Genomic DNA, 57,671 nt, shown 5'->3' with positions numbered 1-57,671 from the left:
GACCACGCCGCTATACTACCGCGTCTCGGCGCCGCTGCTGACCCAAGCCTCCGAGATAGAGGTGGTGGGCGCCGACAGTTCGGGCGAGGTCGAACCGCTCATCGTGCAGACGGGCGCCGAGCGCTATCTGGGCATGGCCTCGGACCATACCGACCGCGCGCTCGAGGCGCATTCTGTGGCGATGTCGAAACAGGTCTGCGCCAAACCCTGCGCCACCGCCCTCTGGCCCTGGGCCGAGGTCGAGGACCATCTCGAAGAGATCGAGATGCGGTCCTATATCTTCGAGGGCGGCGACTGGGTGCTCTATCAGGAGGGCACGCTGGCGAGCATCCGCCCGCTGACCGATCTGATCGACGGTTCGGGTCTGGCCGATCTCGCGCAGAACGGGGCCGTGGGTATGCTCTGCGGCACCTTCGGCGCTATTGGTGGCGTGCGTCCGGCCCCGCGTTTCCGCATGGAGATGCGCGATCCGGTTCTGGGTCGCACCATCACCCACGAATATGACAGCGTCTCTTTGGCGGATGTCGCATGAGCATCGATCTGATGCTTGTGGTGGAGGCGGCCCTTGCAAAGGTCGCCGCCCTGCCCGAGGCCACCCGACGCGCGATCTTTACCGAGTTCTCGCCCGAACGCATCCGCACCGAGGCCGCGGAACTTACCCGCCGCCATCTGGCGGGAGAGGACATGCCGCTTTTCGGGCTGCTGGTCTCGGTCAAGGATCTCTATGACGAGGCGGGGCAAGTGACCTCGGCAGGCTCGCGCCTGCTGGCGGAGCGTCCACCCGCCAGCCGTGATGCCGAGGCGGTCGCACGGCTCAAGGCGGCCGGCGCGCTGATGTTCGGGCGCACCTCGATGTCGGAATTCGCCTATTCGGGTGTGGGGCTCAATCCCCATCACGGCACCCCTGAAAGCGCGCTGGCCCAAGGGATCATCCCCGGCGGTTCGTCCTCGGGGGGCGCGGTCAGCGTGGGGCTCGGGCTCTGCGATGCGGCACTCGGCACCGATACGGGTGGCTCACTGCGCATTCCGGCGGCGGCCAACGGGATCTGGGGGATCAAACCCAGTCAGGATCTGGTCGATGCCACCGGTATCTACCCTCTGGCGGGCAGCTTCGATACCGCAGGCCCGATGGCCCGCGATGCCGATACCCTGCGCCGTGTGCTGGAGGTGATGGCGGGAGAACCGCTGCCGGTCCACCCCGTCGGTCCGCTGAAGATCGCCGTGCCGCAAGGCGCGTTCACCAATGATCTCGCCCCCGAGGTCGCCCGATGGTTCGAGGCCCGTCTTGCCGCGCTGCGCGCGCAGGGCCATAGCCTGACCGAGGTTGATATGGAGGCGATCGGGGCGGCAATGGTGCTCAACAAGACCATCGTCGCGGCCGAGGCACTGGCGATCTACCATGACGATCTCGCGCGGCTCGAGGAGATCGGCGATCCGCGCGTGCTCTCGCGGATCCGGTTCGCCGAAACCCTCCCCGACGGCGCATTGGCCGAAGCAAAAGCCGCGCGCGGAGAGGTGGTCGCGCGTTTCGAGGCGCTCATGGCGGGCTTCGATATGGCCCTCGCGCCGACCCTGCCGATGCTGCCGCCCAGTATCGAGGCGACCGAGGCGGAATTCGACAGGCTCAATGCCGCGATGCTGCGCAATACCTCGCTCGTCAATCTGGTCGATGGCTGCGCCATCAGCCTGCCCAGCGGAGATCTGTCTCCCGCTTATTCGATGCTGATGCTTTTTGCCCCCAGAGGCCGCGATGCGCTTTTGCTGCAAGCTGCCGAAACGATCGCTTAACCGCCTGTCCACTCACGGATAACTGGCGTTTACGGGCCGCGTATCAAACGCGGCCCGTAACTTTGACCGGATAAGCGGTTCAGGAGATAACAGCGATCACCTCACCCGCACCGACCGTAGCGCCCGCAACCCCTCGGCGGGTGACGCAGCCCGCCGAGGGCGCCAGAACGGGCGTCTCCATCTTCATGGCTTCCATCACCGCAAGAGTGTCGCCTTCGCGCACCTGCGCCCCATCCTCGACCGCCCAAGACTGCAGCTGACCGGTGATCGGCGCCGTTACCGCGCCTGCCTCCGAGGCAGCGCCGGTCTGCTCGAAGGTCGTGGCGGAGGCCGTCACCGTGCCGAGGCGCGCCGCCAGCCGATCAAGCAATGCCGCACTGAACCCGATCTCGCGGATCTCGCCATCAATCTCCACCGGCCCGCGCAGCACCGTCTCGGGGCGCGGGCTCACCCGCAACGCCGCTTCGAGCGGCGCGGCAAAATCGGTCTCGATCCAGCGGGTATGGACCGCAAACCCGTCAGGGTCGGTAAATTCCGGCGCCTCGATCACTGCACGGTGGAAGGGCAGCACCGAGGCGACCCCCTCGATGCGAAACTCGGCAAGCGCGCGGCGCGCACGGGCAATGGCGCTCGCCCGATCCGGCCCCCAGACCACCAGCTTGGCCATCAAACTGTCGAAGCTCTGCGGCACAACGCCACCCGCCTCGACACCGCTATCGATGCGCACCCCCGGCCCCGAGGGCGCGTCAAAGCGGGTGATCGGACCGGGCGTGGGCAGGAAGCCCCGCGCGGGATCCTCGGCATTGATGCGGAACTCGATGGCATGACCGCGCGGCGCGGGCGTTTCGGTCAGGCGCAAGGCCAGGCCTTCGGCCACCCGCAGCTGCTCGATCACCAGATCGATGCCGGCGGTCTCCTCGGTCACCGGATGCTCGACCTGCAAGCGGGTATTCACCTCGAGGAAGGAGATCATCCCGTCCTGACCCAGCAGGAACTCGACCGTCCCCGCCCCGCTATAGCCCGCCTCCGCACAGATCGCGCGGGCGGCTTCGTGGATACGGGCGCGCTGGTCATCGCTGAGGAAGGGCGCGGGCGCTTCCTCGACGAGTTTCTGGTTGCGACGCTGGAGTGAACAGTCGCGCGTGCCCAGCACCACCACATTGCCATGGCGGTCGGCGATGACCTGCGCCTCGACATGGCGCGGGCGGTCGAGGAACCGCTCGACATAGCAGGCGCCATTGCCAAAGGCCGTCTCCGCCTCGCGCCGTGCCGCATGGAACAGCTCGGTGATCTCTGCCATCTCGCGCGCGACCCGCATACCCCGTCCGCCGCCGCCATGCGCGGCCTTGATGGCGATCGGCAGGCCATGGGCATGGGCAAATGCGACAGCCTCCTCGGGCCCTGCCACCGGCCCTTCGGTGCCCGGCACCAGAGGAGCGCCGACCTTCATGGCAATCCGGCGCGCAGCCACCTTGTCCCCCAGTTCGGTGATCACCTGCGGATCAGGCCCGATCCAGACCAGTCCCGCCGCCTGCACGGCGTGGGCGAATTCGGCGCTTTCCGACAAAAACCCGTAGCCCGGATGCACCGCATCCGCACCCGCGCGGTGCGCGATCTCGAGCAATGCGTCGATATTGAGATAGGTCTCCGACGGCTTGGCCCCCGGCAGCGCAAAGGCACGATCGGCCGCGCGCACGAAAGGCGCATCTGAATCCGCATCCGCGTAAACGGCGATGGAGGCCACCCCGTAATCTCGGCAGGCCCGCACCACACGCAGGGCAATTTCGCCACGGTTGGCAATCAGAACAGTCTTCATCACTTGGATCCTCGAGAAAGAATTTCGGCAAAGGGCGCGAGCGGATTGAACCGGATCTTCGCGCCGGGCGGGATCTGCCCCGCCAGATCGAGATGGTAGCTGGCAACCGAACCGATCACCGGATAGCCCCCCGTCAGGGGGTGGTCGGCCAGAAACAGCACGGGCTGGCCCGAATGCGGCACCTGCAGCGCGCCCGTGGCTGTGCCCTCGGAGGGCAGCTCGCGCGCATCCTCGCGGGTCAGCGCCTCGCCCGAGAGCCGGATGCCCACCCGCGAGGACTGCGGCGTGACCTCCCAGAGCTGGCCCGAGAGCGCCGCCACGGTTTCGGGCGAAAACCAGTCGGTGCGCGGACCCATCACCACATCCAGCACCACGGTTTCGCCGGGTCTGGGCAACTCGGGCGGGGAGAGGGCGGGCTCGACAGCCCCCGCGCGCGCATGTGCAAGCTCCAGAACAGCCCCCGCACCAAGCGGCTCGGGCCCGACCTCGGCCAAGGTATCACGGGTAGCAGAGCCCATGATCCGCTCGACATCGAACCCGCCACGCACGCCGAGAAGGCTGCGCAGCCCCGATAGCGGCGCGCCGATCTCCACATGATCGCCCGCATCGAGCGCAAGCGGCGCATGGGAGCCGAGGTTCCAGCCATTCACTTTCACCGCGCAGGGCGCCCCCGTCACCGCGATCACTGCTGTCTCCTCGGCACGGAAGGCAAACCCGCCGCCTGTCAACTCGATTGCAGGCGTGCCCGGCGCATTGCCCAGCATCCGGTTGAGCGCACGAAACGCGTGCCGGTCGAGCACACCCGAGGCCGATACACCCTGCCCCGCCTGCCCCAAACGGCCCAGATCCTGAAAGAGCGCCGGAAACGGGGAGGCGGTGACCCTGAAGCCCGTGCCCTGCGCGGGCGCAGGGCGGGTCTCGGGCATAGGCAGGACGACAGGGTGGCTCTTGCCGCGGGCCTGTGTGAATTGCACATGATCACCGGGCTGCAGGAAAGCCGGCGGATCACGGGAGAGGTCCCACATCGGCACATCGGTGGTGCCGATGATCTGCCAGCCACCGGGGCTCGCTTTGGGATAGACGCCGCTAAACTTGCCTGCAAGCGCCACCGCTCCCGCCGGAATCCGTGTGCGCGGGCTCTGGCGGCGGGGTACATCGAGCGCGGGATCCCCTCCGGTCATATAGCCAAAGCCCGGCGCAAAACCGCAAAAGGCGACGGTCCATGGCTGTGATTGATGTCGCGCGATAACCTCTGCCACGCTCAGCCCCGTAAGGGCCGCCACTTCGGCGAGATCCTCGCCTTCATAGCGCGTAGGCAGCTCGCGCAGGCGCGCGGGGCCTTGCGCGCGCGGGGTCAGGTCGCGCCGCGCGACCTCTGCCGCGATCCGGTCGCCGCCCTGAACCAGCGGGTCGAACCCGATGAAGAGAGTTCGGGCGGCAGGCACCATTTCGGTGACGCCCGCAAGCGGGGCCTCGCGCAGGCTCTCGTGAAGGGCCAACACCTCCTCGAGGCTGTCCAGCTCGACCAGAACGGCCTCGAGGGCGACCGGAAGGACCCTCATGCGCCCGCCCTCGCGAAAGCCCCGAGCGCCACGCCGTCAGCGGCAAGAAGGTCACGGATGCATCGCGCCATGGCCACCGCATCAGGGCTGTCGCCATGAACACAGATCGAGCCCGCATCAAGCGTGACGAGGCTCCCGTCAATCGCCTCGATCACCCCCTCGCGGGCAAAGCGGCGCATGCGCTGTGCCACATGCGCGGGATCATGCAAAACGGCCCCTGCCTCCTTGCGCGAGACCAGCGTGCCCTCGGGCGTATAGGCGCGGTCGGCGAAGGCCTCACCCACCACGCTCAGTCCCTGTGCCCGCGCCCGCGCCACAAGCGGGCTGCCTGCCAGCGCCATCAGCACCAGATCCCCGCCAAGCGCCTTGAGCGCCGCGATCACGGCCTGCCCCTGACGGGCATCATGGGCGATGGTGTTATAGAGCGCGCCATGCGGTTTTACATAGGATACCCGCGTGCCCGCCACCCGCGCCAGCGCATCGAGCGCCCCGATCTGGTAAATCACCTCGGCGGTCAGATCCTCGGAGGACACATCCATATTGCGCCGGCCGAACCCCGCCAGATCGCGGTAGCCCACATGCGCCCCCACCGCCACGCCGCGCTCGGCCGCGCGTTCGAGGGTGCGCAGGATGCCTGCCGGATCACCGGCATGGAAACCGCAGGCCACATTGGCCGAGGTGACGATGTCGAGCATGGCCGCATCATCGCCCATTGCCCAAGCGCCGAAGCTCTCGCCGAGATCGCTATTAAGATCCATCTTTTCTTTCCTCCTCGCTCTCTTTCCGGTGTCGCGATTACTGGCCCAGGAAGGCAAAGATCGCGCCGACCGATTTCAGGCCCATATACCAGGTCAGCACACAGACAAGCGTCCCCGAGACCAGCAGCCAGCGTGGCGAGCGATACCCCCCCAGAAGATCGGGGCGCGCCCAGCCCACATACATGAAGACGCTGAACCCCACAGGCAGTATCAGCCCGTTGAAGCCGCCCGCGAAGACCAGAAGTGCCGCAGGGGCCGTGCCCAGCCCGATATATGTAGCCAGCGAAAGCGCGATGAACACCACAGTGGCCACCGCCCGTCCGCGCTCGCTCAGTCGCGGCAGGAAGACAGTCAGGAAGGAGACCGAGGTATAGGCCGCCCCGATCACACTGGTAATGGCCGCACCCCACAGGATCGCGCCGAACACCCGCAGCCCAAGATCGCCCGCTGCCGCGCGGAAGGCCTGCGCCGCCGGATTGCCGCTCTGGCCTGACGTATCGATCACGAGCCCTGCCGAAACCACACCCAGAATGGCTAGAAACAGCACGAAGCGCATGACGCCTGTGACCACGATACCGGTCAGAGCCGCGCGGGTGACCAAGGGAAGGTTCTCCTCGCCTACCATGCCCTGATCAAGGAGCCGGTGCGCACCCGCATAGGTGATATAGCCGCCGATCGTGCCGCCCACGATGGTGACGATGGTCGCGAAATCGATACTGTCCGGGAAAATCGTCTGACGCAGAGCCTCTCCCACCGGCGGATGCGAGACGCAGGCGACAAAGACCACCAGCGCGAGCATCACAAGCCCCAGCACCACAACCACACGGTCCATCACGAGCCCCGCCCGTTTGGACAGGAAGATGCCGACCGCGATGAGCGCACTGATCACGCCGCCTGTCTTGGGGTCGAGGCCCAGAAGCGCATTCGTGCCAAGCCCTGCCCCCGCGATATTGCCCACATTGAACACGAACCCGCCCAGCAGGATGAAGACCGCCAGCAGATAACCGGTTCCGGGCAGGGCTGCATTGGCGATCTCGGCGGCGCGGCGGCGCGAAAGGGTGATGATGCGCCAGATGTTCATCTGCACCACGAAGTCGATCAGGATCGAAACGAGGATGGCAAAGGCGAAGGTCGCGCCGAGCTTGCCTGTGAATGTGGCCGTCTGGGTAATGAACCCCGGACCGATGGCCGATGTGGCCATCATGAAAATCGCGGCCACAAGCGCATGGCGCGTCAGGCGGGCAGGTTGGATCTGATCGGACAATGCGGTCTCCCCTTTGGATGATGCGAGAGGCGTGCTCTGCTCCCGTTTAGGAGAAACGTGGCCTACGCTCGGCACATTGTTCAACAATAATTTTATATCATCATACAAAAAGACGAGTCTTGCCGTTCTATTTTTAAATTTCTGCATATTATTTCATCACGATTGTAGCAAATAGCGGCCAAATCTGCACCATCGCTGGCACCTGTGGCGGAAATATGAGAGCCCTTGCACAAATTTCACGAGGTACACGATGACAGGTCTGCCCCTTTCGCTGGCACAACGCAGCGCCGAACGGATCAGGGCGCTGATCGTGTCGGGCGATCTGCGCCCCGGCGCGCGGCTGTCCGAGGCGGCCTATGCCGAACGGCTCGATGTCTCTCGCAACACGCTACGCGAGGCTTTCCGCATCCTCGTCAAGGACGGGCTTCTTCTACACGAGGCCAATCGCGGCATATCGGTGGCGCGCCCGTCGATGGAATCGATCCTCGACATCTACCGGATCCGCCGGATCATCGAGGTGCAGGCCGTGCGCACGAGCTATGCCGGCCATCCCGCTATCACACGGATGGCGGAGGCTGTAGAACGTGCCCGCGCGCATGCCGCGCAAGGCGATTGGCAGGCGGTGGGCAGCGCCAATATGGAATTTCACGACGCCCTCCTGTCGCTTGCCGACAGCCCGCGCCTGAATGCGTTCTATGCCACTCTAACGGTCGAGTTACGGCTTGTTTTCGGATTGGTCGAAGATCCGCAATATCTGCACGAACCCTTCATCGAGATGAACGCGCGCCTGATCGAGTGCCTGAGAGCCGGTCGCCCCGAGGCCGCCGCAGATCTTCTCGAGAGTTATCTCCTCCAATCCGAACGGATGCTTGTCTCCGCCTTCACACGGCTCTGACACGCCCGCGCGGGAACAGACCGGACCGTGTCCGCTAATCCCACGCCAAAAGCTCCGCCCCGTGACGTTGCGTTCGGCGCTTTTACACGCGCAGGCAAACCGACGGTGAGCCTTCGCACGACATCTGACCGAGCGGTTTCAATGACACTTGATATGCCGCGATCACCAATCCTCCCTTGAGCACGCTCGCGCAACCGCGCCAGAACATTGGAAAAAACGTCATTTTCATGCTCATCGACATCGTGACCATAAAGCCCACACTTCCCGACGAAACCTAAGTCCGGACACCGGTCGTATCGGGTCTCGACCGGTCCGCATTCCCTGTTCGGATCGGTCTCGAGCCGATGGTGGCTCGATCCTCACTGTCGCATCGGCAGGGGCCTTGCCACGGTTTTTCGGTAAGGACGGCTTGAACCGCTCCATTCACGCGTCGGAACGCCAGCAAACCTGCTCGTCGTTCAGGTCACCTGGCGGAGGCTGAATCATGGCTTTTTGGCATTCTCGCTCAGCCAGGCAGTAAACTCATTCGTACTCTGCGAGACGGGCTGGGTCGTCGTGACGAAGTAGGAGGTGCCGAGATCCAGTTCGCCATCAGGCCAGGGGCACAATGTTTTTTCGCGCACGGCGCCTGCCGCAATCGAACGCCACCCCAGCATGACCCCGCGCCCATCCAGCACCGCCTGAGCGGCCTGAACATAATTGGTGAATGTCTGACCCGTTAGCCTTTCGCGTATGATCCCGCGCGCCAAAAAATACTCTTCCCACCCTGCCCAATGCTGGTTGCGCGGACTGCGGACATGGATCAGGGGCGCAGCCTCAAGGCCTATACCCTCGCGCTGCAGCCGCTCCAGCAGCGCGGGCGCGGCAACCGGAAAAATGCGCTCCTCGAATAGCTTGAAGGTCCGCCCCTCATGCCAGTTACCCGTTCCGTAACGGATCGCGATATCAATACCAGGGGCAAGATGCGGCAAATCGCTAGCGGGCGCCTGCACATTGACGGTGATTTCGGGATGTTTGGCATAAAAGTCGGGCAAGCGGGGCATCAGCCAATATGTCGCCATCCCGATAGTGCAGGACACCGTAACCTGCTGGCCGCCAAGTCCGGCCATGTCCCGGATATCCTCCACTGCAACCGAGATCCGCCCCAAACCCTCGCGCACCGCGCGCGCGAGGATCTCTCCGGCCTCCGTCAGCCGGGCGGGCCGTGTCGAACGATCCAGCAACTGCGCGCCGACATGATCCTCGAGCGCCTTAAGGCTCTGGCTGATCGCAGGCTGGGTCACATTCAACCGCGCAGCCGCCAGATGCATCGAACCATGGCGCGCGATCGCCTCGAAGGTGGTGAGAAGACGTAGGGGTGGCAAGCGGCTCATAACATAACCCTGTTCTTAACTTATGTTCAAACTAACCGCTCTGTTCGCAAGAGGGAAGCTGTGAAAACCTACCAGCGAAAACGCATTAGAACAGGGAAATACCTATGAATATAATGGATGATACGCTGTCGCGCCCCACACTTAAGTCTCAGGGGCTTGAGGTCGTTCTGTCCGACGGGGCGGCGCATTACTTTAATTATTACTGGCTGCGCGACAACTGCCCGACCTCGTTCAACACCGATACGCGCGAGCGGAGCTTCGACATCTTCCACCTTGCGGCAGCGCCGCGCGCCGAAAGCGCCGAGGTTGACAGCAACGCGCTGGTCATCAAATGGGCCGACGAGGATCACGTCACCCGTTTCCCTCTTGCATGGCTTGAAACCTTCGCCAAAGGCACCCCGCGCCATGACCCCGCCGATCTGCCGCGCAGCGCGTGGTATGGCGATCACTATCCGCAGGTGCCACGCTTCAGCCAGCCCGCGCTTCTGGCAAATCCGGCATTGAGGGCGAAATGGATCGAAGCAATGCTGGTGCAGGGTTTCACCATCCTGACCGATATGCCCGATAGTAACGAAGGGTTGACCGAAACCGCCGAGATGATCGGACAGGTCCGGCCCACCTTCTTCGGCGATTATTTCGATGTGAAGACGCATATCAAACCCACCAACACGGCCTATACCTCTGCCGCGCTGGAACTGCATACCGACACCCCTGCCGAGGAACATGCGCCGGGCGTCCAGTTCCTGCATTGCCGCGCCAATAGCGTGCAAGGGGGCGAAAGCCTTTATGCTGATGGTGTGGCCGTTGCCAATGACTTCCGACAACGCGATCCCGAAGGCTTCAAGCTGCTGAGCGAGACGCCGGTGCCGTTCTATTGCGAACACGACACCTATGACATGCGTTCGCGCCAGACCGTGATCGAACTTGACCAACATGGCGAGGTTTCGGGGCTAACCATTTCGCAGCACATGCTGGATATCTCCGACCTTGATCAGGCGCTGCTCGACCGCTGGTATCCGGCATTCTGCCGCTTCGGGAAAATGCTGCAGGAAGACAAATACATGATGACCTTCCTGATGAAAGCGGGCGAATGCATGGTGTTCGACAACCACCGCATCGTTCACGGGCGCGCGGCCTATTCGGCGACAAGCGGCGACCGCTATCTTCGCGGCTGCTACACCGACCGCGCCGAAATGCGCTCGACCTATCGGGCGCTGGTCAGCGAAGGGCGGTTCAAGGCATGAACGCGCATCCGTCTCTTGAACCGGATACGACCGCGCTGCGCATAGATCTGGCGGCGGCGTTCCGTATCTGCCACCAGCTGGGCTGGAGCGAGTCCGTTGGCAACCATTTCAGTGCGGCGGTTTCGGAGGACGGGGCGCAGTTCCTTCTGAACCCGAAATGGCAGCATTTTGGCGCGATCCGCCCCGACGATCTTCTGGAGCTGGACAGCAACGATCCGTCGGTTCTGGACCGTCCCGACCCACCGGATGCGTCTGCATGGTGCGTGCATGGGACGCTTCACCGCCGCAAACCCGAGGCGCGGGTTATTCTGCATTGCCATTCACCCTATGCAACGGCGCTGGCCTGCCTGAAAGATCCCACGGTCGTGCCCATCGACAATAACACGGCGCGGTTCTACGGCCGCACCGCCTATGATCTGTCGTTCGGGGGTATTGCCGATGCCGAGGAAGAGGGCGAGCGGCTGGCTGAAAACCTTGGCGACAAAACCGTTCTGGTTATGGGCAACCATGGCGTGACCATCGTCGGCCAGACTGTCGCGGCAGCGTTCGAAGACCTGTATTTCTTTGAAAAAGCCGCCCAGACGCTGATCTTGGCGAAGTCTACGGGGGCGCCCCTGGCGATTCTATCCGATGCGGTCGCACAGAATACTGCGGATGGCTGGCGCCCTTATGCTGGCATGGCAGATCGTCATTTTGCCTACCTCAAGGCGCAATTGCCGCATTTGTAAGCCCGCCTGGCCCTACTCACTTCCCCTCGGTTGCGTTACGCTTCCGAAGATAAGTGTTATTGACGAAAGACATCTATGAACCGTTTTCCCTCGATGCAGGCGCTTCGGGCAATCGAGAGCGTCGCACGAAATGGCGCGCTCTGGCGAGCGGCCTCGGAGCTGAACCTGACCCGCAGCGCAATCAGTCACCAGTTGCGCCTGCTTGAACGCGATCTGGGGTTCAAGATCCTGATCCGGACCGGCAACCAGACCGAAATCACACCGCGCGCGATGGCATATGCGGAAGACGTGCGCCGGGCCCTAAGCATGATCGCGACATCAACCTCGCGGCGCAGCCAGAACGGGTTGACGGGGCGCCTGACGATCAGCGCCCCGCCCGGATTTGCCTCGGCCTGGCTTTGCACCAATATGAGCGACTTCATTGCCGAGCATCCCGATGTCGTTCTCAATGTCGTCACGACCCATAATCTGGTCGCCACGGCCGATCCCGATGTCGACCTGTTCATTACATTCGATTGCGAGAACCGCGCCCATTTACAGGTCGAGCCACTGATGTCGGTCGAATTCACGCCGCTTTGCAGCCCTGCCTATCTGAGCCAGTTCAAAAGCTTCAATGACCTTGGAATTCTGCGTGAGGCGACATTGTTGCATATGGGCGACTTTACCGATTGGGAGCAGTGGATGCAGCTTTCGGGGCTACCGCCGGAAAATGCCCATCGCGGGATCTGTTTTTCCGACATGAACATCGTCTTCACCGCGGTCATGGCGGGAGAAGGCATCGCCATCGGAGATACTGTTTTATGGGCAAAAGAGCTTCGGGAAGGCAAATTAATGCGACCTTTTTCGGCGGCGCTGCATACCGAATCCGGCTATTTTCTTTGCACACCAGATGAAAATCTTTCAAACCCTATTGTCCAAGAATTCTCCAAGTGGTTGAAAGATCGTCTAGAAATTGGCAAAATGGGCCAAAGGAAAATCTAATGACAAATATTATTTGTCGAGGTGACCAATAAGTTTCAATTGCACATTATCGACTCTAATTACTAAGCTTAACCAACAAAGGACAGCATTGGAAAGCGAGGCGATTGTGGCAAGCACAACGCAGATCGAAGCATGTTCGGTCACCAAAACTTTCGGAAAATTCGCGGCGCTCCGCGATATTTCCCTGACCATCGCCGAAGGCGAATTCCTGTCGCTGTTGGGGCCTTCAGGCTCGGGCAAGACCACGTTTCTGACCTTACTGGGTGGCTATGAGGCCGTAACCTCGGGCCAGTTGCTGTTCGAGGGGCAGGACATGACCGGGTGGTCGGCCAAAGAACGAGCATTCGGCATGGTGTTTCAGGGCTATGCCCTGTTCCCGCATCTGACAGTGGCCGAAAACATCGCTTTTCCGCTGAAGGTGCAGAAACGGTCCAAGGCCCGGATCGATGCCCGCGTGGCCGAGATGATCGAGCTGGTGGGCCTTGCCGGACATGCGCATAAGAAGCCTTCCGCCTTGTCGGGCGGACAGCAGCAACGGGTCGCACTGGCGCGGGCACTGGCCTACGAGCCCAAGGTTCTGTTGCTCGATGAACCTTTCTCCGCGCTCGACAAGAACCTACGCGGCCAGATGCAGGAAGAGCTGCGGCGTCTTCACCGCGATCTCGGCACCACTTTTGTTTTCGTGACCCATGATCAGGAAGAGGCGCTGGCGCTGTCGACCCGTATCGCGATTTTCAATCATGGGCATTTACAGCAGATCGGCACGCCGGACGAGGTCTACGAGCGGCCAGCCAACCGGTTCACAGCCGAATTTCTGGGCGATATCAATATTCTGTCTTTGCAAGGTGGCAACATCACCGGCTCCGCGATCACCGCCCCGCCCCATGCGCAAGGCAACGGCCATCTGGCCATCCGCCCCGAACATATGCGCTTGGCGCAAGATTACGATACGAACCGCCTGCCGACCACCGTACGTGACCGCGTCTATCTGGGCGCGAAATCGCGGCTCCTTCTGGCAACGGGTGCGGGCGAGGAGTTGATCCTCTATTTCGACAACGGTCCCGGAGAGACACCGCCCGCCCCTGGTGCGACGCTCGAGGTCACATGGGACCCGCGCGACAGTTTCGCCGTCTGACCTCCGTCTCCCATCACCAATTTCTCCCGATCCGGAATGCCCTGGCGTTCCGGAAAGGCTCTTCTCATCCCGAACTCCTCAACAGAAAGGTACCGCCTTGAACAGCCATTTCCAGAACGATTGCGTCGAGATTTTGAAAGAGCGTGCAGCCAAGGGCCAGATTTCGCGCCGTCAGATGCTTCAGGGCATGGCCGCCCTTCTGGGCACGAGCGCACTCAGTCTGGGGGCCACGCAGGCCCGCGCCGCGGATGGCAAGCTGGTATTCGTCAATTGGGGCGGCGATGCCCTAGACGCGATGCAAGAGGCCTTCGGCCAACCCTTTACCGCCGAGAGCGGCATTCAGGTGCTCTATGACGGGTCCGGCCCTACCGAAGGCGCAATCACCGCACAGGTCACCGGTGGCAACCCGACATGGGATCTGGTTGATGCCGATCCCTTTACCTCACAGGCACTGGGCCGCAAAGGCATGATGGAGAAAATCGACTATACTATTGTCGATCCGACCAAACAGCGCGAAGGCTTCCAGTGGGACTATTCCTCGTCATGCTATTTCTATTCCTATGTCATCGCCTATGACGCGACCCAGTTCGACACGCCGCCGACCTCGCTCAAGGATTTCTTCGATACCGATAACTTCCCCGGCAAGCGGGCGATGTATAAATGGGGCGCGGGCATGTGGGAGGCCGCGTTATTGGCCGATGGCGTCGCCCCTGCCGATCTCTATCCGCTGGACCTCGATCGTGCCCATGCAAAGATCGAAGGATTTAAAGACCATATCGGGGCCTTCTGGGGTGGTGGTGCGGAGAGCCAGTCTCTGCTGCTGAACGGCGATGTCTCGATGGCCCTGATCTGGAACACCCGGGCGAGTCTGCTGGACAAGGATACCGAGGGCGAGATCACCTTTACCTTCCAGGATGGCATTATCGGACCTGGCGGGATCGGTGTGCTCAAGGGCAATCCGGGTGGGACGGAAGAGGCGATGCGCTACATCGCCGCGACGCAGGATCCGGCACGTCAGGCGAAGTTCTTCGAACTTATGGGCAATGGGCCGTCCAACCCTGCCGCCGATAGCCTGATCCCCGAAGAGCTGCGCCACTACAATCCGATGGACCCAGAGAACCTGCCCAAACAGGTCGCCCTGAATACCGATTGGTACGAGGAAAACTATGCCTCGGCGCTGGATGCCTATCTGCAACTGATCTCCGCCTGATCCTGACACTGCTGCCCGCGCTTTGATGGCACGGGCAGCCTAAAGGAGCCTCCATGCGCCCTACCCTCTTTCTGATTTGCCCGGTGCTGCTGTTTCTCGGGCTAAGTTACCTATTGCCGTTTCTTGGCATCGTGCAGCTCAGCTTCACCGATCCCCAGCCGGGCCTGGCGCAATACCGCCATGTCCTGAGCGACCCGCTCACGCTGGCCGTCATCTGGCGCACATTGCGGCTATGTATCATCGTAACCGTCGTCTCGGTCGGCTGCGCCTATATCATCACGCTCCTATGGGTGCGCGGCACTCCTGTCATACGGTTACTGACAGAGTTATGCATCATGATCCCGTTCTGGATCTCGGTCCTTAGCCGCGCCTTCGGGTGGTTGTCGCTTCTGTCCAATCGCGGCTTGATCAACACATGGCTCAAGGATGCAGGCCTGATCGATGCCTCCATCCAGATGACTCGCAACGAATTTGCGGTGGTGGTGGGTATGGCGCATTACCTTATTCCCTTTGCCGTCTTTCCGCTGGCAACGGCCATGCGCAATGTCGATGAACGGGTGCTGACGGCAGCCGACGGGATGGGCGCATCACGGCTGCGGATCTTCTGGCAGATCTTCCTCCCGATGACGGGGAACGGGATCATCGGTGCGACCCTTCTGGTCTTCGTGTTTTCCATCGGCTTTTACGTCACGCCCGCACTTCTGGGCGGGGGCCAATCGGTGCTGCTGGCCGAGCTGATCTATCTGTGGATCTTCCAGATGCCGCAATGGGGCATGGCAGCCGCGCTCAGTGTCGTCATGATGATCGCGGTGGGCGGCATCCTCGTTGCACTGATGCGCCGCAACGCGGAGATTGCCAAATGACCGGTCTACGCCCCGGCCGTCTGGCCACACTGCTCTGCGGTCTTGTCGCCGTATTCCTGCTGATGCCCCTGATCGCGGTGGTGCCGGTCAGCTTCACCTCGAAACGCTACCTGTCCCTTCCCGATGGTGACTGGTCATGGCGCCACTATGCCGCGCTGTTTTCCGATCCCGACTGGGGCCGTAGCCTGTGGACCTCGATCGAGGTGGGAGTGCTGGCCAGCAGCTTGTCGGTGGTGCTGGCCACGGCCTTCTGCCTCGGGCTGTGGATGATGCGCCCGCGCTTTGGCGGACTGATGACAGGCTTTGTCCTGCTGCCGATGGTGGCGCCCCCCGTCGTCTCATCGCTGACACTCTACTTCTTCCTCAACAAGCTGTCGCAATGGAACAGCCTGATTGGCTATGACACATTGGGCGGGGTGGTGTTGGCCCATACAGTCATGGTCGTCCCCTATGCCGTGATTGTGGTCATGGTCTCGCTCGGCCAGCTGGACCGGCGCATGGATCTGGCTGCGCAATCGATGGGGGCCAGCGTGCCTACCCGTATCTTCGGAATTATCCTGCCCAATATCCGGTTCGGTCTGCTGGGCGCCTTCGTGATGTCCTTTCTGTTCAGCTGGGACGAGATCGGTGTCACGCTCTTTGTCACCTCGGTCAATACCATCACCTTGCCCCGTCGCATGTGGATGGGCCTGCGCGACAATGTCGATCCCTCCATCGCCTCCCTCTCGGTGCTGTTGATCCTTGTGGTCGCCGCCATCGTGATCGGCCGCGCCGCCTTCGCGATGCGCGCCGCTCGCTCCCGTCGCTAAACCTCTTCGAAAACCCAATCAATACGAGGGTAAATCATGAATTTCGGTCTGACCGATGAACAGGAGATGATCGTCTCCACCGTCCGCAGTTTCGTGGAAAACGAGATCTATCCGCACGAGACACTTGTCGAACGCACCGGTGAGGTCCCTGCCGAGATCGGACAGGAGATCAAGCGCAAGTGCATGGATCTGGGGTTCTATGCCTCGAACTTTCCTGAAAGCGTAGGCGGCCCGGGACTGAGCCATGTCGATTTCGCGCTGGTCGAGCGTGAGTTGGGCCGCGGCTCGATGGCGCTGACACATTTCTTCGGCCGTCCGCAGAACATCCTGATGGCCTGCAAGGGCGAGCAGATCGAGAAATACCTGCTTCCGGCAGTGCGCGGCGAGAAGATGGATGCGCTGGCAATGACCGAACCCGATGCCGGATCGGATGTGCGCGGCATGAAATGTCAGGCGGTGCGCGATGGCGGCGACTGGGTGGTAAATGGCTCCAAGCATTTCATCTCGGGCGCGGAACATGCCGATTTCGTCATCGTCTTCATCGCAACCGGCGTCGATGACACCCCGCGCGGCCCGAAAAAACGCATCACCTGTTTCCTTGTCGATCGCGGCACACCGGGCTTCGAGATCGCGCGCGGCTATAATTCGGTCTCCCATCGCGGCTATAAGAACTCGATCCTCTATTTCGACAATTGCCGCCTGTCGGATGCGCAGGTTCTGGGCGAGGTCGATGGCGGATTCGATGTGATGAACGAATGGCTCTATGCCACCCGCATCACCGTGGCCACCAACTCGGTCGGGCGGGCGCGCCGCGTCTTCGACCATGCGCTGTCCTATGCCGCCGAGCGCAAACAGTTCGGTCAGGCCATCGGCAAGTTCCAGGGCGTGAGCTTCCAGCTGGCCGATATGATCACCGAGATCGATGCCGCCGATATGCTGACCCTGTCCTCGGCATGGCGCCTCGATCAGGGCCTGCCCGCCAACCGCGAGATCGCCTCCGCCAAAGTCTATGCCTCGGAGATGCTGGCCCGTGTAACCGATGCCGCGCTGCAGATCCATGGCGGGATGGGGTTGATGGACGAATTACCCATCGAGCGCTTCTGGCGCGATGCCCGCGTGGAACGCATCTGGGACGGCACCTCCGAGATCCAGCGCCACATTATCAGCCGCGAGCTACTTCGCCCCTTGGGAGCCTGACCCATGCAGCCGCTCAGCCGTCTCTTTTCCCCGACCTCCATCGCCATAATCGGCGGCGGGATCTGGTGTGAAGCCGTCATCCGTCAATGCCGCGCAACCGGATTTACCGGAGAGATCTGGCCCGTCCACCCCAAGAAAGACAGGATGGGGGGCCTGCCGACCTATCCCGATCTGGCAGCGCTTCCGGGTCGGCCCGATGCCGCTTTCATCGGCGTCAACCGTATGCTGACGGTCGAGGTGGTGCGCGAGCTGGCGCAGATGGGCTGTGGCGGCGCGGTCTGCTTTGCCGCAGGGTTCAGCGAGGCGGTCTCCGAGCTGGCCGACGGGGCCGACTTGCAGGCGCAGCTGGTCGAGGCAGCAGGAGCCATGCGGGTTCTCGGCCCCAATTGCTACGGCGTGGTCAATGCCCTGGACCGCATGGCCCTCTGGCCCGACCGCCATGGCATGACCGCGCTCGAAAGCGGTGTGGCGGTGATTGGTCAGTCCTCCAACGTGCTGATAAATCTCACCATGCAGCGTCGTGGTCTGCCGCTGGCGGTGGTGGCGGCCGCAGGCAATCAGGCGCAGACCTCGATGTCCGATCTGGGTATGGCGCTTCTGGATGATCCCCGTATCACCGCGTTAGGGCTGCATATCGAAGGGATCGGTGACCTGCCCGCCTTCGAGGCGCTGGCCGAGCATGCGGCCCTTCTGGGGAAGCCGATCGTGGCTCTCAGGGTCGGGACATCGGAACAGGCGCAGGCGGCGGCGGTGTCCCATACCGCATCCCTCACCGGATCGGACGCGGGCGCGCGGGCGCTCTTCAAACGTCTCGGGATTGCGCAGGTTGAAAGCCCGACAGAGCTGGTTGAGACCCTCAAGATCCTGCATGTAACGGGCGGGCTGTCCTCGGCCCGGATTGCCTCTGCGTCCTGTTCGGGCGGCGAGGCATCGCTCATGGCCGATATGGGCGAAGGTGCCGGCATTGTTTATCCCGCCCTGACAGAGGGCCAGAAGGCCCGCCTGCGCGAGGCGCTCGGCCCCAAGGTGGCGCTCGCCAACCCATTGGATTATAACACCTATATCTGGGGAGATGAGACCGCGCTCGAGGCGACCTTTACCGCGCTCTGCCCCGCCGAGGCCGAACTCGGACTTGGCTGCGTGGTGGTGGATTATCCGCGCACCGACCGTTTCGAGGCACCAGATTACGATCAGGTCCTGCGGGCCGTCGCCGCCACCAAAGCCGCCACCGGCACGCCGATGGCGCTTGTCTCGCTCATGGCAGAAGGGCTGCCCGAGAGCGTGGCGCAGGAGGCCATCGAATTGGGGATCGTGCCGCTTTGCGGAATGAGCGATGCACTGGCCGCGATAAAGGCCGCCTCGATGGGAAGCGAGCGCGCCAATAGCCGGCCAGATCCGGTGACACTGCCACTCAATGGCCAAGGCACAGCGAGGGTTTTCTCCGAGGCCGAGGCCAAGGGGGTCCTGGCCCGCGCGGGATTGCACGTGCCCAAAGCCTTCCGCGCGCCCACACCACAGGCCGCAGCCGAACATGCGAGCGCGATCGGCTTTCCGGTGGTGCTGAAGGGGGAAGGCATCGCCCATAAAACCGAGGCTGGCGCAGTGGTGCTGGGACTTGGAAGCGCCGAGGCCGTTTACGCGGCTGCCAATGCCATGCCTGCCCAAAGCTTCTTGGTCGAGGAAATGGTCACCGGAACGGTGGCCGAACTGATCGTGGGCGTGATCCGGGACCCCGCGCATGGCTATGTGCTGACTCTGGGTCTGGGAGGCATCCTGACCGAACTGATCCGCGACACCGCCTCGCTTCTGGTCCCCGCATGCCGCGCGGATGTCGCCGAGGCACTCGGCTCATTGCGCACCGGCGCGCTGTTATCGGGCTATCGTGGACGGCCTGCCGCCGATCGCGAGGCGGTGCTTGATGCCGTAATGGCCCTGCAGGGGCTGGTGCAAGCCCATGCCGACAGCCTGCATGAAATCGAAATCAATCCGCTGATGTGCGGCCCCTCGGGGGCGATTGCGGCGGATGCACTTATCAGAATGGAAGACCACGCATGACCCAATCGAATGTGTTGACCGAGCGCCGTGGTGCGGTGCTCGAGGTGACCCTCAACCGCCCCAAGGCCAATGCGATCGACATGGCAACCTCGCGCGAGCTGGGCGAGATCTTCACCGAATTCCGCGATGATCCCGAATTGCGGGTGGCGATCCTAACCGCACAGGGCGAGAAGTTCTTCTGCCCGGGCTGGGATCTGAAGGCGGCGGCAGGCGGCGAGGCGGCGGACGGAGATTATGGCAAGGGTGGCTTTGGTGGCCTGCAAGAGCTGCGCGGGCTCAACAAGCCGGTGATCGCCGCCGTAAACGGCATCGCGTGTGGCGGTGGGCTGGAGCTGGCAATCAGCGCCGATATCATCCTTGCCGCCGATCATGCGACCTTCGCTCTGCCCGAGATCCATTCGGGGACCGTGGCCGATGCGGCAACGCTGAAGCTGCCCAAGCGCATCCCCTATCATATCGCGATGGAGCTTCTCTTTACGGGCCGCTGGTTCGACGCCGAGGAGGCGCATCGGTGGGGGCTGATCAACCGCATCCTGCCTGCCGCCCAGCTGATGGAAGAGGCGCGCCGAATGGCCGACGAGCTGGCCGCAGGCCCGCCCCTCGTTTTCGCCGCGATCAAGGAAATCGCCCGCGAAGCGGAGAATATGAAGTTTCAGGATGCGCTCAACCGCATCAACGCCAGCCAGTTCGAGACGGTGGAAAAGCTCTACCGCTCGGAAGACCAGAAAGAGGGCGCGCGCGCCTTTGCCGAAAAACGCGATCCGGTCTGGAAGGGCCGGTAAGGAGATCCCATGCCGCTAGAGATGAACCGCAAGCTGTTTCTGACCGCCGCCATCACCGGCGCCGGTGCCACGCAGGACAAAAGCCGCCTTGTGCCACGCTCGGCCCGCGAGATCGCGGACGCTGCCATCGAAGCCGCGAAAGCGGGCGCCGCGATCGTGCATTGCCATGTGCGCGACCCCGAAACCGGCGCGCCCTGCCGCGACCGCGCCTATTTCCGCGAACTCACTGACCGGATCCGTTCGTCTGAGACCGATGTGGTGCTGAACCTGACCGCAGGCACGGGCGGCGATCTGACCTTCGGTCCCGTCGAGGACCCGCTGGCGCTCAATCAGGCCGAAACCGATATGACGGGCGCGACCGAACGCATGGCCCATATCCGCGACTGCCTGCCCGAGATCTGCACGCTTGATTGCGGCTCGATGAATTTCGGCGATGGCGACTATGTCATGACCAATACCACCAATATGCTGCGCGCCATGGGCCGGCAGATGACCGATCTGGGCGTCAAGCCCGAGATCGAGGCTTTTGATACCGGCCATCTGTGGTTTGCCAAGCAACTGGTAAAGGAAGGCGTTCTGGACGATCCGGCACTGGTGCAGCTCTGCATGGGGGTGCCGTGGGGCGCGCCCAATGATCTCAATACCTTCATGGCGATGGTCAATAATGTTCCCTCGAACTGGACTTGGTCGGCCTTCAGCCTTGGCCGCGACCAGATGCCCTATGTGGCGGCAGCGGCGCTGGCGGGCGGCAATGTGCGCGTGGGGCTCGAGGATAACCTCTATCTCGAGCGCGGCGTGATGGCCACGAATGCGCAGCTTGTCGAGAAAGCCGCCAACCTGCTAAGCACGATGGGAGCCTCGCTGATGGGGCCTGACGAGGTCCGCGCCCAGCTTGGTCTGGTCAAACGCGATATGCCGGTGCCCGCATGAAGGCCGCGATCATTGGTGGTGGCGTCATTGGCGGCGGCTGGGCGGCGCGGTTCTTGCTCAACGGCTGGGATGTGGCTCTCTTTGACCCCGACCCTGAGGCCGAGCGCAAGATCGCGGAGGTGCTGGCCAATGCCCGCGCTGCGCTGCCCGCGATCTATGACCGCGCGCTGCCTCCCGAGGGGCGTTTGAGCTTTGCGCCGTCCATCGCCGAAGCCGTGGCGGACGCGGATTGGGTGCAGGAGAGCGTCTCAGAACGGATCGATCTGAAACATAAGGTCTATGCCGAGATCGCGGAGGCCCTGCCCGAAAGGGGCTTCATCGCCTCTTCGACCTCCGGCTTCAAAGCCTCCGATCTGGCGGCCAAAGGCGCGCCGGTGGTTGTGGTGCATCCGTTCAATCCCGTATACCTTCTGCCACTTGTCGAACTGTCGGGGCAGGCAACCCTGCGCGACAAGGCCCGCCCCGTGATTGAGGCCATCGGGATGTATCCGCTCGATCTCAACGTAGAAATCGATGCGTTCATCGGCAACCGCCTTCAGGAAGCGGTCTGGCGCGAGGCGCTGTGGATGCTCAAGGACGGGATCGCCACGACCGCCGAGATCGACGAGGCGATCCGCATGGGGTTCGGGCTGCGTTACGCCCAGATGGGGCTGTTCGAGACCTACCGGATTGCGGGCGGCGAGGCGGGGATGGAAAGCTATTTCGCGCAATTCGGCCCCTCGCTGCATTGGCCATGGTCAAAGCTCACCGATGTCCCCGATCTCGACGCGGCGCTTGTCAAAAAGATCAGCGCCCAATCCGAAGCGCAATCGGGCCATAGGAGCATCCGCGAACTGGAGCGCCTGCGCGACGATAATCTGGTGGCCATTCTGCGCGGGCTGCGCCTGAGCGGCAGCGGCGCGGGGGGCGTGGTGCTGGCGCATGAGGCGAGCCTGCCGCCTCTGGGCGAAAGGGACGGGCTTCCGGTCACGGCCTGCCGCTCGGTGCCGGTAACATGGACCGATTACAACGGCCATATGAACGAGGCCGCGTATCTGGAGCTGGGCACTTGGGCCACTGACGCGCTGATGCAGCTGATCGGCGCCGATGCCGGATATGTGGCCGCGGGAAAGAGCTTTTTTACCGTCGATACACGCATCCGCTATCTGGCCGAGACGAAACGCGGCGAGCGGCTGGAGGTCACGACACAGGTGCTTGAGGGCGAGGGCAAGAAGATGAAGCTGTTCCACCGGGTCTATGGTGAAAGCGGCGCGCTTGCAGCCACGATCGAGACATTGCTGCTCCATACCGATCTGACCACCCGCCGCGCCTGCCCGCCCTGCGCGGCGGTGGCGCAAAAACTTGCCGCGCTCGCACAGGCGCATATGACAATCCCTGCACCCGGCGCTGGCGGTGCGGTTGGCCAAAGAGATTAAGGAGTGCCCGACATGTCCCCCGAAGAGAAAAAGACCCGCGAGGATCTGGCCGCCTGTTACCGGCTGGCCGCCAAGCACCGGCTGACTGACCATATCTATACCCATATCACCGCCCGTGTGCCGGGCGAGGAGGGGCATTTCCTGATCAACCCCTATGGCTGGCTCTGGGAAGAGATCACCGCCTCCTCGCTGGTGAAGATCGACACCGAGGGCAACAAGGTCGATGGCAGCCCGCACCGGGTCAATCCGGCGGGGTTCACCATCCATTCGGCGGTGCATATGAACCGCCATGATGCCGCATGGATCATGCATACCCATACCCGCGCAGGCGTCGCGGTGTCCTGCATGGAAGAGGGGCTGATGCCGCTCAACCAGATCTCGCTGCAATTCCACAACCGTATCGCCTATCATGATTTCGAGGGCATTGCGCTGGATCTGGCGGAACGTGAGCGGATCGTGCAGGATTTCGGCACCCATCCGGTTCTGGTGCTGCGCAATCACGGGCTGATCGCTACGGGGCGCTCGGCCGCCGAGATGTTCTCCAACATGTTCTATCTCGAGCGCGCCTGCGAGATCCAGATCGCGGCCACCTCGTCGGGGCGCCCGTTGCGCCTCATCGATGATGCGATGGCCGATCGCGTCTATCAGCAGACCGTGCAGATGCTGGAGGAGGACGGTGATCTGCCCCTTGAATGGGACGCCCATTTGCGCTCGATCCAGGGCAAGGGCACGGATTACCGCCTCTAAGGCGCGCACCCTGACGGGAGCGCGCCTGCAGGATCAGCTTTCGGGCGAGAGCGTCACGCAGATCTTGCCGAAATGTGCCCCGCTTTCCTGATGGCGGAAGGCATTTGCCAGCTCTTCCAGCGGGAAGGTCCGGTCGATGACCGGCGTGATGTCCAGTGCCTCAAGCGCCTTCACGAAATCGAGCTGATGCTGGCGGGAGCCGACGATCAGCCCCTGAAGGCGCTGCTGTTTGCGCATGAGGGTGGCGGTCGGGATCTCGCCGCTAATGCCCGTCAGCACACCGATCAGGGCAAGATGCGCTCCCGCGCGGCCCGCCGCGATAGATTGTGCAAGCGTCGCCGGACCGCCGACCTCGACCACCAGATCGACCCCGCGCCCGCCCGTCAGGCGCACCATCTCCGCGCCCCAGTCCGGCGTCTTGCGGTAATTGATCACATGATCGGCGCCCAGTTCCTTCAGCTGCGCCATCTTCGCCTCCGACGAGGTGGTCGCGAGAACCGTGGCCCCCATCGCCTTCGCCAGCTGCAGCGCATAGATCGAGACACCACCCGTGCCCAGCACGGCCACCGTATCGCCTGCCTTCAGCCCGCCATCGACCACCAGCGCCCGCCATGCCGTCAGACCGGCGGTCGTGATGGTGGCGGCCTGCGCGTGGCTCCAGCCCTTTGGCGCGGGGGTGAACCAGTTAGCCGGACGCGTCACCGCCTCGCGGGCATAGCCATCGATCCCGTCACCCGGCACGCGCGAGAAATCCGAAGGCCGCGCCACACCATCCTGCCAGTCGGGGAAGAAACAGGCCACCACATGATCGCCCACTGCATATTCTTGCACGCCTTCACCCACGGCCAAGACCACACCCGCACCGTCAGCCATCGGAACACGCCCGTCCGCGGCCCCGTTTTCCGCCGAGCAAACGCGATAATCGTGGAAGTTCAGCGATGTGGCATGCAGCCGCACGGTGATCTCGCCCGCCTGCGGGGCGCGGGGCTCGGGCACCTCGGCCAGCACCAGTCTGTCGAGCCCGCCCGGGGCCTTTATGCTCATCTGCTTCATCTTGGTCCTCGATCCTTGTTCGGGCAGAGTATAGCGCGCGTGACGCATCCGGCCATGCGGCTGCCGCGAAGACAGGCCCGGTTCTGTGCGCTGGATGCGTCCATAGACCGGATAGCCAAAATGAAAAAGGCCGCCCCCTTTTGCGGAGGGCGGCCATCACTGGTTACCAACGAGGGGCGGGGTTATTCGCCCGCGACCGCGCGCGCGGTGGCCATCGACGCCGGAGCCTCATCGACGAAACCGTCGATCGCCTCTCCTGCGGCGCGCTTGGTGACAAGGCTGACCCCCACAAAGAGGAGCGCCGCGACCGGCAGGCTGAGGATGCCCGCATTCAGCCCGAAGAGCGAATTGCCCGACAGATACATCCACAGGACAAAGATCACGCCGCCGACGATGGAGACGAGCGCCCCTGCCGCCGTTCCGCGCTTCCAGAAGAAGGCGCCGATGATGGCGGGCACGACCACGATCAAGCCGACGGAAGCCGCAACTGACAGGATCGAGATCATCGAGATCTGGAGCGAGGAGAAGATCAGCGCGAGGATCGAGATCACGGGGATGACGAATTTGCCGATCTTCAGCTGCTGCGCATCATCTGCCTTGCCCGACAGATTGCCATAGACATCGCGGGCAAAGACCGAGGACAGCGTCAGCAGGATCGAGTCGATGGTCGAAACGGCCGCCGCCAGAATGCCCACCATCACCACCACGCCCAAAACCGGCGGCACATACTCCGACGACAGCAGTGTGGCCGTCGCGAGATCGGGCTTTTCCAGATCGGGGAAGGCGACGAAGGCCGAGAAGCCCCAGATCACCGATACGACCGTATAGATCAGACCGAAGCACAGGAAGATCAGCAACATACGACGCAGCGCGCCCATGGATTCGGGCATGAAGAGCCGCTGGCTGACCTGCGGGTTGGAGATCGAGAAGAAGAACCACGGAATGGTCAGGCCAAGGAAGGTCTGGAAGGAGAAGAGGCCCGGCCCCGGCACCTGCAGCATCGAAGGCTTGCGCTCGGAAATGGTGGCGAACATCTCGCCGAACCCACCCAGCTTGGAGACCACGATGGCACCGACCAGAACGGAGGCCACGATCATCACCAGCGCCTGCAGGCTATCGGTCCACATGACGGAACGGATACCCGCGACATAGGAGAAGAAGATCGCCAGCACGGTCGCGATCACGATGCCCACACCAAAACTGATCCCGCCACCGGTCATGCCCGACAGCAGATACCCCACACCCGAGAGCTGCACCGCCGAATAGGGGATCAGGAAGATCAGGCTGGTCAGCCCTGCGGCCACGGCCACCCAGCGCGAGCCATAGCGCTTCCCCAGCATCTCGGAAGGCGTCACGAAATCGTATTTCTTGCCCGCGCGCCAGAAGCGCGGCCCGAAGATCGCCACCAGCGACACACCCGCGAAATAGACGATCTCGAAGCCCAATGCGCCGACGCCGCCCTTATAGGTCAGGCCCGCAAGCCCCACCATCATGAAGGCCGAATAGGTCGTCGCCGAATAGCTGAGCGCCGATACAAGCCCACCCATATGGCGCCCGCCCAGGAAATAGCCCGACATGGTCGCACTGCCCTCCTCGGCGCCACCGCGCGAGAGATAGGCCACCACACAAGACAGCGCGATATAGATCACGATGCCCCAGATCACGAGAGAAAGCGTCATTGCGCATCCTCCTTGCCAAAGCCCGCCGTCGCGACCGCGTTCAGCACGATGACGGCCAGACCCGCCACTATCCAGAAGAGGAAGCTGCCATACCATGCAGCGACCTGTCCGATTATGAGATATGGCACCGCGTAGCAGGCCAATACCACCAGTGCCATCAGCACCAGAGCTGTTTTGCGTGACATCTGTTTCCCTGTTGTTTGTTATGTCAGCGGGGCCACTCCCTCCGGCCCCGCCAGTGTTCAGCCCAGTTCGACCGTTAGCGGGTCATAGGCATATACCCATGCCGGATCTTCGGGGTTTTTCAACCATGTATTGGCATTGGAGATGGTCTGCACCTTGGTGGCGCGTTCCTTGCGGGTATTTTCGTAAAGCTTGAACGCGGTCGCGTAATCCTCGGTGCCGGTCTCGACCAGACAGCGCGTCAGCACGGCGGCATCTTCGATCGCCATGCACGCGCCCTGCGCCATATGCGGGCGCATCGGATGGCACGCATCGCCCAGCATCACCAGACGCCCGCGCGACCACAGGCCCATCGGGTCGCGGTTCCAGAACGGCCATTTGGTCACCGTCTCGGTTGCGTCGATCAGCCCCTGCACCATCTTGTGCGAACCGCCGAAGATCGCCTCCATCTCCTCGCGCGAGCTATCGACGAAGGAGGTCTCGTGTTCCCAGGCATCGACCGGAACGCCGGTCACATAGTAATATTCTGAACCGTCGTTCTTGGTAGCATAGGCCATGATATGGCGCGAATGCTCCCACCACCATTTCACGCAGCGCTCGTATTCCAGACCCGTCGCGCGCAGTTTGTCCATATTGACCAGCGCCCGATGCCCGACCCAGCCCGAGAAACGCGGCTTCTCGACGCCCAGCAGTCGCTCGCGGATCTTGGAGTTGATCCCGTCGGCCCCGATCACCAGCTTAGCCTCGACCTTTTTACCGTTGGCGAAGGTCAGAAGAACATGATCGTCACGTTCCTCGAGATCCTCCAGACGGTGGTCGAAATGCACGCGGCTCTGGTCCAGCGCCTCGATCTGCACGGCATGCATGTCGCCGCGGTGGATGGTGATATAGGGCGCGCCATATTCCTTCAGCGCATAGTCGCCCAGCGGGATCTCCGAGAGATATTCGCCCGTATTCCCGTCGCGCGAGAACCAGTGCGAGGGATGCGAGCCGATCTTGGCAAGCGTGTCCTCCAGCCCGATCTGGCGGAAGATCTTCATGACATTGGGGCCGATATGGATACCCGCACCGAGACGGGTGAATTCGGGCGCCTGCTCGAAGCAATGGGCGGTGAACCCCGCATTATCCAGAAGCGCTGCAGCGGCTGCCCCGCCGAGGCCCGCACCGATGACGGCAATGTCGATCTGTTCGGTGGTGCTCATGGTGAAATCCTCAACTGTGTTTTCTATTTATGTTTGTGCACAAACAATATTTGTAAGTCATCAAATTAAACTGGTTTCTGAGCCATATGATTTTATACCGGAGCTATTGCATATTTTACGGGCAGATCTGGCGACAGATGATCCAAAGTTGATCGTTATTATACAAACATATTTCCGCGACATGCGGCTCAGGGTGTCCATGGCGCGAGATTGGGTGCAAACCGCGCGCGCAGATAATCGGCAAGTCCGGTGATCTGCTCTGTGGACAGCTCGCCCCCGAAGGCGGGCATATCGCGCAGCGGCAATGACAGCGGTGCCTCGATCCCGCCATGGATCACGGTTTCCAGCGGCTTGCGCGAAGGCGCGCGGATCGCCATCGAGTGCGACAGATCCACCTGCGCCGCGGTCAGCCCGCCTTCAAGACCGGGTGTGTGGCAGCTGGCACAGGCCGAGCGGAAGAGCACAGCCGACGGGCCTGCGGCCATCTCGGGCGCCAGTTGGGCCTTCATATCGGGCGCAGGCCTTGCCGGCCCCGCAATATCGGCCAGATATGTCGCCATGGCTTTGATGTCGGTATCGGGCAGCGCGGTCAGGCTCTCCACCACCTCGCCCATCGGACCCGAGGCGCTCGCCAGCCCCGCCGCATGGCCGCCCCGCAGATAGGCGTAAAGGCTCGCCTCGTCCCAGCCGCGGTTCGCACCCGCAAGAGGCGGGGCATACCAGCCATCCACCTCGGCGCCGCTCAGCGCCTTGGTGCCCTTGGCCTCGCCCCCCAACAGATCGCGCGGGCTGTGGCAGGCCGAGCAATGGCCCGCCCCCTCCACCAGATATTTCCCGCGGTTCCAGTCCGCGGACTGCGCCGGATCGGCTTTGAACGGCGCGGGGTCCAGATAGAGCGCGTTCCAGACCGCATTGACAGGGCGCAGGTTGACCGGTGCCAGCATCTGCGCCTTGGGCACCTCTGCCTTCTGCGCCGGTAGCGTCTGCAGATAGGCGTAAAGCGCGAACATATCGTCAGGCGTGATCTTGGCGAAGGCCGTATAGGGGAAGGCAGGATAGAGGTTATGCCCCTCGCGCGAGATGCCCTTGCGCATCGCACGGTCAAAGGCGGCAAAGGACCAGTTGCCCAGCCCCGTCTCGGGATCAGGGGTCAGATTGGTGGTATAGACCGTGCCAAAGGGCGTCTCCATGGCGCGGCCGCCGGTATTGGGCAGCCCCCCTTCCGCCGTATGACAGACCGCACAATCGCCCGCCGCAAAGACCTGCGCGCCTTGCGCGATGAGATCTTCGGAGAAGGACGAGGCAGGCGGTGCCGCCTGCGGCGGGATGGCGCGGGCCATCGGCATCGCCACGGCCCCGAGCGTCATCACCCCCGCCACCGAGGCTGCAAGCGTGGCCCCGATCTTGGCAAAACGTCTGACCGGAGGCTGCGGTCTTGCGGCAGGGGCCGCGAGCCCCAGCAGCTCGCGCTGGCCCTGCGGCAGGGCCTCCAGCCCCGCACGCACGCGATCGGGGGTAAAGGGCGCCTCGCGCAGACGCAGGCCGGTTGCGTCGAAAATCGCGTTGGCGATGGCAGCGGCGGCCGGAACGGCGGCGCTTTCGCCCACCCCCAATGCCGGATCCTCGGGCCGCTCGATCAGCACCGAGCGCACCTCGGGCAGCTTGTCGAAACTCTGCATCGGATAATTGGCCCAGCTTTGCGGCACGGGGGCTATGGCCTCGAAAGAGACCTCCTCCTGCAGCACGCGGCTGGTGGTCTGCATCACATTCCCATGGATCTGCGCCTTCACGCCCTCGGGGTTGATGACCAGCCCCTGATCCTGGCCCACCAGCACCCGCGACAGCGTCACCTCGCCAGTGACCACGTCTACCGCCACATCACAGACCCAGACCGCCGAGGCCGCCGCCGTGCCGGGGAAAGTGCCATGCACATAGGCGGCATAGGCAAAGCCGCGCCCATAGGCCATGCGCCCCTCGCGGCGCAGCTGCGGCCCCTGTTTAGGCTCCCAGCCCGCCTCCTCGGCGGTGCGCTGGATCAGGCTGCGGGCGCGCGGATCCTCCAGATGGCGCAGGCGGAACGCGACAGGATCCTCGCCCGCCTCATAGGCCATCTCGTCCATGAAGGATTCATGGGCGAAGGTATTGGGCAGCGCCGAGACACCGCGCATCCATGCCGCGCGCACCAGCGGCGCCATGTCATGCACTGTGATCCGCTTGTTGGGCACCTCATAGGGCGGGATGATGGTCCGGTCGCCCATATCGGAGGGGCGCGGCTCGGGGGTGATCATCCCCGTCAACAGCAGCGAGAGATTCGGGCCGCGATTGGAGGGATACCATGTATCGAGCGCATAGGCATGCAGGCTGCCCGCCTTCAAGCCACCCTCGACCTCCATCAGCTGCGCCGCACCGCGCGGCTCCCACATATGTTCCTGCGCACGGGTCAGCTGCACCCGCACCGGCCGCCCCAAGGCGCGCGCCAGTAATAACGCATCGCCACAGACATCATCGGCACAGTTGCGGCCATAGCAGCCCGCCGCCTGCAAACGGCGGATCTCGATAGTGGCGGGGTCGAGCCCTGTCAGAACCCCCAGATCGCCCTGCAGCATATGCGGGTTCTGGGTGCCCGACCAGATAATTGGCTTTCCGTCATTCCAGTCGGCCACGGCACAGGATGGCCCCATGGACCCGTGCAGATGGTAGGGCCAGACATAGCGGCGGCTGAAGCTCCTGTCGCTCTCGGCAAGCCCCTTGCTGAAATCGCCGCTCTCGTCCAGCCGCCGCGGCGTGGACGGCGCCTCTTTCAGCGCACTGGCCAGATCACCTGTCTGCGGACCAACGGGCGGCGCGCGCCAGCGCACCGGCAGCGCCTCGGCCAGATCCTTCGCCTGCGGCGCGGTCTCGGCCACAACGGCCAGAAAATCGCCCTGCCGCACCACGGCGATAAAACCGGCGTGGCCCGCGATGGCCGCCTCGTCATAGGAGATCAGGCTGCGGCCCACAAACTCGCCGCTATCGCGCCCCGCATAGGGCGGGCGGATGACATGGCCATGCACCATCCCCGCCAGCTTGAAATCCTGAATATAGGTAAAATCGCCCCGCACTTTTTGCGGTAGATCGCGCCGCCGCACGGGCTGGCCCACCAGCCGGTATTCCGAGGGCGCCTTGACGGGGATCTCGGGGTCGAGCCGCATCACCGTGTCGCGCCCCGCGACGATCCGGGCATAAGAGATCGACCGGTCGCCCCAGATCACGGCGCCGTCACGGGTGACCACCTCGGCCACGGGCGCATTCAGCTGACGTGCGCCCTCGCCTGCCAGAAACTGGCGCAGCTGGGCCGCCGCGCGGCGCAGCGGCCATGCCGCGACCTGAATCGTCTCCGAGGCGATCGTCGGACCTTGATTGGGGGTTGTCGCGGTATCCCCCAGCACGATGCGCACCTGCGACATCGACAGATCCAGCTCCTCGGCCATGATCTGCGCAAGCGCCGTCTCGATACCGGTGCCCAGATCGACATGGCCGTTGAACCCGCAGGCATGGCCATCGGCGGTGATCATGACATGAGTGATCCGGCCCTCGGCGCGATCCTCGAAGACCGAGATCTGGCCGATGCCCTGTGTCTGCACGTCCAGCAGTGCCATATCCTCAGCCATGGGACACCTCCCGCGCGTCGGCCATCAGCCGCGCGGCCTGCTCGACCGACTCGATGATTTCCTGATGGGTCCCGCAGCGGCAGATATTATCGCGCAGCGCCTCGCGGATGCGGGCACGGTCAGGTGCGGGCTCCTGCGCCAGAAGCGCACAAGCCGTCATCACCATCCCGTTCAGGCAATAGCCGCATTGGGCGCCCTGTTTTTCCACGAAAGCCTGCTGGACCGGATGCAGCCGGTCACCCTCGGCCAACCCTTCGAGCGTGGTCACCTCGGCCCCGTCCACCCGTGCCGCCCGCAACACACAGGCCCGCGCGATCTTGCCATCGACCAGCACCGAACAGGCCCCGCATTGCGCACGACCACAGCCATATTTCGGCCCGCGAAGCCGGAAGACATCGCGTAACACGTCCAGAAGCAGATCCTTCGGACCGGCTTCGATACTGACGGGCGCTCCGTTGAGACGGAACCGCGTGAGTGTGGACTGTGCGGTAGACATGGGGAGACCTTCCTGGTTCGATCCCCTGACGCAAACGCAAGTTTTGAGTGCATACAAACAAATATAGGGGACAGATGTGGCTTTCCCCACGACCCCTGTAAGGAATGGGTGTTTTATAGGCATACCAACAGCAAACTGCCCGCAATCTGCACAATAAATATGTTGGCGCAGGCCGGCCTAAAAGCCTCGCTCCGGCTTCGCCAGCTTGCAAATTCAGAACCCGCGCCGGTAACGCATTGCATCAGCGGGAAATTCATTGGATTGTATCCCTAACAACGACTTTTCCGCTCAGGATCGCGCGATGCCCCCACTCGAAGAAGACCAAGACTACAAGCTGGACGAGCAGGTGGGCTTCGCGCTACGCAAAGCCTATCAACGCCATATGACGATCTTCTCCGAGCACAATCCGGGCGGGCTGACCTCCATGCAGTTCTCCACGCTCTACCGTCTGGCGATGGAACCGGGACCGGTCTCGCAGAACGCGCTGGGACGTCTTGTGGCGATGGATGCCGCCACAACCAAAGGCGTTGTCACGCGGTTGCAGGCACGCGGCCTGATCAAAAGCGAAAAGGATCAGGTCGACAAGCGGCGCTACAATCTGAGCACAACCGAAGAGGGGCGCGCATTGCTGCAACAGACCCTGCCGGTCATGAAACAGATCACCGCCGATACGCTGGCGCCGCTCAACGCCGCCGAATCCGCGATGCTCTTGAACCTTCTGTCGCGGATCAGCTGACCTATGCCCCAGCCGCCCCGCAGGAGAGGACGCCCGAAGGCCGGCCCGCCGGAGATGGGCGGTGGCGCGGGGCTGCGCGGGAACATCCTCGATCAGGCCGAACTGGCCTTTGCGGCGCAGGGATATGCAGGCACCGGACTGCGCGAGATCGCGCAGCGGGCCGGTGTGGATCAGGCGCTCCTGCGCTATTATTTCGGCTCGAAACAGGATCTGTTCGATGCGGTCTTCACCCGTCGTGGAGGTGTGCTTTCGCACCGCCGCATAGCGCTGCTGGAGGCCTGTCTTGCGCAGGGCCCGACCGTCGAGACCCTTGTCGAGGCCTATCTGCAACCGCAATGGGATATGAAGCATAGCGGCCCGAACGGTCAGGCCTTTCTCCAACTGCAGGCCCGCATCCATGCCGAGCCCGAAGCCCATGCGCTGGAATTGCGTCGCGAGGTCTATGACCCGTCGCTCAAACGCTATATCGCCGCACTCTCTGCCTGCCTGCCCGATCTGCCGCGTAGCGTTCTGGCAACCCGCATGGCCTTTCTGGTGGGCGCCTATCTCTTTATCCTCAACGATCTGGGCCGACTCAGCGATCTGATCGAGGATGGTGGCGCACGAACGGATGATAGCCACACGCTGCGCGCGCTCGTGTCCTTCCTCTCCGCCGGCCTGAGGGCGCCCGTTAATTAGGCGCCTTGCCCGATTTACGCATAAATTCCGCCCGAAACTCCATCAGCTCCTAATTCATATGTATGCAAATGATGTTTTTAGTTATTCATCAGATGAAGAATTCATATGGATAAGGAAGGCATCGCGACCTCATGGACCATGTTGAAGGTGCTCGGCCACGAGACCCGCGTGGCGGTGCACTGCCGTCCAGCGCGTCCTGAAACGGACGCTTACTGAACTTATGGGCGCCCCGCTGCGGGCACCCGCGCCGGAGATAAGGAGACCCACATGGGCTTTGGCTATAACATCCACGCGAATGGCATCCGCCAGCACCTGATCCGCCATGATGGGCCTGCGGGCGCGAAACAGCTGCTTCTGGTGCCGGGGATCACCTCTCCCGCGATCACCTGGGATTTCGTGGCCGAACGTCTGGCCGGGAAATACGAGGTGCATGTGCTCGATGTGCGCGGTCGCGGCCTCTCGGAGACCGGCGATCTGGATTACACGCTTGATGCGATGGCCAAGGATGCGATTGCGGTAGCCAAGACCATGAATGACCCGATCATCATGGGCCATTCGATGGGGGCCCGTGTGGCGATCCGCGCCAATGCCATTGACCCGCAGGCGTTTTCGGGCTTCCTGCTGATCGATCCGCCGATGTCCGGCCCGATGCGCCGCGCCTATCCCTCGAAATGGCCGTGGTATGGCGACAGCATCGTAATGGCGGCCAAGGGCTGTTCGGCCGAGGATATGCGCGCCTACTGCGCGACATGGACCGACGAGCAGCTGGCCCTGCGTGCCGAGTGGCTGCATACCTGCAACTGGGGCGCGATCCGTCAGGCCTTCGACGGCTTCCACACCGATGACATCCATCAGGACATCCCCAAAATCACCAAACCCGCGCGTCTGGTGATTGCCGGCGGCGCGAGTGTGGTGGATGCGGCCGATCAGGCCGAGGTGGCAGATCTGAACCCCGCCATCGAACAACGCATCGTGCCCGATGCCGGCCATATGATCCCGTGGGACAGCCTCGACGGCTTCCTCGACGCGGTCATGGATTTCAACGCCTAAGACAGGACATATCATGGACCATCAGAGCTTTACCGAAATCTGCCTCCACCAGCTGAAAATGTCGGGCGTGCAATCCGACGAGCGGCTGATCGTGCTGACCCAGGGCAATGAACGCCTAGATTATGCCGATGCCTTCATGGCCGCTGGCCGTATCCTTGGCGCGAAGATGTATCACATGCGCCTGCCCGCGCCGCCCGTTGTGGGCAATTGGGCAGTGGGCCAGACCGGTCTTGCGGCGATGCCCGAGGCGGTCGAGGCGCTCAAGAACTGCGATATGCTGATCGACTGCATCTTCCTGCTGTTCTCGCCCGAGCAATTCGCCATTCAGGCCGCGGGCACCCGAATCCTTACGGCGGTCGAGCCGCCCGAGCTGCTGGCGCGCATGCTACCCACGCAGGAGATCCGCGAGAAAGTCACTATTGCCGGTGAAATGGTCGATAAAGCCAAAGTCATGCGCATCACCTCCCCGCATGGCACCGATGTGACCTATAAGCTCAATACCTATCCGGCGGTCACCGAATATGCCTGCACCGATGAGCCGGGTCGCTGGGACCACTGGCCCTCGGGCTTTGTGTTCACGGGGGGCGATGATGATGGCGTCGACGGCACCATTGTCGTGGCACCGGGCGATATCCTCCTGCCGCAGAATGTCTATGTGCGCGAACCGATCACCTATACGATCGAGAAGGGCTGGATCACCGATATCCGTGGCGGTCTCGATGCCGAGCTGGTTAAATCCTATATGAGCGATTTCAACGACCCGCGCGGCATGGGCATGAGCCATGTCGGCTGGGGGATGAACCCCAATGCCAAATGGCACAACCTCCAGCCCGGTGCTTTCCCGGGCGGGATGGGCATGGAGCCGCGCGCCTTCTATGGCAATGTCATGTTCTCGACCGGCCCGAATAACGAACTGGGCGGGCCCAATGACACGGCCTGCCATCTGGATATCCCGATGCGCGGCTGTTCCTTGTTCCTTGATGACGAGCCTGTGGTGATTGACGGCGATATCGTCGTCAAAGAGATCGCGATGGAGCGCAACTGATTTTCCCCCGACTGGCCCCGCTCTTCTCCTGCGGGGCCTCTTTTCTTCCTGCTTTCCGAGGCATTCAAATGTCCCAAGACCAGACCTATACCGCTGCAGGCTTCGGCAATCCGGTGCCGCGCGGCACGAAGCCTGCTGTGGTCGTCGTCGATTTCTCCTATGGTTTCACCGACCTGCAATATCCCACGGCCTCGGATGCCGCCTCCCAGATGGCCGCAACCAAGCGGCTCTGCGATGTAGCCCGCGCCAAGGGCTTTCCGGTGATCTTCACGACCATCGCCTATCACAAGGGGGAGCTGGACAAGCTGCCATGGCTGAAAAAGGCGCAAGGCATGGCCGCGCTCATTGAGGGCTCGCGCCTCGTCGAGATCGATGCCGCCACCGGCATCCGGCCCGAAGATGCGATCGTTACCAAGAAAGGCGCCTCCTCCTTCTTCGGCTCCACGCTGGCAGCACTTCTGGCGGGCGCGGGTGTCGATACGGTCATCGTCTGTGGCGCGACCACCTCCGGTTGCGTGCGCGCGACTGTGGTGGATTCGGTGCAATCGGGTTTCAATACGCTGGTGGCCGCCGATGCCTGCGCCGACCGCGCGCAAGGCCCGCATGACGCGAACCTCTTCGACATGGGCCAGAAATACGCCGATGTGACCCATTCCGACGAGCTGATCGGCTGGATCGGCCAATTGGAGGCTGCCCTCTGAACATCAGAGTGCTAAAGCGCATCAGCCCGTTCGGGCCGAGATTACGTTAAGGAGCGGAAGACGATGTCTTATTTTCCCAGATGGAGGCTGACCACCTCTGACACGGTCATGCCCGATGAGCGCCTGCCGATGCGCGCCGCCGTGCCGATGGGTATCCAGCATCTGGTGGCCATGTCGGGCTCGACCATTCTGGGGCCGCTCCTGATGGGGTTCGACCCGAACCTCGCGATCCTGTTCTCGGGCATAGGCACGCTGATCTTCTTCCTCTGCACAGCGGGGCGTGTGCCCTCCTATCTGGGGTCGAGCTTTTCCTTCATCGCCGTGGTGATCGCGATCACCGGCTATGCGGGCACGGGCCCCAATGCCGATATCGGTGCGGCTCTGGGGGGCATCATCGCCTGCGGCGCGCTTTACGCGCTGATCGGCTTGGTCGTCATGGCCGCGGGCACCGGATGGGTCGAGAAACTCATGCCGCCTGCGGTGACAGGGGCGATCGGCGCAGCCATCGGGCTGAACCTCGCGCCTGTGGGCGTCAAAGGCATCGAGGGCGGGGGGCTGCATACCACCATCGCACTCCTTACGCTGTTGGCGGTGGCGCTGGTTTCGGTCTATGCGCCGGTCGCACTGCGCCGCGTCTCGATCCTGATCGGCATCGCGGCGGGCTATGTCGCGGTGCTGGTCCTGGGCAATGGCATGGGCCTGATGCCCGCGATCGATTTCACGCAACTCTCCGCCGCCCCGTGGTTGGGGATGCCCGCCTTCCAGACGCCGCGTTTTGAAACCGGTGCGATGGTGCTGATCGCGCCTGTGGCCCTGATCCTCGTGGCCGAGAATCTGGGCCATATCAAAGCTATCGGCGCGATGACCGGTCAGGATATGGACCGCTATGTGGGTCGCGGGTTCCTGGGCGACGGTCTGGCCACGATGGTCTCGGGCGCGGGCGGCGGCACGGGCGTGACCACATATGTCGAGAATATGGGCGTGATGGCCGTGACCCGCGTATTCTCCACGCTGACCTTCATCATCGCGGCTTGTGTGGCGATTCTTCTGGGCTTCTCGCCAAAATTCGGCGCGCTCTTGCAAACTATTCCAGCCCCCGTGCTGGGCGGGTTGTCGGTGGCGGTCTTCGGACTGATCGCGGCAGCGATGCTGCGGCTCTTCGTTGACAACAAGGTCGATTTCTCCAAGCCCCGCAACCTCTTTACCGTCGGTGTGACGCTGGTCTTCGGCTCGGGGGATTTCTCGCTGAGCTTCGGCAATTTTGCCATCGGCGGTATCGGCACCGCAACGCTGGCCGCGCTTGTGCTCTACCAGATCCTCGGGCTGTGCGAGCGCAAGACGCAAGGCTGAGACGCGCGTTCCGGACATCCGCTACTACGGGAGGGGCCTGATCGGGGCCTCCCCTTTTCGCGTCCTCTCAGGCTCCCCTCAGCCCCCCTGCGCCAGCCAGCCGGCAGGCCCCATCTCGGCGAGATCAGGCGCGCGCTGCCGGAGCGCTTCAACGAAAGCTTCGGCAAACCCGTCGGCAGGAGCGGTGCCGGAGCTGCGTGACACCGGCGTATCCTTCTGTGCATCCACACCGAAAATCGCCCCGATCCGTTCGGGCGTCAGAGCGGGCACTCCCAGCGTGGCGCAAATCGCACCGACCGTCTCATGCGGCGCAGCCACCAGCCGGTCGTAATCGATCACCGTCACCTCGAGCCCGCGCGCCTGCGCGGCACGGATATAGCCGAGCTGGTCCGAGAGGGTCTTTGCCAGAACCTCCGGCGCCGCGCCCCAAAGCCTGTGATAGGAGAGCGCCCATGCCACCGGCTCGCGCACGACGAAAAAGACCAGCGTATCGCGGTGATGCGCCGCCATATCCTCGCAGACGGGCGTCGCCTGCGCGCGCAGTTTCACCACGAACTGCGACTGGCCTGTCTGCGCCGCCTGATCGGCCAGCACATTGAGCCCCAACCGCATAAGCCCCTGATAGAGCGCAGGTTCGGCGCGCAACTCCGGTGTAACGGCCAGATTGGTGAAACTGTCGGGCTCCGACCATGTCGCAAGCCCCATCCCCTTGGTGAGTTTCGACAGCAAGGTCGAGCCGCAGCGCCCGATGGACGCCATCACCACCGGTCGGGCACGCAAAGGCCGCTGCCACGGGCCGATATTATCGAAGGACATGGCATAGCCTGCGGATCCGAGTTTCCGGAGTCCCTGATAATAGAATGGCTCCTCCATCAAAGGCGCGTCTTCCGGCACGTCGCACCAGAAGACCTCGCGTCGTCCGGCATCCAGATGGTGGATATGCAGGCTGGAAAAATCCCCGACGAAACGCTCGGTGGTGCCTCTGGATGCGATTTTTATGGCCGTACGAGCGGAGATCGCGGTGGCCTTTCTCGGGCGGAACACCAGCGAATATTCCTCCAGTGGAATCATATCCTCCGGCGGTTCTTCGGAAGGTGGTTCGGGCAATGTGGCGTTGATGAAGGCCTGTATTCCTACCAGCGTCTCCGTTTCGTCCGCCGGCCCGAGCGCGAGGAGATCGACGAACACCTTTCTTGCGACCAGACGCAGCCCGGTCTCCTCGACCGCGGCCAGAGCTTTCAACAAAATCTGCGCATCATGCGCGATCACCTTATGCTGGAAAGCCGTCCGGTAGCCCTGCGGCTGAATGTCGAGGAATGCCAGACACTTCGCCAGAACGGCAAGCCGTGCCGCTATATTGCGCCGCGATCCCTGCTTCTGCGTGAAGGAAGACTTATCCTCGCGCACCCGCCACAACACGGCCACCTGCGCGCAAACATCAATCTGCTCCGACATGCAGAAAGCGCGCAGATTGGGCAGAATATCCTCGAAGATCCCGTCAGGGATCGGATAGCAGGCTTTCTCGAAGAAATCCCGCCGGAAAATCTTGTTCCAGAAGACACTGGCAAAGACCAGGTCCGGTCGGTCCTCCGGACGGACTCCGCTTCTGCTGACCGCATGACCACGGCTCAGCCGGCTCTTGCGCAGCACCCCTCCGCCCCGCAGGCGCCGGAACGCGCAGGTGACGAAATCGGACCCGCTTGCCTGCACCTGCCGGAGGGCCGCAAGATAGGCCTCCGGCACGACAAGATCATCCCCATCCAGAAAACCGATATGCGCCCCGCGCGCCCCTCTGATCCCGATGTTGCGCGCCTCTCCCGGTCCGACACGCGCTGCTTGCAACAGCCGGAAACGTGGATCATCGCGCACGCGCGCCTCGCATCTTTCACGCGAGCCATCCGTTGACCCGTCATCGACCAGAATGAATTCGACCGCCACATCGTTCAGCGCCGCAAGGCTATCGAGGCAATCGGGCAGATAGCGGTCCACGTTGAAGACCGGCACGATGATACTCAGTTCGGGAAGGACGCTTTCGGATGTCATGTTGCTTCTGGCCTGCCCCCCACAGGTAACGCCGCGCCGGAAGATCACGCGATACATCATTGGTAGGCCCGCCCCTTCTCCATCGCAAGCGCTGCACCCTCCGGTCGAGATCCACCCCGGCGGCCCCGGCGAGTAACTGCCTAAAACACGTGCGTATTTTACGGAAATCCGTCAGAGCAGGTCTTTATCGACACCCGGAGCCTGCCGGCAAACTCTCGCAAGACGAGGCCCATTCGTTGCATTATAGCCACATATCCAGCGCCGTCCCGAACCGGATCACGTCAGGCAGACGCGATCCGCATAATACCCGACAAAAACACTTTGAATAAGATCCGCGTGATGGATACCCAACGGAAAATCACTTTCCCGGGAGACCCCTCATGCCTACGCGCCTGTCCCTCACCTCGCCCCGACACCTCGGGCGGCTGACCGTAAGGACGCTTCTCGCCTCTTCTGTCGCGGTCCTGCCCCATCTTGCCCATGCGCAGGACGAGACCCTCGAGACGGATGTCACGCTCGACCCGATCATGGTCACCGCCTCGACCCTCACCACCACGCTGCAGGACGCCCCCGCCTCGGTCACCGTCATCGGCGCCGAGGATATCGAGGCCAAGGGCGCGCGCGAGCTGACCGAGGTGCTGCGCGAGGTGCCCGGCCTCAATCTGAGCCGCTCGAATGACGGCACCAACAAAGTCTCCTTCCGCGGGCTGTCCTCCAGCCGGACGCTCATCCTCGTCGATGGCAAGCGCATCAATGCCAGCAAGAGCTTCGCCCGCCACTATCAGGGCGATCTGGGCGACATCCCCACCGACGCGATCGAGCGGATCGAGGTGGTGCGCGGCCCGATGTCGACCGTCTACGGCTCGGATGCGATGGGCGGTGTCATCAATATCATCACCAAGAAGCCGACCAAAACCCTCTCCGGTTCGGTCTCGGCCGATTTCGGCTTTGGTGACCACAGCACCACCGGCGATAACCGCCAGATCACCGGCTATGTCAGCGGCGCGATCACCGATACCCTGTCGTTTTCGGCCTGGAGCAAGATCTCCGAGCAGGATGCGCCCGATCCGTTCACCTATACCGATAGCGATGGCGAGGCGGCGACCGCTTATGGCAGCGACGGCTCCAAGGTGCGTAATTTCGGCACCCGTCTAAGCTGGACGCCGTCCGATACGATGGAGTGGGGGCTCGAATATTCCGGCTCCACCGATAAATATCTCGCCTCCGAAGGCGCGCATGACACCAACCATGTGAAAAAGGACAGCATCGGGCTGACCAATGAGTGGACGCTGGGGCAAGGCACCCTGTCGAGCTATCTGCGCTATGAACATGCCAGCAACGAGAGCTGGGACAGCGATGCGCTGGCCTGGGAAGATCCGATCGAGTATGACACCACCTCCTTCGAGACGCGCTATACCTCCTTCACGCAGCTGGGCTCGGTAGGGCTGGAATATACGCTGGGCGGCACGGTGATGCGCGAGGAGCTGAATGATCCGCAGACCACCAGCGGCACGGTGCTCGACGGCTCGGCAACCACGGCGGCGCTTTACGGCGAGGGTCGCCTGACCCTGACAGACCGCCTCAGTGTGACGGGGGGCGCACGGCTCGACCATCACGAGGAATTCGGCGAGCATCTGTCGCCGCGCCTCTATGCCAATTACGATCTGGGCCATGGCATGATGCTGAAGGCAGGCTACTCCGAGGCCTTCGTCGCCCCCGATCTGCGCAGCCTCGACCCCAATTACAAGATGAGCTCGCGCGGCAACGGGTGCAAACCCTATGCCGGCCCCTGCGTCATCTATGGCAACGAGGATCTGGAGCCCGAGACATCACAGAATTACGAGATCGGGATCAATGCGCAGGGCCGGACCGTCAGCTGGGAGCTGACCGCCTTCTATAATAATGTCGACAATATGATCGGCGCACGCCAGACCGGCGAGACCGATCCCGATACCGGCTATACGATCTACGAGCGCACCAATCTCGACAGCGGCAAGACCGCAGGTGTCGAGGGCGGGCTGACATGGCAGGTGCAGGACGGGCTGAAATGGACCAATACCTTCACTTATCTGGCAAAATCGGAATACACCTATACCTATGATGCGCTGAAGGATGTGACCTTCCCGATGGCCACGACCCCCAAATGGAACATCACCACAGGGCTCGACTGGACGGTCAACGACCGGCTGAACCTCTCGGGCACGCTCACCTATGTCGGAAAACAGGCCAATTATCAGGATGCCGACGACCTGAGCTCGGAAGAGGCCCGTGCCGTACCCAGCGGTCAGAATTCGGACCCCTATTATCTGGTGGATGTGGCGATGAACTACCGCCTCAACGACCAGACCAACCTGCGTCTGGGGGTGGACAACCTCTTCGACCAGCAACCCTCCGACGAGACGAGCTACCGCGAGAATGGCCGCCTTTACAAGATCGGCCTGACGACGCGCTTCTGACACAAAGGCTGCCACCCGTGAGGCGGGTGGCAGCGATGCTCTAAAGACCCTCGCTGATCAGGATCTCCTGCGGCAGATGCGCCATGACCGGCGCGCCCGTATGGCCGATGGGCAGGACCATCCGTGCCACCGCCGCGCGCGCCAGCCCCTCGAAGGAATGGCTCAGGACGACATCCACCCAGCCCTGCGCCATCGCCGCCGCGACATAGGGATCGCGATAGGTGCCGATCACCGCGATATCGGGCCGGTCGAGCAGTTTCAGCGCCCCGATCGCGCCCGCCATTCCCGCCCCGATCACATAGAGCCCGCGGATATCGGGCTGCTGGCCAAGCAGACGGTAGAGGCGATTGCGGCAGGTCGCGTCGCTTTCGCCGCAATCGAGCCGCGACACCAGATCCATTCCAAGGCCCGCAAGACAGGCTGCGAACCCTGCGGCACAGTCGCTTTGCGCGGCAAAACCGGACGCGCCGCAGATCACCGCGACCTTGCCGCCCTGCGGAAGAAGCCGCTCCATGAACCAGCCCGCACTCCGCCCGAGCCGGAAGGCATCAAGCCCCACAAACCCCGCCCGCGCGGCCTGCGGCAGATCCGACAGCAGCGTCCAGACCGGCACCTGCCTCTGCGCAAGCTCCCCGAGGGTCTGCACAAGCACCGGATCATCGGGGCACATGACCCCGAGCGCATCGCAGGACTGCGCAAGCTCCTGCAAGATGATGGCCGCCGTGGCGGGGTCGGTCTCGTCATAATAGCGCAGTTCGGGCCTTGCGCAGATCTGCGCCGCCTCGCTCAGCGCCGCACCGATATCGCGATAGAGGCCGTTGCCCTGCGGCAGCACGAAGCCCAGCCGCTTGGTCCCTGCCCCTTCCGCCGCGCGGCGGCGCAGCACGGGCACACCGTGGAACCCGATCGCCTCGGCCACCGCCAGCACATGCTCGCGGGTTGCCTTCTGCACGGCGCCCCGCCCGTTCAGGATGCGGTCAACCGTCGAGGCGCTCACCCCTGCCGCCTGCGCCAATCGTGGAATGGTGATCCTGTGTGCCAATCGCCTTCTCCAGCCGTTCGCTCCCGCCTTCGGGCGGGGAGCATGCAAAGCTGGCGGTCCCCCTCAGCGGGGGGTGGCTGGCAATCCTATTGCGCGAAACACCGTTCGAGCATCGCGCTAATGCCTAGATGACGTGCCGACAGACATTCTTCAACCGCAATAAGCTCTGCGCGCACATACGAGGCCCCATCCGCGGCAGCGAGGGGGCCTCGTTCTCCTTCCCCATCCGATGCCGTCAGGCGTTATCGCGGCCGATCGTGGTGAAGACCTCGTGCAACTGCGCCGCAAGCTCCGGCGTCACCGGCAAGAGCGGCAGACGCGGGGTCGAGCGGTCGATTACGCCTAACGCCACGAGCCCTTCCTTGATGCGGGTATGCATATCGACCACCGGCGCGGGATGATAGATGGATTGCACCACCGGATAGAGCGCGTCATAGGCGGCACGCATTGCTGCCAGATCCTGCGCCTCGGAGGCCGCCCAGAGGCGGTTGAGCAGACGTGGCGCGACGCTTGCCAACCCCGAAAGGATGCCATCGGCACCAAAGGCCACCTGCGCGAAGAACCAGTTGAAATTCGAGGCCAAAATGGCGACATCGGGCGCCTTTGCCTTCACCGCACGGACATTTTCCTCATAGGCGAGGATCGTGCCCGACCCCTCCTTGATGGCCACCACCGTGTCGATGGCGGCGATCTCGGCCAGCATCGGCGTCGAGAAGCCGAAGCCCGAGGCTACGGGGAACTGGAACACCGAGAGCGGCACTTGCGGGAATTCCTTCTGCAAGGCCTCGAAGAACCTGGGGCCCGCCTGGGTTGCGGCATTGCCACCGGCAATGGCTTCGGGCGGGAAGATGGTCACGACATCGGCCCCGCCCTCTAGCGCCGCCTCGATCTGCGAGAGCGCCTGCGGCAGGCCGGTCGGAACGACCCCTGCCATCAGCGGGCGGCCATCGGCCACAAAGGCGCGGGTCACGCGCAGCACCTCGGCACGTTCGGATGCGGTCATGGCGGTGGCCTCGCCCGCATGGCCGTTCACGAACACGCAGGCCGCCTGTTCGGCCCGCGCGCAGTGCTCGAGCGTGGCCTCGTAGCCTTTCCAGTCGATCGATCCGTCCCCGGTGAAGGGCACGGTCGTAGCAACGGTCACGCCGCGCAAAGCGGCGCTGGTGACTCTGGTCATCAGTCTATCCTTATTGATGTCGCCCCGCAGAGCGGGCGTCGCTCGGCGGGCGGTATGTCCGGCTCAGGCCCCTGCGGGGGGCAGCCGCTCGAAGAGGTCCTCGCGCACGGCGGCATTCTGCATCCGCAACAGCGCCTCGACCTGTTTGAAATCATGGCGTTTGAGCGCCTCGACGATCAGCGCCATCTCCAGCGCGAGGCCCTGCCTGCGCGCGCTGCCATAGCCGAAGCTATGGCGGAACGCGTAAATCATCTCCCAGCCATGGCTGAAGATCCGCAATGCCTCGTCGTTGCCGCCGAACTGCACGATCAGCGCATTGAACCCGCGGTTATGGCGCAGGGCCGCCTCGTCATCGCCCTGATCCACCGCCTGCTGATAGGCGCGCTGATGCGCCTCCAGCTGCGCGATCTTGTCCAGCGTCAGGCAATCGCGCAGCCCGCGCAGCGCCATGATCCGCAACTCGGTATTCAGGTCATAGAGATCGGAGACGTATTTATGATCGATCCGGCGCACCACCGCGCCCTTGTTGGGGCTGAATTCGATCAGTCCCTGCCCTTCGAGCAGGCGCAAGGCCTCGCGCAGCGGCATGACCGAGCAGTCGAACATCTTCGTAAGGGCTGCCAGTTTCAACCGCTCGCCGGGGCGGAACTTGCCCGACAGGATCGCATTGCGCAAATTGTGGCTTGCGGTCTCGACGGCATTCTCCTGCCGTGCGGGCTCGATCTGGGCCTCTAGGTCGGTCATGTGCCCTCCGCGAGCGTCTCTGCCTTCGCTCTGATGAAAGACAGATGTTGGGCCGAAATCAAGACCCTACCATCGGCGCGGCGCAATTCGACCTCTTCCGTGACAATGCCTGCAGGGCGCGAGGACGAAGCCCGCGCGCCCGAAAACCTCATCCAGACATACACGCGGTCCCCGGGCAGGATGGGCGCACGGAATTTCACCGCATCCCAGCCAAGCGAGGCAATCGAGCTTTGGTCATAAAGATGCAGCCGCGTCTTCAGGCCCTCCATCAGGGACAGGCCGAACAGACCATGCGCGATGAGCCCCGGAAAACCGGCCTTGCGGGCATAGTCCTCATCGACATGCAGCGGGTGTTCATCCAGCGTCACCTTGCCGAAGATCGCGATCCCCTCGCGGGTGATCTCATGGTCCGAGGTCACGAATTCGGCGCCGACCTCGATATCCTCATAGAACAGACCCTCGGGGCCGATGCCCGCAAGGCAGGCCTGCATCTGTGCTTCAGTGGCCATTATTCTCTCCTGTCAGACGGGTTTTGAGATCCATCGCGCCGGTCCGGAACAGAGCGGCCTCCATCAGTTTGAGCGTCTCGCTGATGCGCGGCGCGAAGGCCATCTGGTCGAGCACATCCTCGCGCAGCCGCACACCGGGTGCCACTTCGACCAGCACCAGACCATCCGCCTCGAGCCGGAAGACCGCGCGTTCAGTCACAAAGGTGACCTCCTGCCCCTTGGCCCGCGCCTGCGCGCCGTTGAAGCTGATCTGGCCGACTTTCCCGACGAATTTGCGCATCCGTCCTTCGGTGGTGATCTTCATCTCGCCCTCGGCGGGTGCGCAGCGCAGCCCGCCACCCGTCAGCGTGCCCGAGAAGACCAACCGTTTGGCGTTCTGGGTGATGTCGATAAAGCCGCCCGCGCCATCATAGCGGTCACCAAAGCGGGTGACATTGACGTTGCCCTCGGGATCGACCTCGGCAAAGGACAGGAAAGCGCAATCCAGCCCGCCACCATCGTAGAAGTCGAACTGATAGGGCTGGTCGATAATCGCCCGTGGGTTATAGGCGGTGCCGAATTCGCGCGCATAGCCCGGAACGCCGCCGATGACACCTGCCTCGACGGTGAGGGTGATCATATCCTCGATCCCCTCCTCGGCGGTAACATTGGGGATCATCGCCGACACACCCACCCCGAGATTGACCACCTCGTCAGAGCGTAGCTCCATCGCGGCACGGCGCGCGATCACACGGCGCTCGGTCAGCGGATCGGGCGCAATCGAGGAAATCGGCACGCGGGTCTCGCCGCAGCGCGCGGGGTCATAGCCCGTGGTATAGGTCTGCATCTGCTCGGGTTCGACCACGACGTGATCCACCAGAAAGCCCGGAATCTTCACCAGTTGCGGATGCAGAGAGCCACGTTTCACCAGCCGTTTCACCTGCACGATGACCGTGCCGCCATTGTTATGGACGGCTTGGGCGATCGACATATCCTCGCGAGTCGTTGCCTCATGTTCCATAGCGATATAGCCATCCTCATCGGCCGAGGTGCCGCGCAGGATGCAGATATCTGGCAAGGGCATCCGGTAGAACAGCCATTCGCGCCCGGCCAGCTCGGTCAGTTCGACAAAGGGCTCCTCGGCGCGGGCATTCATCCGCCCGCCATCCTGACGGGGGTCCATATAGGTGCCGAGCCCCACATGGGTCACAACCCCCGGCATCTTGCCGGCCTGCGCGCGGAACATCTGGCTCATGACGCCCTGCGGCAGGTTGTAGCCCGCCACACGGTTCTCGACGATCAGCTTCATCAGCGGCAGTTGCAGCCCGAAATTGGACCCGAACACGCGCGAGACCATGCCCTCATGCGCTAGCCGGCACAGGCCCTTTTCGGTCACGGCCCCAATGCCCGTGACATGGATCAGCGTCAGGTTCGAGGGCGAGCGGGTGTCATGGAAACGGGTCTCGAGCGCCTCGAGGATCGCCTCGGGGACACCGGTGCCGCCATTGCCGCCCACCACTAGCACCTGATCGGGACGGACGAGATTGGCCGCCTCTGCGGCGGTAAGAATGCTCAGGCTCATTGATACTGCTTCTCGAGATTGCGGGCGATGATCACGCGCTGGATCTGGTTGGTGCCCTCATAGATCTGCGACAGGCGGACGTCGCGATAGAGACGCTCGATCCGGTATTCGCGCGAATAGCCGTTCCCGCCATGGATCTGGAGCGCGTTGGAAATATGCACCTGCGCCATATCGGTGGTGAACAGCTTGGCCTGCGCGGCCTCCAGCGCATAGGGCAGACCATCATCGGACATGCGCGCGGCATGATGGATCATCAGACGCGCGGCGGTGATGTCCTTCGACATATCGGCGATCATGAACTGCACGGCCTGATGCTCGAAGATCGGCACGCCGAACTGCTTGCGGGTGGTGGCATAGGCCATCGCATCCTCCATCCCCGCCTGCGCCATGCCAAGCGCCATCGCCGACATCAGAAGCCGCGAGAAGTTGAAGTTATCCATCGCCATCTTGAAGGCGCGGCCTTCCTCGCCCAGAAGGGCAGTGGCGGGCACGCGGACCTCGTCGAAGCTGACCTGACATTCGGCCAGACCGTGCATGCCCATCAGCTCCTCGGATTTCCCGCGCGAGATGCCGGGTGTATTCATATCCACCACAAAGGCGCTAATGCCGCGATAGCCCGCATCGGGATCGGTCTTGACAAACACCATGATCATATCGGCCACGCGACCGAAGGTGACCCATGCCTTGGTGCCCGAGATCACCCAGTCGTCACCATCGCGCACCGCGCGGGTGCGCATGGCCGAGACATCCGAGCCCGCATCGGGTTCGGTGACCGCACAGCTGGGGATGATCTCGCCTGCCAGAATGCCGGGGATCAGCGCGCGCTGGGTGTCGTTGCCATGGTGATGGAGGACGCGCACGGCCTCGGTCGGGATGGCAAAGGCATTGCCGACAGCGCCCGACGCCCCTGCCAGACGTTCCATCACCGCGCAGGCGGCCAGCGCCCCGAAGCCCGATCCGCCGGCCTCCTCCTCCAGCGCCACGCCGAACAGTCCCTGTCCGGCCATTGCCTTGTAAAGATCCGCGGGGAAATCTCCGGCCTTGTCGAGGGCGGCGGCGGCGGGTGCGATGACGTCGGCGGCAAAGCGCGCGGCCATATCGTCGATCATCGCTACATCTTCGCTGAAGTATCTCTGCATAATCGTCCCTGTTTTTTGTATCAACTATTGCGCGAGCGCGTCTGTTTCATATCAGCGGCAGAGATGCCGCCATGATAGGCATCCGTCTCGTCACGGGCGACGAAATAGATGGCCACATGCGCCAGCGGCAGGCCGTAGCTCTCGGCAAAGGCCGTAGCCAAGGCGCGCGCGGCGCGATTCTGCTGGTCTTTCGGCCGAGGAAAGGCGTGAAGTTTTATAAAAATGCGCTTTTTTTCGGCATCTTCGCCAAATTTTCCGGCATGGGCATAGGCATCACGAGAATCATGGAAATAGCAGGTGACGATGTCGGGGCTTACCTTATAGGCCTCCACAAGCGCCCTGGTCGCCTCCTCAGCGGCCGCCTTACGCGCCTCTAAAGGCCCGCCAAAATCAGATATTTCCATAAATGGCATCGCTATTTCCTTCCAGAGCCACACGGCCCCTCCTGCCAGAGAAACGCCAGCTCAAGCCTTTGATTTCATCAAATCCGCCCATTGACGACCAAAATATATCAAATAATGTGAGTAGCAACAGGTTATTTGAGGTCATGACTGATGGCTCACACGCCGTTTCGCGGCAATTATACCGTCTGCCTGACAGCCTTCGACCAGAGCGGCGCGCTCGATCTGGAGCGGATGGCCGGCTATGTCGAGTGGCAGATCGCGCAGGGCGTGGACGGGCTGATCCCGCTGGGCAGCACGGGCGAGTTTCTCTCGCTATCACGCGAGGAACGCAGCGCCGTGGCCGAATGCGTGATCCGCACGGCGCGGGGCCGTGTGCCGGTGCTGATCGGCTCGGCCGCCGAGTCGACCGAGGAAACGATCAGCCTGTCGCAGGAGGCCGAAGCACTTGGGGCCGATGGGGTTATGGTGATCGCGCCCTTCTATTCCAGCCCTACGCCAGAAGAACGTTTCACCCATTTCCGCCGCGTGGCAGAGTCTCTGAGCCTTCCGGTGATGGTCTATAATAACCCCTTCACCGCCAATATCGACATCACTGCCACAGATCTGGCGCGGCTGAGCGAGATCGACAATATCCTCTATGTGAAAGATACCTCGAAAAACGTCCATCGCGTGACCGAGATCCTCGACCTGTGTCAGGGACGGCTGGAGGTCTTCGCGGGCTATTACCCGTGGGAATCCTGCCTCGCAGGAGCCGTGGGCTATAGCTCCGTCGTCTCCAACATCGCACCCACGCTCTCGACAGAGCTGGTCACACGCGCACGCAATCTGACCGACTGGGAGGCAAGCCGCGCACTTTACCGCCGCATGCTGCCGCTGATCAACGCCCTCGGCGGTGATCTCTATGTGCCCGCAACCAAGGCCGCGATGCGCATGATCGGGCAGGATATGGGGCCGCCGCGCTCGCCCCGCCTGCCGCTTCCCGCGGCCGCCGCGCCAAAACTGCGCGCTATCCTTACTGCCCCCGAGTTGGGACTGCTCGGGTAGGCCCCAACGTCTAACCACAACAAATGACCAAAAAAACAGGGATAACCATGACACTTCATTCGCTTCTGATGGCTTCCGCCCTCACGCTTGCCACTACACTTGCCACCCAAGCCGCCGAGCTGCGCGCCTCGCATAACGCCAATGCCGACGAGCCCTATGGCGTGGGTCTCGACAAGATGGCCGAGATTGTGGCCAAGGACACCGATGGCAGCCTCACCATCAAGAGCTTCCCCAATGCGCAGCTGGGCGACGAGATGGAAAGCATCCAGGGCACCCAGATGGGCACCGTGGATATCGCCGTGGCCGCCAACGAAGCACTGGCAAACTTCGCCCCCGATCTGGCGACCTTCTCGCTGCCCTATATTTTCAAGAGCTCCGAACAGATGGACAAGGCGCTGAATGATCCGAAGATCTTCAATCTGGTCTCGACCATTCTCGAAGAGCGGGGGTTCAAGCTGCTGGCGCTGTTCTCGGCGGGCGAGCGTCATATCATGACCAAGAAACCGATCAACTCGATCGATGACCTGAAGGGCGAGAAGATCCGTGTCATCCAGAACCCCGCCCATATCGATGCGTTCAAGGCGTTCGGCGCGAATCCCGCACCACTGCCCTATACCGAACTTTATGGTGCGCTGGAAACGGGCGTGGTGGATGGCGCCGATGCCGCTAATACCAACTACTACTCGCAAAAGTTCTACGAGGTGGCTCCCGATTGGGCGATGGTCGGCTGGCTGCAGCTGGTGGCCCCCGTTGTCATGGGCAAAGCGGCCTTCGACAAGCTGCCCGCAGACCAGCAGAAAGCGCTTCTGGATGCGGGCATGCAAGCCGGCAGCTTCGAGCGCCAGTATTACGTCAAGAGCGATGCGGAGAAACTCGAGAAGCTGAAAGAGGCGGGCGTGACGATTACCCATCCCGACACCGCGCCCTTCCGCGAGGCCGCGGCCGGTGTGAAGGAGAAATATCTCGATGATGACCGCAAGAAAGAACTCTACGAGATGATCAACGCGGTCAACTGATGCAATCGCGAGGGGGGCGCCCCCTCGCCTCCCACTACCGGAGGTCTGCCCATGTCATGGTTTGCCAATTTCGTGCATAAGCTCAGCAGGGCCTTGCGCCTTGTCGTATCAGGGATCGTCGTCGCACTTCTGGGCGTCATGCTGGTCTCGGTCCTTGTTCAGGTGGCAGGGCGCTATCTCTTCGACTATCCGATCTCGTCCGCCTCCGAGATCGCGACCTTCGCACAGATCCTTCTGGTGCTGTTCGGTTCGGGTATCGCCTTGGCCCGCGGCCAGCATGTAGCCATAGATATGCTCCCTGCCCTGCTCCCGCGCAACGCGGCCCGTGTGGTGCTCGTGGCGATCAATGCGGTCATCATCGCCTTCCTGGCAGTGCTTTGCTACGGCACCCAACCGCTCATCGCCTTCGGCAAATTCCAGACATCGCCCGCTCTGGGCCTCCCGATGATGTATATCTACATGACCATGCCCGTCGCGGGTATCTACATGATGATCGAGGCACTCGATGCCTGCATCCGTCGCTGGAACGACCCCTTCCCCCGACCCGATGTTCCAGCGCTCGACGAGGCCGCCTGATGATTGTCATTGTTATTGCCTTCGTGGCGCTTCTGTCTCTGGGCGTGCCCGTGGTTTTCGTGCTCGGCGCCTCAGCGGTGGGGTCGTTGCTGCTGACCACCGATATTCCCGTCTCCATCGTCAGCCAGCGGATCTTCGCGGGGCTTAACTCCTTCACGCTGATGGCCATCCCCTTCTTCGTGCTGGCGGGGCTAGTGATGGATGCAGGCGGTATCTCGCGCCGCATCGTCGATTTCGCGACCGCGATGATGGGCTGGGTCACGGGCTCGCTGCTGCAGGTTTCCTGCCTTGCGGCCACGGGACTTGCCGCCATCTCGGGTTCGGGCTCTGCAGATGTGGCGGCCGTCTCGGCGATCATGCAACCCGCGCTCAAACGCAAACGCTATGATGTCGATTTCGGCGCGGTCATCATCGCCTCGGCCGGGGCAATGGCAGCCGTCATCCCACCCAGCCTGACCATGGTTGTGCTCGCGGTGATCACCAATATCTCGATCGGGGCACTTTTCATGGCAGGCGTGGTGCCGGGGCTGATATGCATCGCGCTCCTGATGCTCAACGCCTATATCCATGCCAAGCGCGGCGGTCCGCAATATCTCGAGACCGAACGCTTCAGCCTTGCCCGCCTGCTCAGGGCCGGATGGGCCGCGATCCCCGCGATGGTGATGCCCGTTATCATTCTGGTGGGCATCCTGGGCGGTGTTTTTACCCCGACAGAGGCCTCGGCGGTAGCCGCCTTCTATGGGCTATTGGTCGGGATGTTCGTCTATCGCGAACTCAAACTCTCGGATCTGCCCGCGCTGTTCCTGCGCGCGGCCTCGATCGCGGCCTCGGTCATGCTGATCATCGGCACGGCCTCGGTCTTTGCATGGCTGATCGCAAGCAACAACGTCCCCGCCCTGCTGGGCAACTGGCTGCGCGAGGTCTCCTCGAGCCCTGCCGTCTTCCTGCTCCTTATGAATGTGCTCCTGCTGTTCATCTGTATGTTCATGGAAACCATCGCGGCCCTTCTGATCGTGGTGCCGGTGCTGACACCGGTGGCGCTGTCACTGGGGATCGATCCGGTGCATTTCGGCATCGTCATCATCCTCAACTGCGCCATCGGCACGGTCAGCCCGCCCTACGGGATCTCGCTCTTTGTCGCGGCGAATGTGGCCGAGCGCACGGTTATACAGGTCACCCGCAAGATGTTCTGGCCGTTCCTGTCGATGCTGGCGGTGCTGGCCCTGATCACCTTCGTGCCGGCCGTGCCCCTCTGGCTGCCCCGCATATTGGGGCTGGTGCAGTGACTGGGGCCAACTGCCGATAATCGGATCTTTACCACATCCCTGTTAGATGGACATGTTGTGTAACAGTGTCAGGAATAACGCGTGAACCGTCCGATCAGCCCCGAAATGTCAGCAACCTTCCGGGCCGATATTCAGGGCCTTCGGGCCATCGCCGTTCTGTCCGTCACCCTTTTCCACGCCTTTCCCCATGCCCTGCCCGGCGGTTTCGTCGGGGTGGACATGTTCTTCGTGATCTCGGGCTTCCTGATCGGCGCTCTTCTGCGCCGCGATATCGCCACGGGCCGCTTCTCTCTGGCCGAGTTCTATCGCAAGCGCATCCGGCGTATCTTTCCGGCGCTCTTCGCGATGCTGCTCGTCTGTCTGGCCGTAGGCGCCCTGATCCTGAGCCCCGAGAAGTTCGAGGAACTGGCCCGCAATGCCCTCTCGGCCACGATCTTCCTGTCGAATGTCGATTTCTACCGCTATAGCGGATATTTCGACACAGCGGCCGAACTGCGGCCCTTGCTGCATACATGGTCCCTTGCCGTCGAGGAGCAGTTCTATCTGCTCTTCCCGCTGGTGCTCTGGCTGGTGATGCAGCGCGCCGCCCGCCATCTGGCATGGATCACGCTCCTGAGCGTGCTGGCACTGCTGGGGCTGTCGCAATGGTCGCTCGACCATCCGACCGCCGCCTATTTCCTAACACCGTTCCGCGGCTTCGAGCTGCTGGCCGGCGCGCTGATGGCCTACGCGCCCGTCCCGCCCGCGCGTCTGCGTCCGGTCCTCGCAAGCGCGGGTGCGGCTCTTGTGCTGGCCAGCCTGATCCTTCTTTCCTCCAGGACCCCCTTCCCCGGCCTCTGGGCGGTGCCGCCCACTCTCGGGACGGGACTGATCCTCTGGGCAGGGCGCGCAGGCACCACGCGGATCGCGCTCTGGCTCTCGCATCCGGTGCTCGTATTCTTCGGCGCGATCTCCTACTCGCTCTATCTCTGGCACTGGCCGATCATGGCCTATCTGCGTCTTCTGTCGCCTGAGGAACCGACCATCTGGGTCATGGGGCTTTCGCTTGCCGCATCGGGTCTGGCGGGCTGGCTGAGCTACCGCCTGATCGAGCAGCCCTTCGCCCAGATACCGACCACACGCCCGATCCTGCGGGCGGGCGTCTGCGCGATGCTGGCCCTGATCGCCGGTTCAGGCTGGATCTGGTGGCAAAAGGGCATGCACCAGCGTTTCACGCAGGCCGAGCTACAACTATTTGCCGGAGCCGAAGATTACAGCCCATGGCGCGCAAGCTGCCATAAACACCTACCCTATCGGGACACCTGTATATTGGGGTCGGGCGACACCCCGCCCGAGATCGCGGTCTGGGGTGACAGCCACGGCACCGAACTCTCGGCAGCCCTCTCGCACGACCGCGCGGTGCGCCAGATCACCGCCTCGGCCTGCCCGCCGGTCATCGGCATCGACATGCCTCGGCGTCCGGATTGCCGGCGCGCGAACAAGGCGATGCTGGCGGGGCTCGTGGCAGACCCCACCATCTCGACCGTCCTTCTGGCCACCAATCGCGCGGCCTATCCCGAGAATCTCGCGGGCATGGCAGAAGGCTACCGCGCCGTCGTCGAGGCACTGGTTGCGGGCGGCAAGGAGGTGATCCTGCTGGGACAGATTCCCAATCCCGATCTGGATGTTCCCCAGATTGCCGGCTCCTACAAACTGCTCGGACGCGATCTGGCGACGCTCAGCATGCCCGCGCATCCGCAGATACCGATGCTTGTGTCATGGGCCGGACAGCAAAAGGCCCTTGCGCGAGAGCTGGACCTTCAATGGATCGACCCGACAGCCAGCCTGTGCCGTGACGGGATCTGCCCGATGACCGAAGCCGACAGCGTCCTCTATTTCAACCCTACCCATGTCAGCATGGCAGGCGCGGAGAAGATCGCGACCCTGATCCCCGCACCCGTGCACCGGACCATCACAGCGCGCTAGCCGCGCCCTGGTCTTGCCCCACTTGAGTGATCCATTTTTTGGGATAGTTTATCCCGTATTATGGAGGACGACTTGGATGGCAGGCAAATGCGAGAAGCCGGAAGCTATCGTCCTGAAGCTGCGTCAGGTTGAGGCCTGTGCCAGGGCCAAGGCGCGAAGCTGGCGGATGCGGTTCGCCAGATTGGTGTGACCCGAACCGGACCTATTACCGTAGGCGACGTGAGTATGGCGGGATGAACCGCGATCAGCTCAATCGGCTTAAGGAACTCGAGCAGGAGAATACGCGGCTCAGATGAGCCGTGTCGGATCTGACGCTCGACAAGCTGATCCTTACGGAGGCTGCAAAGATGAGGGGCGTGTAGCAAACCCTCCAGTGGAGGGTTTGTAGCCCCGAACGCGCAGCCCTTCTGAGCCCTTCGCGTCGTCGTCAGTGCATCGACCATGTCCGGCGGGAACTCGGCAACTCCGAACGCCGTGCTTGGTCTGGCCCTTGGGCAGCACCGGTCGACCCAACGCAAGATCCCGCTCGGGTGCCTGACGGCCTATGCGACTTCTCGTCGCGTTTGTCGTGAGGGGTTGCGTTTGAATATTCCGGTTATCTGCGTTGGTAACATCAATGCGGGCGGGACGGGGAAGACGCCGACGGTTATGGCGGTTGTGCAGCTCCTTCAGGCGCTCGGTCACGCACCGCATATTGTTTCTCGCGGGCATGGTGGGCGGTTGATTGGTCCTGTGCGGGTTGATGCGCGTGTGCATGATGCCTCGGCTGTCGGGGATGAGCCCCTTTTGTTGTCGTCCTTTGCGCCTGTCTGGGTGTCGAAGGACCGTGCGGCGGGCGGTGTTGCGGCCTGTGCTGCGGGGGCGGATGTGATTGTGCTTGATGACGGTCACCAGAACCCTGCGCTTGTGAAGGATCTGAGCATTGTGGTTGTGGATGCGGGTCGAGGTTTTGGGAACGGGCTTTGCCTTCCAGCGGGTCCGTTGCGGGAGCCTGTATCTGCGGGTCTTTCGCGGGCTGATCTTGTTGTTTCGATCGGGGAGGCTGCGGCGCAAGAGCGTTTTGCGTCGCGCTGGGGCGCTTATCTTCCCTGCCCTCATTTTACTGGCCACCTGGCCCCGTTGCCGACGGGTATGGACTGGCGTGGATTGCGGTGTTTGGCGTTTGCGGGGATTGGTTATCCAGAGAAGTTTTTCGATACGCTACGAGGCTTGGGTGCGTCGGTTGTTCGGACGGAGTCACTTGGTGACCACCAGCCTTTCACGGCTGCGCTGTTGTCGCGTCTTTTGCATGATGCGCAGGCGGATGGTTTACAGCTTGTGACGACGGAGAAGGACGCTGCGCGTTTGCCTTCATCCTTGCGTGGTGAGGTGCTGACATTGCCTGTGCGTCTGGAGATTTTGCAGGCGGAGGCTCTTGATGCCCGTCTTCATTCGCTCTTCTGAGCGGATTTTCCGGTCTATTTTTGCTGTGTCAAGAATGCGCGAAGCCGCCTCTGATGAGACGGCTTTTTATTTGGTTGCGGGAGTAGGATTTGAACCTACGACCTTCAGGTTATGAGCCTGACGAGCTACCGGGCTGCTCCATCCCGCGTAAGGATGTGTCTGATTGGGGGGGTATCGTTATAGAGATGATTGACGCTCTTTATTAGGTTTGGCGGTGACCTACTCTCCCACGTCTTGAGACGCAGTACCATTGGCGTGTTGGCCCTTAACGGCCGGGTTCGGAATGGGACCGGGTGTATAGCCAGCGCTATGACCACCAAACCGAATAAAGAGCGTCCAAGTCAAGTTGTGTTCGTATGCATGATTTTGATCTGTAGGAGTGTCTGTCTACTACTGGATCAAATCAAGCCAATCGGGCAATTAGTACTGGTCAACTGAATGCATTACTGCACTTACATCTCCAGCCTATCGACGTGGTGGTCTTCCACGGCCCTCAAGGGATACCTAGTTTTGAAGGGGGCTTCCCGCTTAGATGCTTTCAGCGGTTATCCTGTCCGGACATAGCTACCCAGCACTACCGTTGGCACGATAACTGGTCCACCAGTGGTCCGTTCACCCCGGTCCTCTCGTACTAGGGGCAACTCTTCTCAAGTATCCTACACCCACGGCAGATAGGGACCGAACTGTCTCACGACGTTCTAAACCCAGCTCACGTACCTCTTTAAACGGCGAACAGCCGTACCCTTGGGACCTGCTCCAGCCCCAGGATGAGATGAGCCGACATCGAGGTGCCAAACGGTGCCGTCGATATGGACTCTTGGGCACCATCAGCCTGTTATCCCCAGAGTACCTTTTATCCGTTGAGCGATGGCCCTCCCACTTGGGACCACCGGATCACTATGGCCGACTTTCGTCTCTGCTCGACTTGTCAGTCTCGCAGTCAGGCAGGCTTTTGCCATTGCACTCAACGACCGATTTCCGACCGGTCTGAGCCCACCTTCGCGCGCCTCCGTTACTCTTTGGGAGGCGACCGCCCCAGTCAAACTACCCGCCACACAGGGTCCCGGATCCGGATAACGGACCGCGGTTAGACATCAAGAGTGCGAAGGGTGGTATCTCAAGGATGCCTCCACCGGAACTAGCGTTCCGGCTTCAAAGGCTACCACCTATCCTGCACATCACAATCCTGATGCCAGTGTGAAGCTGTAGTAAAGGTTCATGGGGTCTTTCCGTCTAACCGCGGGTAGTGTGCATCTTGACACACAGTTCAATTTCGCTGAGTCCACGTTTGAGACAGCGGGGAGATCGTTACGCCATTCGTGCAGGTCGGAACTTACCCGACAAGGAATTTCGCTACCTTAGGACCGTTATAGTTACGGCCGCCGTTTACCGGGGCTTCAATTCAGAGCTTGCACCCCTCCTTTTAACCTTCCGGCACCGGGCAGGCGTCAGACTGTATACGTCGCCTTACGGCTTCGCACAGCCCTGTGTTTTAAGTAAACAGTCGCCACCCCCTAGTTTGTGCCCCCCACCTATAGTTGCCTACAGATGGGGCCTCCTTCTCGCGAACTTACGGAGGCATTTTGCCGAGTTCCTTAAACGTGGTTCTCTCAAGCGCCTTGGTATTCTCTACCAGTCCACCTGTGTCGGTTTCGGGTACGGTCTTATAGAGAGGCTATTTCCAGGGACCTGTAGGCTGCCCGACCAATCCGATAAGGTCGAACAACGGTTCAGATCCGTCACCATCTCACGGCCCAGGAATATTAACCTGGTTCCCATCGACTACGCCTTTCGGCCTCGCCTTAGGGGCCGGCTTACCCTGCTCAGATTAGCTTTAAGCAGGAACCCTTGGACTTTCGGCGACAGGGTCTCTCACCCTGTTTGTCGCTAC

General features: G+C 62.5%; 48 protein-coding genes, 1 tRNA gene, 1 rRNA gene, 1 pseudogene and 1 other annotated feature (1 of these 52 running past the window's edge). Of the genes and pseudogenes, 30 read left to right on the top strand and 21 right to left on the bottom strand.

Annotated features, from left to right (window positions below; translation table 11 throughout):
• Together WDB91_RS14195 and WDB91_RS14190 are read left to right on the top strand one after the other, a co-directional pair.
• On the top strand, positions 1 to 532 hold the 3' portion of the coding sequence (locus WDB91_RS14195; protein ID WP_339114850.1) for a DUF2848 domain-containing protein. It extends 137 nt beyond the left edge of the window; the window shows 532 of its 669 coding nt (coding positions 138-669); the start codon falls outside the window, past its left edge; its stop codon occupies positions 530 to 532.
• A complete protein-coding gene (locus tag WDB91_RS14190; protein ID WP_339114849.1) occupies positions 529 to 1,788 on the top strand; it encodes an amidase family protein in 1,260 nt (419 codons plus the stop codon). Before WDB91_RS14195 ends, WDB91_RS14190 begins: the two co-directional genes overlap by 4 nt.
• Positions 1,789 to 1,867: 79 nt before the next feature.
• On the opposite strand, the gene WDB91_RS14185 is transcribed toward WDB91_RS14190, so the two are convergent.
• The 4 genes from WDB91_RS14185 to WDB91_RS14170 are packed head-to-tail and all read right to left on the bottom strand — an operon-like array spanning position 1,868 to position 7,188.
• The gene (locus WDB91_RS14185; RefSeq protein ID WP_339114848.1) at positions 1,868 to 3,604 is read right to left on the bottom strand and encodes a biotin carboxylase N-terminal domain-containing protein; all 1,737 of its coding nucleotides are present in this window, start codon (positions 3,602 to 3,604) and stop codon (positions 1,868 to 1,870) included.
• Positions 3,604 to 5,166, bottom strand: coding sequence for a 5-oxoprolinase/urea amidolyase family protein (locus WDB91_RS14180; RefSeq protein ID WP_339114847.1), 1,563 nt, complete (start codon positions 5,164 to 5,166; stop codon positions 3,604 to 3,606). Before WDB91_RS14180 ends, WDB91_RS14185 begins: the two co-directional genes overlap by 1 nt.
• Positions 5,163 to 5,924: a 5-oxoprolinase subunit PxpA gene (locus tag WDB91_RS14175; RefSeq protein ID WP_339114846.1), complete on the bottom strand. Its 762-nt coding sequence runs from the start codon at positions 5,922 to 5,924 to the stop codon at positions 5,163 to 5,165. The genes WDB91_RS14180 and WDB91_RS14175 overlap by 4 nt, the downstream gene beginning before the upstream one ends.
• A gap of 37 nt (positions 5,925 to 5,961) precedes the next feature.
• The gene (locus tag WDB91_RS14170; protein WP_339114845.1) at positions 5,962 to 7,188 is read right to left on the bottom strand and encodes an NRAMP family divalent metal transporter; all 1,227 of its coding nucleotides are present in this window, start codon (positions 7,186 to 7,188) and stop codon (positions 5,962 to 5,964) included.
• Positions 7,189 to 7,438: 250 nt separating this feature from the next.
• Here WDB91_RS14170 and WDB91_RS14165 point away from each other — a divergent pair, with 250 nt between their 5' ends.
• Positions 7,439 to 8,083, top strand: coding sequence for a GntR family transcriptional regulator (locus WDB91_RS14165; RefSeq protein WP_339114844.1), 645 nt, complete (start codon positions 7,439 to 7,441; stop codon positions 8,081 to 8,083).
• Positions 8,084 to 8,565: 482 nt separating this feature from the next.
• Here WDB91_RS14165 and WDB91_RS14160 read toward each other — a convergent pair whose 3' ends face one another.
• Positions 8,566 to 9,456 (bottom strand): LysR substrate-binding domain-containing protein, encoded by an 891-nt coding sequence (locus WDB91_RS14160; protein ID WP_339114843.1) that lies wholly within the window; start codon positions 9,454 to 9,456, stop codon positions 8,566 to 8,568.
• Between the two features lie 104 nt (positions 9,457 to 9,560).
• Between WDB91_RS14160 and WDB91_RS14155 the strand changes: the two genes are divergently transcribed.
• The 13 genes from WDB91_RS14155 (at position 9,561) to WDB91_RS14095 (ending at position 23,552) form a co-directional block, all read left to right on the top strand.
• Complete coding sequence (locus tag WDB91_RS14155) at positions 9,561 to 10,700, top strand: TauD/TfdA family dioxygenase (protein WP_339114842.1); 1,140 nt, start codon at positions 9,561 to 9,563, stop codon at positions 10,698 to 10,700.
• Entirely contained in the window at positions 10,697 to 11,428 is a 732-nt protein-coding gene (locus WDB91_RS14150; RefSeq protein ID WP_339114841.1) for a class II aldolase/adducin family protein, read from the top strand. Before WDB91_RS14155 ends, WDB91_RS14150 begins: the two co-directional genes overlap by 4 nt.
• A gap of 75 nt (positions 11,429 to 11,503) precedes the next feature.
• On the top strand, positions 11,504 to 12,409 hold the full coding sequence (locus WDB91_RS14145) for a LysR substrate-binding domain-containing protein (RefSeq protein ID WP_339114840.1): 906 nt from the start codon (positions 11,504 to 11,506) through the stop codon (positions 12,407 to 12,409).
• Positions 12,410 to 12,497: 88 nt separating this feature from the next.
• Positions 12,498 to 13,544, top strand: coding sequence for an ABC transporter ATP-binding protein (locus WDB91_RS14140; protein ID WP_339114839.1), 1,047 nt, complete (start codon positions 12,498 to 12,500; stop codon positions 13,542 to 13,544).
• Positions 13,545 to 13,641: 97 nt separating this feature from the next.
• The gene (locus WDB91_RS14135; protein WP_339114838.1) at positions 13,642 to 14,754 is read left to right on the top strand and encodes an ABC transporter substrate-binding protein; all 1,113 of its coding nucleotides are present in this window, start codon (positions 13,642 to 13,644) and stop codon (positions 14,752 to 14,754) included.
• A 53-nt stretch (positions 14,755 to 14,807) separates the two neighbouring features.
• Positions 14,808 to 15,617, top strand: coding sequence for an ABC transporter permease (locus WDB91_RS14130; RefSeq protein WP_339114837.1), 810 nt, complete (start codon positions 14,808 to 14,810; stop codon positions 15,615 to 15,617).
• Positions 15,614 to 16,426, top strand: coding sequence for an ABC transporter permease (locus WDB91_RS14125; RefSeq protein ID WP_339114836.1), 813 nt, complete (start codon positions 15,614 to 15,616; stop codon positions 16,424 to 16,426). Before WDB91_RS14130 ends, WDB91_RS14125 begins: the two co-directional genes overlap by 4 nt.
• A 36-nt stretch (positions 16,427 to 16,462) precedes the next feature.
• Positions 16,463 to 17,623: an acyl-CoA dehydrogenase family protein gene (locus tag WDB91_RS14120; protein ID WP_339114835.1), complete on the top strand. Its 1,161-nt coding sequence runs from the start codon at positions 16,463 to 16,465 to the stop codon at positions 17,621 to 17,623.
• A gap of 3 nt (positions 17,624 to 17,626) precedes the next feature.
• Positions 17,627 to 19,678 (top strand): acetate--CoA ligase family protein, encoded by a 2,052-nt coding sequence (locus WDB91_RS14115; protein WP_339114834.1) that lies wholly within the window; start codon positions 17,627 to 17,629, stop codon positions 19,676 to 19,678.
• Positions 19,675 to 20,460 (top strand): carnitinyl-CoA dehydratase, encoded by a 786-nt coding sequence (locus tag WDB91_RS14110; RefSeq protein ID WP_339114833.1) that lies wholly within the window; start codon positions 19,675 to 19,677, stop codon positions 20,458 to 20,460. Before WDB91_RS14115 ends, WDB91_RS14110 begins: the two co-directional genes overlap by 4 nt.
• Positions 20,461 to 20,469: 9 nt before the next feature.
• Positions 20,470 to 21,390 carry a 3-keto-5-aminohexanoate cleavage protein gene (locus tag WDB91_RS14105; protein ID WP_339114832.1) on the top strand — a complete coding sequence of 307 codons (921 nt, stop codon included), beginning with the start codon at positions 20,470 to 20,472 and terminating at the stop codon, positions 21,388 to 21,390.
• Positions 21,387 to 22,805, top strand: a complete 1,419-nt coding sequence (locus tag WDB91_RS14100; RefSeq protein ID WP_339114831.1) for a carnitine 3-dehydrogenase — start codon at positions 21,387 to 21,389, stop codon at positions 22,803 to 22,805. Before WDB91_RS14105 ends, WDB91_RS14100 begins: the two co-directional genes overlap by 4 nt.
• A gap of 12 nt (positions 22,806 to 22,817) precedes the next feature.
• On the top strand, positions 22,818 to 23,552 hold the full coding sequence (locus WDB91_RS14095) for a class II aldolase/adducin family protein (RefSeq protein ID WP_339114830.1): 735 nt from the start codon (positions 22,818 to 22,820) through the stop codon (positions 23,550 to 23,552).
• A gap of 33 nt (positions 23,553 to 23,585) precedes the next feature.
• Here the strand turns inward: WDB91_RS14095 and WDB91_RS14090 are convergent, their stop codons facing one another.
• The 6 genes from WDB91_RS14090 to WDB91_RS14065 form a co-directional block, all read right to left on the bottom strand.
• Positions 23,586 to 24,605 (bottom strand): NAD(P)-dependent alcohol dehydrogenase, encoded by a 1,020-nt coding sequence (locus WDB91_RS14090; RefSeq protein ID WP_339114829.1) that lies wholly within the window; start codon positions 24,603 to 24,605, stop codon positions 23,586 to 23,588.
• Between the two features lie 182 nt (positions 24,606 to 24,787).
• Positions 24,788 to 26,284: a sodium:solute symporter family protein gene (locus tag WDB91_RS14085; protein WP_339114828.1), complete on the bottom strand. Its 1,497-nt coding sequence runs from the start codon at positions 26,282 to 26,284 to the stop codon at positions 24,788 to 24,790.
• On the bottom strand, positions 26,281 to 26,469 hold the full coding sequence (locus tag WDB91_RS14080; protein WP_339114827.1) for a hypothetical protein: 189 nt from the start codon (positions 26,467 to 26,469) through the stop codon (positions 26,281 to 26,283). Before WDB91_RS14080 ends, WDB91_RS14085 begins: the two co-directional genes overlap by 4 nt.
• A 57-nt stretch (positions 26,470 to 26,526) precedes the next feature.
• On the bottom strand, positions 26,527 to 27,669 hold the full coding sequence (locus WDB91_RS14075) for an FAD-dependent monooxygenase (RefSeq protein WP_339114826.1): 1,143 nt from the start codon (positions 27,667 to 27,669) through the stop codon (positions 26,527 to 26,529).
• A gap of 188 nt (positions 27,670 to 27,857) precedes the next feature.
• A complete protein-coding gene (locus tag WDB91_RS14070) occupies positions 27,858 to 31,319 on the bottom strand; it encodes a molybdopterin cofactor-binding domain-containing protein (RefSeq protein ID WP_339114825.1) in 3,462 nt (1,153 codons plus the stop codon).
• Positions 31,312 to 31,815, bottom strand: coding sequence for a (2Fe-2S)-binding protein (locus tag WDB91_RS14065; protein WP_339114824.1), 504 nt, complete (start codon positions 31,813 to 31,815; stop codon positions 31,312 to 31,314). Before WDB91_RS14065 ends, WDB91_RS14070 begins: the two co-directional genes overlap by 8 nt.
• Positions 31,816 to 32,116: 301 nt before the next feature.
• On the opposite strand from WDB91_RS14065, the gene WDB91_RS14060 reads away from it, so the two are divergent.
• From WDB91_RS14060 to WDB91_RS14035, 6 genes are all read left to right on the top strand, one after another.
• Positions 32,117 to 32,551: a MarR family transcriptional regulator gene (locus WDB91_RS14060; RefSeq protein ID WP_339114823.1), complete on the top strand. Its 435-nt coding sequence runs from the start codon at positions 32,117 to 32,119 to the stop codon at positions 32,549 to 32,551.
• Between the two features lie 3 nt (positions 32,552 to 32,554).
• Positions 32,555 to 33,229 (top strand): TetR/AcrR family transcriptional regulator, encoded by a 675-nt coding sequence (locus WDB91_RS14055; protein ID WP_339114822.1) that lies wholly within the window; start codon positions 32,555 to 32,557, stop codon positions 33,227 to 33,229.
• A gap of 267 nt (positions 33,230 to 33,496) precedes the next feature.
• Positions 33,497 to 34,279 carry an alpha/beta hydrolase gene (locus tag WDB91_RS14050; protein WP_339114821.1) on the top strand — a complete coding sequence of 261 codons (783 nt, stop codon included), beginning with the start codon at positions 33,497 to 33,499 and terminating at the stop codon, positions 34,277 to 34,279.
• A 13-nt stretch (positions 34,280 to 34,292) separates the two neighbouring features.
• A complete protein-coding gene (locus WDB91_RS14045; protein WP_339114820.1) occupies positions 34,293 to 35,324 on the top strand; it encodes a leucyl aminopeptidase in 1,032 nt (343 codons plus the stop codon).
• Positions 35,325 to 35,392: 68 nt separating this feature from the next.
• The gene (locus tag WDB91_RS14040; RefSeq protein WP_339114819.1) at positions 35,393 to 36,025 is read left to right on the top strand and encodes an isochorismatase family protein; all 633 of its coding nucleotides are present in this window, start codon (positions 35,393 to 35,395) and stop codon (positions 36,023 to 36,025) included.
• A 63-nt stretch (positions 36,026 to 36,088) separates the two neighbouring features.
• Entirely contained in the window at positions 36,089 to 37,375 is a 1,287-nt protein-coding gene (locus WDB91_RS14035; RefSeq protein ID WP_339114818.1) for a uracil-xanthine permease family protein, read from the top strand.
• Between the two features lie 78 nt (positions 37,376 to 37,453).
• On the opposite strand, the gene WDB91_RS14030 is transcribed toward WDB91_RS14035, so the two are convergent.
• On the bottom strand, positions 37,454 to 39,418 hold the full coding sequence (locus WDB91_RS14030) for a glycosyltransferase (protein ID WP_339114817.1): 1,965 nt from the start codon (positions 39,416 to 39,418) through the stop codon (positions 37,454 to 37,456).
• Positions 39,419 to 39,798: 380 nt separating this feature from the next.
• Here WDB91_RS14030 and WDB91_RS14025 point away from each other — a divergent pair, with 380 nt between their 5' ends.
• Positions 39,799 to 41,874, top strand: coding sequence for a TonB-dependent receptor (locus WDB91_RS14025; RefSeq protein ID WP_339114816.1), 2,076 nt, complete (start codon positions 39,799 to 39,801; stop codon positions 41,872 to 41,874).
• Positions 41,875 to 41,914: 40 nt separating this feature from the next.
• Here WDB91_RS14025 and WDB91_RS14020 read toward each other — a convergent pair whose 3' ends face one another.
• The 7 genes from WDB91_RS14020 to WDB91_RS13990 all read right to left on the bottom strand — a co-directional run bounded on the left by WDB91_RS14020 (position 41,915) and on the right by WDB91_RS13990 (position 48,483).
• A complete protein-coding gene (locus tag WDB91_RS14020; RefSeq protein ID WP_339114815.1) occupies positions 41,915 to 42,916 on the bottom strand; it encodes a LacI family DNA-binding transcriptional regulator in 1,002 nt (333 codons plus the stop codon).
• Between the two features lie 235 nt (positions 42,917 to 43,151).
• Positions 43,152 to 44,093 carry a dihydrodipicolinate synthase family protein gene (locus WDB91_RS14015; protein ID WP_339114814.1) on the bottom strand — a complete coding sequence of 314 codons (942 nt, stop codon included), beginning with the start codon at positions 44,091 to 44,093 and terminating at the stop codon, positions 43,152 to 43,154.
• A gap of 63 nt (positions 44,094 to 44,156) precedes the next feature.
• Entirely contained in the window at positions 44,157 to 44,837 is a 681-nt protein-coding gene (locus tag WDB91_RS14010; RefSeq protein WP_339114813.1) for a GntR family transcriptional regulator, read from the bottom strand.
• Positions 44,834 to 45,346, bottom strand: a complete 513-nt coding sequence (locus WDB91_RS14005) for a MaoC family dehydratase (protein ID WP_339114812.1) — start codon at positions 45,344 to 45,346, stop codon at positions 44,834 to 44,836. Before WDB91_RS14005 ends, WDB91_RS14010 begins: the two co-directional genes overlap by 4 nt.
• Positions 45,336 to 46,907: a CoA-transferase gene (locus WDB91_RS14000; protein WP_339114811.1), complete on the bottom strand. Its 1,572-nt coding sequence runs from the start codon at positions 46,905 to 46,907 to the stop codon at positions 45,336 to 45,338. Before WDB91_RS14000 ends, WDB91_RS14005 begins: the two co-directional genes overlap by 11 nt.
• Complete coding sequence (locus WDB91_RS13995; RefSeq protein ID WP_339114810.1) at positions 46,904 to 48,046, bottom strand: acyl-CoA dehydrogenase family protein; 1,143 nt, start codon at positions 48,044 to 48,046, stop codon at positions 46,904 to 46,906. The genes WDB91_RS14000 and WDB91_RS13995 overlap by 4 nt, the downstream gene beginning before the upstream one ends.
• A 20-nt stretch (positions 48,047 to 48,066) precedes the next feature.
• A complete protein-coding gene (locus WDB91_RS13990) occupies positions 48,067 to 48,483 on the bottom strand; it encodes a hypothetical protein (protein WP_339114809.1) in 417 nt (138 codons plus the stop codon).
• Between the two features lie 117 nt (positions 48,484 to 48,600).
• On the opposite strand from WDB91_RS13990, the gene WDB91_RS13985 reads away from it, so the two are divergent.
• From WDB91_RS13985 to lpxK, 7 genes and pseudogenes are all read left to right on the top strand, one after another.
• Positions 48,601 to 49,494: a dihydrodipicolinate synthase family protein gene (locus WDB91_RS13985; RefSeq protein WP_339114808.1), complete on the top strand. Its 894-nt coding sequence runs from the start codon at positions 48,601 to 48,603 to the stop codon at positions 49,492 to 49,494.
• A 47-nt stretch (positions 49,495 to 49,541) separates the two neighbouring features.
• Positions 49,542 to 50,510, top strand: a complete 969-nt coding sequence (locus WDB91_RS13980) for a TRAP transporter substrate-binding protein (RefSeq protein ID WP_339114807.1) — start codon at positions 49,542 to 49,544, stop codon at positions 50,508 to 50,510.
• Between the two features lie 51 nt (positions 50,511 to 50,561).
• Entirely contained in the window at positions 50,562 to 51,086 is a 525-nt protein-coding gene (locus WDB91_RS13975) for a TRAP transporter small permease (protein WP_339114806.1), read from the top strand.
• Positions 51,086 to 52,372, top strand: a complete 1,287-nt coding sequence (locus WDB91_RS13970) for a TRAP transporter large permease (protein WP_339114805.1) — start codon at positions 51,086 to 51,088, stop codon at positions 52,370 to 52,372. Before WDB91_RS13975 ends, WDB91_RS13970 begins: the two co-directional genes overlap by 1 nt.
• An 81-nt stretch (positions 52,373 to 52,453) precedes the next feature.
• Positions 52,454 to 54,337 carry an acyltransferase family protein gene (locus WDB91_RS13965; protein WP_339114804.1) on the top strand — a complete coding sequence of 628 codons (1,884 nt, stop codon included), beginning with the start codon at positions 52,454 to 52,456 and terminating at the stop codon, positions 54,335 to 54,337.
• A 76-nt stretch (positions 54,338 to 54,413) separates the two neighbouring features.
• Positions 54,414 to 54,868 (top strand): annotated as a pseudogene (locus tag WDB91_RS13960) (transposase); the annotation flags it as partial.
• Positions 54,857 to 55,780, top strand: coding sequence for a tetraacyldisaccharide 4'-kinase (gene lpxK / locus WDB91_RS13955; RefSeq protein ID WP_339115101.1), 924 nt, complete (start codon positions 54,857 to 54,859; stop codon positions 55,778 to 55,780). The pseudogene WDB91_RS13960 and the gene lpxK, both read left to right, overlap by 12 nt.
• 71 nt (positions 55,781 to 55,851) lie before the next feature.
• Here the strand turns inward: lpxK and WDB91_RS13950 are convergent.
• Positions 55,852 to 55,928 (bottom strand) — tRNA-Met (locus WDB91_RS13950).
• A 58-nt stretch (positions 55,929 to 55,986) separates the two neighbouring features.
• Positions 55,987 to 56,101, bottom strand: a 5S ribosomal RNA gene (gene rrf / locus WDB91_RS13945).
• A gap of 78 nt (positions 56,102 to 56,179) precedes the next feature.
• Positions 56,180 to 57,671: a sequence feature (23S ribosomal RNA rRNA prediction is too short), on the bottom strand.

The sequence above is a fragment of the Thioclava sp. GXIMD2076 genome (genome assembly GCF_037949795.1).
Taxonomy (GTDB): Bacteria; Pseudomonadota; Alphaproteobacteria; order Rhodobacterales; family Rhodobacteraceae; genus Thioclava; species Thioclava kandeliae.
Note: the sequence above shows the minus strand (reverse complement) of the source record. Positions and strands in the feature narration are given on the sequence as shown.

What these genes read in the sequence shown, in the direction of transcription:
- WDB91_RS14190 (WP_339114849.1), top strand. Translation starts at nt 529, where the DNA reads ATGAGCATCGATCTGATGCTTGTGGTGGAGGCGGCCCTTGCAAAGGTC.
- WDB91_RS14185 (WP_339114848.1), bottom strand. Translation starts at nt 3,604, where the DNA reads ATGAAGACTGTTCTGATTGCCAACCGTGGCGAAATTGCCCTGCGTGTG.
- WDB91_RS14180 (WP_339114847.1), bottom strand. Translation starts at nt 5,166, where the DNA reads ATGAGGGTCCTTCCGGTCGCCCTCGAGGCCGTTCTGGTCGAGCTGGAC.
- WDB91_RS14175 (WP_339114846.1), bottom strand. Translation starts at nt 5,924, where the DNA reads ATGGATCTTAATAGCGATCTCGGCGAGAGCTTCGGCGCTTGGGCAATG.
- WDB91_RS14165 (WP_339114844.1), top strand. Translation starts at nt 7,439, where the DNA reads ATGACAGGTCTGCCCCTTTCGCTGGCACAACGCAGCGCCGAACGGATC.
- WDB91_RS14160 (WP_339114843.1), bottom strand. Translation starts at nt 9,456, where the DNA reads ATGAGCCGCTTGCCACCCCTACGTCTTCTCACCACCTTCGAGGCGATC.
- WDB91_RS14155 (WP_339114842.1), top strand. Translation starts at nt 9,561, where the DNA reads ATGAATATAATGGATGATACGCTGTCGCGCCCCACACTTAAGTCTCAG.
- WDB91_RS14150 (WP_339114841.1), top strand. Translation starts at nt 10,697, where the DNA reads ATGAACGCGCATCCGTCTCTTGAACCGGATACGACCGCGCTGCGCATA.
- WDB91_RS14145 (WP_339114840.1), top strand. Translation starts at nt 11,504, where the DNA reads ATGAACCGTTTTCCCTCGATGCAGGCGCTTCGGGCAATCGAGAGCGTC.
- WDB91_RS14130 (WP_339114837.1), top strand. Translation starts at nt 14,808, where the DNA reads ATGCGCCCTACCCTCTTTCTGATTTGCCCGGTGCTGCTGTTTCTCGGG.
- WDB91_RS14125 (WP_339114836.1), top strand. Translation starts at nt 15,614, where the DNA reads ATGACCGGTCTACGCCCCGGCCGTCTGGCCACACTGCTCTGCGGTCTT.
- WDB91_RS14120 (WP_339114835.1), top strand. Translation starts at nt 16,463, where the DNA reads ATGAATTTCGGTCTGACCGATGAACAGGAGATGATCGTCTCCACCGTC.
- WDB91_RS14115 (WP_339114834.1), top strand. Translation starts at nt 17,627, where the DNA reads ATGCAGCCGCTCAGCCGTCTCTTTTCCCCGACCTCCATCGCCATAATC.
- WDB91_RS14110 (WP_339114833.1), top strand. Translation starts at nt 19,675, where the DNA reads ATGACCCAATCGAATGTGTTGACCGAGCGCCGTGGTGCGGTGCTCGAG.
- WDB91_RS14105 (WP_339114832.1), top strand. Translation starts at nt 20,470, where the DNA reads ATGCCGCTAGAGATGAACCGCAAGCTGTTTCTGACCGCCGCCATCACC.
- WDB91_RS14100 (WP_339114831.1), top strand. Translation starts at nt 21,387, where the DNA reads ATGAAGGCCGCGATCATTGGTGGTGGCGTCATTGGCGGCGGCTGGGCG.
- WDB91_RS14095 (WP_339114830.1), top strand. Translation starts at nt 22,818, where the DNA reads ATGTCCCCCGAAGAGAAAAAGACCCGCGAGGATCTGGCCGCCTGTTAC.
- WDB91_RS14090 (WP_339114829.1), bottom strand. Translation starts at nt 24,605, where the DNA reads ATGAAGCAGATGAGCATAAAGGCCCCGGGCGGGCTCGACAGACTGGTG.
- WDB91_RS14085 (WP_339114828.1), bottom strand. Translation starts at nt 26,284, where the DNA reads ATGACGCTTTCTCTCGTGATCTGGGGCATCGTGATCTATATCGCGCTG.
- WDB91_RS14080 (WP_339114827.1), bottom strand. Translation starts at nt 26,469, where the DNA reads ATGTCACGCAAAACAGCTCTGGTGCTGATGGCACTGGTGGTATTGGCC.
- WDB91_RS14075 (WP_339114826.1), bottom strand. Translation starts at nt 27,669, where the DNA reads ATGAGCACCACCGAACAGATCGACATTGCCGTCATCGGTGCGGGCCTC.
- WDB91_RS14070 (WP_339114825.1), bottom strand. Translation starts at nt 31,319, where the DNA reads ATGGCTGAGGATATGGCACTGCTGGACGTGCAGACACAGGGCATCGGC.
- WDB91_RS14065 (WP_339114824.1), bottom strand. Translation starts at nt 31,815, where the DNA reads ATGTCTACCGCACAGTCCACACTCACGCGGTTCCGTCTCAACGGAGCG.
- WDB91_RS14060 (WP_339114823.1), top strand. Translation starts at nt 32,117, where the DNA reads ATGCCCCCACTCGAAGAAGACCAAGACTACAAGCTGGACGAGCAGGTG.
- WDB91_RS14055 (WP_339114822.1), top strand. Translation starts at nt 32,555, where the DNA reads ATGCCCCAGCCGCCCCGCAGGAGAGGACGCCCGAAGGCCGGCCCGCCG.
- WDB91_RS14050 (WP_339114821.1), top strand. Translation starts at nt 33,497, where the DNA reads ATGGGCTTTGGCTATAACATCCACGCGAATGGCATCCGCCAGCACCTG.
- WDB91_RS14045 (WP_339114820.1), top strand. Translation starts at nt 34,293, where the DNA reads ATGGACCATCAGAGCTTTACCGAAATCTGCCTCCACCAGCTGAAAATG.
- WDB91_RS14040 (WP_339114819.1), top strand. Translation starts at nt 35,393, where the DNA reads ATGTCCCAAGACCAGACCTATACCGCTGCAGGCTTCGGCAATCCGGTG.
- WDB91_RS14035 (WP_339114818.1), top strand. Translation starts at nt 36,089, where the DNA reads ATGTCTTATTTTCCCAGATGGAGGCTGACCACCTCTGACACGGTCATG.
- WDB91_RS14030 (WP_339114817.1), bottom strand. Translation starts at nt 39,418, where the DNA reads ATGACATCCGAAAGCGTCCTTCCCGAACTGAGTATCATCGTGCCGGTC.
- WDB91_RS14025 (WP_339114816.1), top strand. Translation starts at nt 39,799, where the DNA reads ATGCCTACGCGCCTGTCCCTCACCTCGCCCCGACACCTCGGGCGGCTG.
- WDB91_RS14015 (WP_339114814.1), bottom strand. Translation starts at nt 44,093, where the DNA reads ATGACCAGAGTCACCAGCGCCGCTTTGCGCGGCGTGACCGTTGCTACG.
- WDB91_RS14010 (WP_339114813.1), bottom strand. Translation starts at nt 44,837, where the DNA reads ATGACCGACCTAGAGGCCCAGATCGAGCCCGCACGGCAGGAGAATGCC.
- WDB91_RS14005 (WP_339114812.1), bottom strand. Translation starts at nt 45,346, where the DNA reads ATGGCCACTGAAGCACAGATGCAGGCCTGCCTTGCGGGCATCGGCCCC.
- WDB91_RS14000 (WP_339114811.1), bottom strand. Translation starts at nt 46,907, where the DNA reads ATGAGCCTGAGCATTCTTACCGCCGCAGAGGCGGCCAATCTCGTCCGT.
- WDB91_RS13995 (WP_339114810.1), bottom strand. Translation starts at nt 48,046, where the DNA reads ATGCAGAGATACTTCAGCGAAGATGTAGCGATGATCGACGATATGGCC.
- WDB91_RS13985 (WP_339114808.1), top strand. Translation starts at nt 48,601, where the DNA reads ATGGCTCACACGCCGTTTCGCGGCAATTATACCGTCTGCCTGACAGCC.
- WDB91_RS13980 (WP_339114807.1), top strand. Translation starts at nt 49,542, where the DNA reads ATGACACTTCATTCGCTTCTGATGGCTTCCGCCCTCACGCTTGCCACT.
- WDB91_RS13975 (WP_339114806.1), top strand. Translation starts at nt 50,562, where the DNA reads ATGTCATGGTTTGCCAATTTCGTGCATAAGCTCAGCAGGGCCTTGCGC.
- WDB91_RS13970 (WP_339114805.1), top strand. Translation starts at nt 51,086, where the DNA reads ATGATTGTCATTGTTATTGCCTTCGTGGCGCTTCTGTCTCTGGGCGTG.